The sequence below is a fragment of the Pigmentiphaga kullae genome, from assembly GCF_004216695.1.
GTDB lineage: Bacteria > Pseudomonadota > Gammaproteobacteria > Burkholderiales > Burkholderiaceae_B > Pigmentiphaga > Pigmentiphaga kullae.
This window is the reverse complement of the sequence record NZ_SGXC01000001.1, coordinates 1564649-1621315: the sequence shown is the minus strand read 5'-3', so window position 1 is coordinate 1621315 and position 56667 is coordinate 1564649. Positions and strand designations below refer to the sequence as shown.

The following is a 56667-nucleotide window of genomic DNA, read 5'->3' as shown; positions in this document are numbered from 1 at the left end:
CGGCGCGCACCTCGTCGTTGCCACGGATCTCCTCCGGCGTGCCGCAAGCGATGACGCGGCCGTAGGACAGCACGCTGATGCGGTCGGCCAGGGCAAAGACCGCGTCCATGTCATGCTCGACCAGCACGATGCTGTAGGCGCGCTTGAGCTCGCGCAGCAAATCCACGAGGCCTGCCGATTCCTGCCGGCTCATGCCCGCCATGGGCTCGTCCAGCAGCAGCACCTCGGGCCGCATCGCGAGCGCCATGGCAATCTCCAGCTGGCGCATCTCGCCATGGGCCAGCGCGCCCGCGGCACGGCCGGCCGCATACGCCAGGCCGACCCGCCCCAGCGCCGACCGGGCCGGACCGGCCAGGCCCGCGTCCCGGCGTACCGGCCGCCAGAACCGGAAACTGTGTCCCTGCCCGGCCTGCACCGCCAGCATGACGTTCTCCAGCACGGAGAATTCCCGGAACACCGACGTGATCTGATAGGAACGCCCCACCCCGGCCAGGGCCCTCCGGTAGACCGGCGCACGCGTGATGTCGCGGCCCTTCAGCCGGATCGTGCCGTCATCCGGCGCGATCTCGCCCGCCAACTGGTTGATGAGCGTGGTCTTGCCCGCGCCATTGGGGCCGATGACGGCATGCAGTTCACCCCGCTCCAGGGTCATGCAAAGCCCATCGGTCACTCTCAAGGCCCCGTAATGCTTGGCCAGCCCGCTTGCGTTCAGGATTTCAGCCATCGGAGCCCTCCCGCCCAGCCAGGGCACCGTACAGCCCGCGCCGCGCGAACAGCACCACGGCCACCACGAACACACCGAACACGCCCAGCCAATGGGTGCGGATCAGGTCCGCCGCCGCGCCCGGCAGTTCGAGCGGCATGCTGGACAGAAACTCCTCCAGCAGCACGAAGGCCGCCGCCCCCACGATCGGCCCCAGCAGCGTCGCCATGCCGCCCAGCACGCACATCAGCACCAGATCGCCCGACAGGGTCCAGCTCATGTAGGAAGGCGAGGCGAAGCGGGCCAGGTTGCCCAGCAGCACCCCCGCCACCACCACGATCATCGCCGACAGCACATAGGCGGCAAGCCGGTAGCGCAGGATGGGGAATCCCAGGGCCTGCATGCGACGCGGATTCTGGCGGCTGCCGCGCAGGACCATGCCGAAACGCGAACCGACCAGCCGGTGGCACAGGGCACAAGCCGCGGCCAGCACGGCCAGCACCAGCAGGTAGAACTGATAGGGATCGTCCAGCGACAGGCCGGGCACGCGGCTGTGCAGAGCGATGGTCAGCCCGTCGTCGCCGCCGTACTGCTTCAGGCTGATCGCCAGGAAATAGAACATCTGGGCGAAGGCCAGCGTGATCATGATGAACGCCATGCCGCTTGTCTTCAGGCAGATGAGCCCCACGACCAGCGCCACGGCCGCGCCGACGGCCAGCGCCACCGCCAGGTGGACCAGCCCCGAATCCACGCCGTGGGCCGACAGGATGCCGACCGAATAGGCGCCTATGCCCAGGTACATCGCATGGCCCAGGCTGACCATGCCGCCGTATCCCAGCACCAGGTTCAGGCCCACGGCCGCCAGCCCCAGGATCATGATGCGCGCGACCAGGCCGAGCCAGAACGGCTGGCCGAGCAGATGGGCAGCCACCGGAACGAGGCACAGTGCCAGGAAGACCGCGGCGGCGGGCGCGGCGCGCCGGATCGCCTTTGCGCCGGCCGCGATGTTCGTGACGCGCGGTGGCGCGTCCTTGGCATACAGGGTCGAACTCATGCGTGCCTCACTGGAAAGAGTCCGTGCGGGCGCATGGCCAGCACCAGCGCCATCAGCAGGTAGATGAGCATGGACGCGACCGCCGGCCCCGCGGCCTGGGCGAAGGCCTTGCTTGCCAGCGCATCGAACACCGCCGGCAGGAAAGCGCGCCCCAGCGTGTCGATCAGGCCGACCAGCAGCGCGCCGTAGAACGCCCCGCGTATGGAGCCGATGCCGCCGGTCACGATGACCACCAGGGTCAGCACCAGCACCGGTTCGCCCATGCCGGGCTGCACCGACAGAATGGGGCCGGCCATCACGCCCGCCAATCCGGCAAGCCCCGCTCCCACGCCGAAGATCAGCGCATTCAGCAGGCGGATGTTGACACCCATTGCGCCCACCATTTCCGCATCGGCGGCGCCGGCGCGTATCAACATGCCCACGCGCGTCCGGTTGATCAGGACATAGAGCGCGAGCCCCGCCGCCAGCCCCACCGCGATGATGGCGAACCGGTACGCGGGGTAGGGAAAGCCGAAAAGCTCCACCGTTCCGGACAGCGCCTGCGGCACGTTGATGTAGACCGGCGCCGGGCCCCAGGCGAAGCGCACGATTTCGTTGAAGACCAGGATCAGGCCGAACGTGGCCAGCACCTGGTCCAGGTGGTCGCGCGTGTACAGGCCCGCCAGCACCAGGCGGTCGACCGCGAGGCCGATCAGCATGGTGGCCGGCACGGACAGCAACAGCGCCAGCAGGAAGGAATCGAAAGCCCCCAGCATGGCCGCCGCCAGATAGGCGCCCATCATGTAGAGCGATCCGTGCGCGAGATTGACGAAGTTCATGACCCCGAACACCAGTGTGAGGCCGGCCGACATCAGGAACAGCAGGATGCCGAGTTGCAGGCCGTTCAGCACCTGGGTGGCGATGAGTTGAGCGTTCATGGCGTGGGCGTCATTCCATCGGGCATTCGGCGTGATAGGCGTCGCGGTGGTCCTTCAGCGGAGTCGCGATGGTCTTGAGCGTCACTCGGCCGCGCGCATCCTTCACCACTTCGAACACGTGCATGTCCTGGACGGGGAAGTTGTTGTTGCCGAACTTGAACGCGCCGCGCACCGACGGAAAGTCGGCCTGCCTGAGCGCCGCCATGAAGGCGCTCTTGTCCTCGACGCGGCCGCCCGTCTTCTTCAGCGCCGAATCCAGCAGTTGCGCGCCGTCATAGCTCTGCGCCGCGTAGTGGGAAGGAATCCGTCCGTACTTCTTCTCGAACCCGGCCACGAAGGCGCGATTGGCCTCGTTGTCCAGGTCCGGCCCCCAGGCGGTGCCGGTGATCACCCCCAGGGCGCTTTCGCGCTGGGCGGGAAGGTTGATGGCGTCGGTGGTGGACGCGGACAGCACCGGTATCCGGCCCAGCAGGCCCGCCTGCTGGTACTGGCGAAGGAAGTTCACGCCCAGCCCGCCGGGATAGAAGACGAACACGGCATCCGGCTTGCTGGCCGCGATCCGCGTCAGCTCGGCCGAGAAATCCTGCTGGCTGAGCGGGGTATAGATCTCGTCCAGCAGCGGCGCCTTGTAGTAGCGCTTGAAGCCGGTCACGAAATCGAAGCCCGACTGGTAGTTGGGCACCATGGTGATGACCCGCTTGTAGCCCCTGGACGCGGCATAGTGGCCCACGACCTCGGCCTGCTGGTCGTTCTGCCAGGACGTGCTGAAGAAATAGGGCGAGCAGGCCTTGCCGGCCAGCTGGCTGGGCCCGGCGTTGGTGCCGATCAGGAAGACCTTTTTCTGCGTGATGCGCGGATGCACTGCCAGCATGACGTTCGAGAACGTCACCCCGACGATGATGGGCACGTCGTCGCGCCCGGTCAGGCTCTCGACCAGTTGCACGCCCACCTCCGGCTTGAGCTGGCTGTCCGCCTTGACCACGCTGACCTGCCGGCCGCCCAGCTTGCCGCCGTTGCGGTCCAGATAAAGCATGAAGCCGTCGTACATGTCCTGGCCCAGCGCGGCCTGCGGCCCCGACAGTTCGGCCATGAAACCGATCTTCAGTTTCTCCTGCCCGGCCGCGTGCGCGGCGGCCAGGGTCGCCAGGGCCATGCAGGCCCCGATGCAGACGCCCATCAGGCGATGGTGCTTTTTCATGTCGTCTCCTTCCGCCCGCCTTGTCGCGAACGTTGTCGTTACCGGTCCGCGTCTCGTCGTTCCCGGCCATAATCTGGATATTTAATGACCAGATTTAGAAGCGGATTCTGGTCTCGTTCACGACGCTAGTCAATCACAATCTGGATGTGTATAGTCCGGATTATCCATTACGAGGCATGAGCCATGAGGATGAGCGAAGGCGTGGAATGGGGCCTGCATTGCTGCGTGGCCCTGGGCTGGATCGGGCAGGACGAGGTGGTCTCCACCGCCAGGCTGGCGGCCAAGTTCGGGCTGCCCGCCGCCTATCTGAACAAGTCGCTGCAGGCCCTTGTGCGCGCCGGCATCCTGGTGTCGTCGGCGGGGCCCAAGGGCGGTTTCCGGCTGGCCCGGGCGCCGGCGCGGATCACACTGCTGGAAGTGGTCGACGCCATCGAGGGCCAGGAGGCGGCTTTTCGCTGCACCGAGATCCGTCGCAACGGCGAAGGCGCCGCGCCGCCGGCCGAATGCCGCCGGCCCTGTGCCATCGCCTCGGCCATGCGCGGGGCCGAAGCCGCCTGGCGCAAGGAACTGTCGCGCCAGACGATCGCCATGGTGATGGACAAGGCGCCCCGCAGCGCGGCCGAACGCACGGTGCGCTGGCACGCCTTCGCCTGAAGCCCTTTAAGTTACTTTTTGATACACAAGGTCGGGCGGGCTTTGTGCGTTCCGTCGCAGCTTCTTGGCTAGGATGAGCCATCGTAGGGCAAAGACCGAAGAACGGTCTTTGGACACGACCCTCAACCCGCCCTTCAGGAGTCCGACGATGAGCGACAAGACCACCCTTCCCGGCCACAGCACAACCAGCGCAGGCGCCGCCGCGCCCAGCGACCGCAATTCGCTGACGGTGGGCAGCGACGGGCCGCTGGTCCTGCACGACGTGCATTTCCTCGAACAGATGGCGCACTTCAACCGGGAAAAGGTCCCCGAGCGCCAGCCCCACGCCAAGGGCTCGGGCGCCTTCGGCGTGTTCGAGACCACCGAGGACGTCTCCCGCTACACCAAGGCCGCCCTGTTCCAGAAGGGCTGTAAGACGGAAATGCTGGCCCGGTTCTCGACGGTGGCTGGCGAATCCGGCAGCCCGGACACCTGGCGCGACGTACGCGGCTTCTCGCTGAAGTTCTATACCAGCGCGGGCAACTACGATCTGGTCGGCAACAACACGCCCGTCTTCTTCGTGCGCGATCCGATGAAGTTCCCCCACTTCATCCGCAGCCAGAAGCGCCTGCCCGACTCGGGCCTGCGCGACGCCCACATGCAGTGGGACTTCTGGACGCACAATCCGGAATCCGCCCACCAGGTCACCTACCTGATGGGCGACCGCGGCATCCCGCAGTCCTGGCGCCACATGAACGGCTTCGGGTCGCACACCTATATGTGGGTGAACGCGGCGGGCGAGAAATTCTGGGTCAAGTACCACTTCCACAACCAGCAGGGCGAGAAGAACCTGACCAACGAGGAAGCCGCCCGCATCGCCGGCCAGGACGCCGACTACCACCGGCGCGACCTGTTCGAGGCGATCGCGCGCGGGGAACATCCCAAGTGGGTGATGTCGGTGCAGGTCATGCCCTACGCGGATGCCAAGACCTACCGCTTCAACCCCTTCGACCTGACCAAGGTATGGCCGCACAAGGACTACCCGCTGATCAAGGTCGGCGTGATGACGCTGAACCGCAATCCGGTCAACTTCTTCGCCGAGATCGAGCAGGCCGCCTTCTCGCCCGGCAACACCGTGCCCGGCATCGGCCTGTCGCCGGACAAGATGCTGCTGGGCCGCGCCTTCGCCTACAACGACGCGCACCGCGCCCGCATCGGCACCAACTTCCACCAGTTGCCCGTGAACCGTCCGAAGGTGCCTGTCAACACCTACATGTTCGACGGCCACATGGCCTATGAACATGCCGGCAATGCCGCCACCTACGCGCCCAATAGCGAAGGACGTGCCTGGGCGGACGGCGGCGCCGCGCCGGAGGAGAGCTGGGAGGTGGACACCAGCCTGGTGCGCGAAGCCTACAAGCTGCGCAAGGACGACGACGACTTCGGCCAGGCGGGCGCGCTGGTGCGCGACGTGTTCGACGATGCGCAGCGCCAGCGTCTGGTCGATACCGTGGTGGGCGCGCTGAAGTCCGGCGTGCGCTCGCCGGTGCTCGAGCGGGTGTTCGACTACTGGAAGCAGGTCGACGCCGACATCGGCCGCCGCATCGAGGCCCAGTACAAGGCATAAGTCCACGCGCCGGGAGCTTCGTCTCCCGGCCTTCCCCCATCTGGTCCGGAACTTGCAAGCAGACAGGTCGATGACCGGCCGGCACACGCATCCGGGGCACGCACTCCTCATCATTAGGTGATTCCCCCAATGAGCGGCCGGCCAAATACTCAGTACAGTGAGCATATTGTTCAGCCTACTGAGTAATTTGGTGCATCAAGGCACACCTCCGGTGCGCCCACGACCCGATCAACCCGACCCCTGCGAGCTCCTCCATGCTGACCAAGATGCCCGTCCAACTGCTGTGCTCCCTGGCCTTCGCCGCCGCCCTCCTGCCCGCTGCGCGGGCCGAGGTCAAGGCAGCCCCCACCTTCCCTGTCAAGACGGTCGAGATCACCGTCCCCTATGCCGTGGGCGGCGGGGTCGACATGCTGGCCCGGCTCATCGGCGACCAGCTCGGCAAGCTGGGGCAGCCCGTCATCGTCGACAACAAGGCTGGTGCCGGCAGCACCGTGGGCACCCGCATCGTCGCGGGCAAGCCCAAGGACGGCCACTCCCTGCTGATGATGAACGACGCCTATTCCCTGGCGCCCGCCATCTACAAGAACCTGGGCTACGACCCCAAGAAGGATCTGGCGGCCGTGATCAATGTCGCCTACGCTCCCATGCTGGTGGTCGTGCCGGCGTCCTCGCGCTTCAAGACCCTGGCCGACGTGGTGGCGGCGGGCCGCCAGCCGGGGTCCAAGCTGTCGTACGGCTCCTGCGGCGCCGGCACCGATCCGCACCTGGCGGGCGAGATGATGAACATCGAGTTCAAGATGAGCAACGTACACGTGCCGTACAAAGGCTGTGGCCCTGCCCTGGTCGACGTCCTGGGCGGACAGGTGGACCTGGCGGTGGTCACCATCTCCGGCGCGCTGACCTACATCTCGTCGGGCAAGCTGCGCGCGCTGGCCATCACCTCCGGCGAACGCTCCAAGGCCGTGCCCGAAGTGCCCACCGTGGCCGAGAGCGGCGCGCCCGGCTTCAATCTCAGTCAGTGGCAGGGCCTGGCGGTTCCCGGCGGCACGCCGGAGAACGTCAAGATGGACATCTACAAGACGGTGTCGGCCATCATGAAGACCGACGCCATGCGCAAGCGGCTGGAGGACCTGGGCTACACCACCGCCGACGAAGGTCCGGCCGCGTTCCAGAAAATCGTCAACGACGACATCGACCGTTTTGCCGCGCTGGCCAGGAAGATCGGCCTGAGCGCGGACTAAGGCTTCCCGCATCCACGACAAGGAAAACCGATGAACAAACTGAACATCAGCCTCTCCGTAGGCAACTACGACCGCACGCAGGCCCTGTTCGACGGCCGCGTCGCCATCGAGGGCTGCAACGTGCGCGCCGTGCCGCTGGAGCCGGAAGAGGCTTTCCACCGCGCCTTCCGCTACGAGGAATTCGACGTGACGGAAATCTCGATGAGCAGCCACATGATGACCACGGCGCGCGGCGACAACAAGTACGTCGCGGTGCCCGCCTTCCTGTCGCGGGTCTTCCGCCAGTCGGGCATCTACGTGCGCACCGACCGCAGCATCCAGCGCCCGCAGGACCTCAAGGGCAAGACCATAGGGGTGCCTGAATACCAGATCACCGCCAACGTCTGGATCCGCGGCATCCTCGAGGACGAATACGGCGTCAAGCCGGCCGACATCAAGTGGCGGCGCGGCGGCGTCGAGGAACCGGGCCGGGGCGAACGCGCGCCCATCGAACTGGATCCGTCCATCGACCTGCAGCAGATCCCCGACGACAAGACCTTGTCGGGCATGCTGGAGTCCGGCGAGATCGACGGCTACATCGGCGCCCGCGCGCCGTCCTGCTTCCTGCGCGGCGCGCCCAACGTGGGCCGCCTGTTCGGCGACTACATCGACGCCGAAAAGGACTACTTCCGCCGCACCCGCATCTTTCCCATCATGCACATGGTGGGCATACGCAAGTCGCTGGTGGAAGAGAACCCGTGGCTGCCGGTCAGCGTCTACAAGGCCTTCCTGAAGGCCAAGGCGCTGGCCGTCAAGGAACTGGACGAGATCTGCCACCTGGCGGTCACCCTGCCCTGGATGGTGCATCACCACAACGAGGCCAAGGCGCTGATGGGCGAGGACTACTGGCCCTACGGCCTGCCCGCCAACCACCACGTGATCGAGACCTTCGCGCGCTATCACCACGAGCAGGGCCTGTCGCGCCGCCGGGTCGCGCCCGAGGAGCTGTTCGCCGCCTCGGCCCTCGACCTGTCGAAGATCTGAAGGCGCCATGAAAGCTCCCGCTGTCGACTACGTGGCGCCGCGCAGCCTGGACGAGGCGCTGCGATGCCTGGCCGGCACCGACAACGCGCGGGTGCTGGCCGGCGGCCAGTCGCTGATGGCCATGCTGAACATGCGGTTCGCGTTCCCGGACTGCCTGGTGGACATCAACCGCATCCCGGAACTGGCCTACCTGCGCGACGAGGGCGACACCATCCGGATCGGCGCCATGACCCGCCAACGCGACGTCGAGTTCTCGGACCTGGTCCGGGACCGTCTGCCCATCCTGCGCGAAGCGATCCTGAACGTCGGCCACCGGCAGACGCGCAACCGCGGCACCGTGGGCGGCAGCCTGTGCCAGCTCGATCCGTCGGCCGAAATCCCCACCATCGCCATGGCCCTGGACGCGCGGATCCACGTGGCCAGCGCCGCCGGCACGCGCAGTCTGGCGATGGCGGATTTTCCCGCCGGCTACATGACGCCGGCGATGGAGGCCGACGAGATGCTGGTGGGCGTGTCGATGCAACCCTGGGAACCAGGGCATGGCTGGAGCTTCCTGGAGTTCTCGCGGCGGCACGGCGACTTCGCCATCGCCTCGGCCGCCGTGCTGCTGCGCTTCGGCGCCGATGCCCGGGTGGAACGCTGCTCCATCACCCTGGGCGGCGTATCGACGGCGCCCGTGCGCATGGGCCTGGCCGAACAGGCGTTGCTGGGCACCAAGGCCGACGCCGCCGACATCGAACGGGCCGCCGCGCTGTGCGGCGCGGTGGAGGCCAGCTCCGACGCCTACGTGCCCGGCTGGTACCGCCAGCGGCTGGCGCGCGTCCTGTCCGGCCGTGCGATCACCCGCGCGCTCGAGCGCGCAACGAGATGAGATTTCCCATGGCAACGACGCAAGACACCCGCCCCGTGCACCTGTCCGTCAACGGCAAGCCCTGCCGGGGCATGGCCGCCCCGCGCCTGCACCTGGCCGACTTCCTTCGCGGCGAACTGAAGCTGACCGGCACCCACGTCGGCTGCGAGCACGGCGTCTGCGGCGCCTGTACGGTACTGGTGGATGGGGTCTCGGCGCGCAGCTGCCTGATGCTGGCGGTCCAGGGCGAGGGCTGCTCCATCACCACCGTCGAGGGTCTGGCCCCCGACGAACACGACACGCACCCGCTGCAGCAGGCCTTCCATGAACTGCACGCGCTGCAATGCGGCTTCTGCACGCCCGGCATCCTGATGTCGCTGTCCGAGCTGCTGGCCGCCAATCCCGACCCCGACGAGGACACCGTGCGCGACGTGCTGTCGGGCCACCTATGCCGCTGCACGGGCTACCAGAACATCGTGGCGGCGGCGCTGCGCGCCGCGCAGCTCCTGCGCGAACGAGGCGGCCATGCACGCTGAACGCCAGCTGACCGCCATCCCCGGCATGGGCGCGAGCCCCGGCCGCGTCGAGGACGAAACGCTGCTGCGGGGCAAGGCCTGCTTCCTGGACGACGTGCCCGTTCCGGACGCGCTGCATGCCTGCTTCGTGCGCAGCCCGCATGCCCACGCACGGCTGCGTGGGGTGGACGCGGACCAGGCGCGCGCCATGCCCGGCGTGGTCGCCGTCTATACCCGCCAGGACCTGTTCGGACACATCACCTCGTGGCGCATGCCGCTGGGCTTTCCGCTGGCGGCCCTGCCCGAGGACACCACGCCCTTCGCGCTGGCCGGCGACGAGGTCGCCTTCGTGGGCGAGGCCTACGCCGTGGTGGTGGCCCGGACGCGGCACGAGGCCGAGGACGCCGCGGCCGCCGTGCAGGCGCAGTTCGAGGTCTTGCCCGCCGTCGCGGACTGCAGGCAGGCCGTGCGCGACGACGCCCCCCGGGTGCGCACCGAGCTGGCCAGCAACGTGCTGCAGGACTACACCCTGGCCTATGGCGACTGCGACGCGGCCTTCGCCCGCGCCGACATCGTGCTGGACGACGAATTCCGGGTCCATCGCGGCTGCGGCCACCCCATGGAAGGGCGCGGCGTGGTGGCCATGCTCGAGGCCGCCACCGGCATGCTGACCGTCTGGTCCTCGACCCAGATGGCGCACGAACTGCACTACACCATCGCCCACATGCTGGACCAGCCCGAGGACCAGCTGCGGGTGATCACGCCGGACGTGGGCGGCGGCTTCGGCGCCAAGTTCATGATCTACCCCGAGGAGATCGTGGTGCCGGCCGTCGCCCGCGCGCTGGGCCGCCCCGTCAAGTGGGTGGAGGACCGCCGCGAGAACTTCCTGACCACCATCCAGGAACGCGACCAGTTCTGGCGCATCTCGGTGGCCGCCGACCGCGACGGCCGCGTGCTGGGCGTGCGCGGCGGCTTCGTCCACGACCACGGCGCCTATACGCCCCAGGGCACCAACGTCCCGTACAACGCCGCCTCGTCCATGACCGGACCCTACGTCGTGCCGGCGTTCTCGCTGCACGTGCAGGTGGCCTACACCAACAAGGTGCCGGTCGCGACCATACGCGGGGCCGGCTATCCGCAGGCGGCCTTCGTCATGGAACGCATGATGGACAGGCTGGCGGGCGCCGCAGGCATCGACCGGCTCGAATGCCGCCGGCGCAACCTCATTCCCCCGGAAAAGATTCCCTACACCAAGCCGCTCAAGTCGCGCGCCGGCGTGCCGCTGGTCATCGACAGCGGCGACTTTCCCGCGCTCCAGGCCACCGCCGCCCGGGCCATCGACTACGACGGCTTCGCGCAGCGGCGGGAAGCCTCGGCACGCGCCGGCCTGCTGCGCGGCATCGCAGTGGCCAACAGCGTCAAGCCCACCGGGCGCGGCCCCTATGAAACCGCGCGCGTGCGCGTGCACCCGTCCGGCCGCATCGTGGTCCATACCGGCGCCCTGGCCATGGGCCAGGGCATCAAGACCACGCTGGCGCAGTTGTGCGCGGCGCACCTGGGCGTGGAGCCGCAGGCGGTCGAAGTCTCGGCGGGCGATACGGGCCTCTCCGGCTACGGCATGGGCGGCTTCGCCAGCCGCCAGGCCATGATGGCCGGTTCGGCAGTCTCCGAGGCCGCCGCCAAGGTCAGGGACAAGGCGCTGGCCACGGCCGCCGCCGTCCTGGGCGTGGACGCGGGCGAGCTGACGCTGAGCCAGGGCGAGGTCCATACCCCGGACTTCGCCAAGCGCGTCCCGCTGGCCCGGCTGGCCATGCTGCTCAAGGGCGTGCCCGGCTACGCGCTGCCCGTTCCGGGCGATCCTGGCCTGGACGCGACCGTTCATTTCCATTGCGACGCGCAGGCCTACGCCGGTTCGTCGCACGCCTGCGAAGTCGAGGTCGATCCGCTGACCGGCGCCGTCCACGTGCTGCGCTACGTGGCGGTGCAGGACAGCGGCAACCTGATCAATCCGCAGATCGCGCACGGCCAGGTCCATGGCGGCGTGGTGCACGGCATCGGCAACGCGTTGTTCGAATGGATGGGCTATGACGACAACGCCCAGCCCCTGACCACGACCTTCGCCGAATACCTGCTGCCCACTGCGCCGGAGGTGCCCCCCATCGAGGTCATCTTCCAGCCCTCGCCCACCCGCTTGAACCCGCTGGGCGTCAAGGGCATAGGCGAATGCGCGACGCTGGCGGTGGCCGCCGCGGTGATAGGCGCCGTCGAGCACGCGCTGGACGGCCGCGGCGTGCGCATTACCGAATTCCCGCTGACCCCGGTGCGCCTGGCCGAGCTGCTCGACCCGCCGGCCCTGGACACGACGGCGCCCAGCACCAACCCTTGACTCGATCGCAGACGCCATGGAATTCACCAATCACTTTCACGTCCCGCTGCCGCTGGAAGAAACCTGGAAACTGATGCTGGACGTTCCCCGCATCCTGCCGTGCCTGCCCGGGGCCCGGCTCAAGGAAGCGCTGGGCGACGACAAATACCTGGGCTCGGTGTCGGTCAAGCTGGGTCCCATCAAGCTGGCCTTCGACGGCCAGGCCGAACTGGTGCGCAAGGACGACGCGCAACACATCGCCTGGCTGCGCGGCTCCGGCCTGGATCCCAAGGGCCGCGGCTCGGCCCAGTCTGAATTCAGCTTCGCGCTGGTCCCCGCCGCGGGCGGCGGCACCGACGTCACCGTCACCACCCAGTTGCAGCTGTCCGGCGCGGTGGCGCAGTACGGGCGCGGGAGCGGCATGATCGCCGAGGTCGCGGGCCACATCCTCAAGCAGTTCGAACACAACCTGGCCGCGTCCTTGCAGGACGATGCCGATGCGGCGGAACCGGCCGTGCCCATGCCCACGGCGGCGGTGCAGCCTGCCGCCACGGCGCAGGGCGAGGCGGTCCCGCCCCGGCCGGCGGCAGGATCGGGCAACGCGCCCGCCTCGCCCGAAGCCCAGGCCCTGCTGCTGCAAGCGCAAGCCGTGCTGGCCCAGGCGCAGGCGGTGCTGGCGGCCACGCAGCAGGCCCTGAACCAGAACCGGCGCGGCGCGGGCCGGACCGCGCCGCCGCCTCAAGAGCTGAACATGCTGAGCATAGGCATGAAAGCGTTCTGGTCCCAATTCAAGCAAGGCGTGGGCGGGCTGTTCGGCCGCCGCTAACCCACGCGGGCCCCGCGCGCGGGGCCGCATCACGAAATTCAGCATACTGATAAACGGAAGCATCATGAACTGGACACGAATCGCCGCGGTGGACGAAGTCGAAGACGACGCCGGCATGCCGTTCAAGCTGGACGGCCGCGACCTCGCCCTGTTCCGCAGCGGCGGCGAATTCTTCGCCGCCGACAACGTCTGCACCCATCAATATGCGCTGCTGACCGACGGCTATGTCGAGGATGGCTGCGTGGAGTGCCCGCTGCACCAGGCGCAGTTCGACCTGCGCACCGGCGAGCCGCGCTGCGCGCCGGCCACACAGCCCATCCGGATCTATCCGGTCAAGGTCGAGGACGAGGCCGTCTATGTCGCCGTCGAATGACACCGCCGCGCCCCTGGTCATCGTCGGCGCGGGCCAGGCCGGCGCCATGGCGGCGCGCGCCCTGCGCGAACTCGGTCACGCCGGTGAACTTGTCCTGATCGGCGACGAGCCGCATGCCCCCTACGAACGCCCGCCCCTTTCCAAGGCCGTACTGGCCGACGAACAGTTGCCCGATATCGGCCTGCTTCCCGAACCTTTCCAGGTCCAGGCCGGCGTCGCGCTGAAAACGGGCCGGCGCGTCGTCCGGCTCGATCCCGCGCGGCGCGAACTGCACCTGGAGGACGGCACGATCCAGCCCTATCGCGCCTGCCTGCTCGCCACCGGCGGCGACGCCCGCGTCCTGCCATCCCTGCCGCCCGGCACGCCAGGGGTCCACTACCTGCGCACGCTGGACGACGCGCAGCGCCTGCGCGCGTCCCTGCGCGCCGCGCGCAACCTGCTGGTGATCGGCGGCGGCTTCCTGGGACTGGAGATCGCCTCCACCGCCCGCGCGCTGGGCCTGGACGTGACCGTGATCGAACTGGGGCCGGCGCTGCTGGGCCGCGCGGTGCCGCCCGAGGTCTCCCGCTGGCTGGCCGCGCGCGCGCAGGCCCATGGCGTGAGCCTGCACCTGGGCGCGAAGCTGTCGGACCTGGCCCCCGTCGCCGGCGGGATCGCCGCCACGCTGGCGGACGCCGGCGAACTGCGCGCGGAACGGGCCGTGGTCGCCGTGGGCCAGGTGCCCTGCGTGGCGCTGGCGCGCGAGGCCGGATTGCTGATCGATGCCGGCAACGGCGGCATCCAGGTGGACGCGCGCTGCCGCACCAGCGCCGAAGACGTCTACGCCGCGGGCGATTGCGCCAGCGGCTTCGATGCCGCCACCGGCACGCATCGCCGCCTCGAGTCCTGGCAGAACGCCAACGAGCAGGCGCGCATCGCCGCGGCCGCGATGCTGGGCCAGGATGCCGAACCGTCGCCGCCGCCGTGGTTCTGGACCGATCAGTTCGGCTGCAACATCCAGATGCTGGGCCATGGCGCGCCCGGCCTGGCCTACCGGCTGCGCGGCCAGTTGCCGGAAGGCCGGGAGCCGGGCAAGGCCATGCTTTTCGGCATCGACGGCGACCGTCTGGTCCACGCCATCGCCATCAACGCCGGCGGCGACCTGCGCGCCTTCCGCGGCGTGCTGGGCCGCCGCCTGGCCTGCCCGCCCGAAACACTGGCCGACCCCGCCATCCCCGCCAAACAGCTTGCGCGCCTGGCCCTGGGCCCGGCGTCCGCCTAGACCCGGAACGAAAGGAAGCACGATGTACAAGAACCAGGAAATCCTCGACTACACGGTCGGCGCCAAGAACGGTGCCGCCGATGACTATGCCTGGCCGGCGGACGACCACCTGATCCCGGACTGGGTCTACACCAGCCAATCGGTGTACGAGCGCGAGATGGAGCGCGTCTTCAAGGGCCGCGCGTGGAACTTCGTCGCGCTGGAGGCCGAGATCCCCAACCCGGGCGACTACAAGCGTTCCTACGTCGGCCCCGTGCCCGTCGTGGTCTCGCGCGCCGACGACGGCAGCATCCACGTATTCGAGAACCGCTGCGCGCATCGGGGCGCGGAATTCTGCCGCAGCAGCCGGGGCCACGCGAAGGAATTCGTCTGCCCCTACCACCAGTGGTCCTACGACCTGAAGGGCAACCTGCAGGGCATTCCCTTCAAGCGCGGCGTGAACAAGCAGGGCGGCATGCCGCGCGAGTTCCGCAATGAAGAACACGGCCTGCTCAAGCTGCATGTCACGACCCGGCACGGCGTGGTCTTCGCGTCGTACTCGCCCGACGTGGAGCCGCTGGAGGAGTACCTGACGCCCGAGATCCTGAAAGACTTCGACGTCGTCTTCCCCGGCAAGCCGCTCAAGATCCTGGGCTATTACAAGAACGAGCTGCCCTGCAACTGGAAGATGTACCACGAGAACCTGAAGGATCCGTACCACGCCACGCTGCTGCACTCGTTCCTGGTGGTGTTCGGCCTGCTGGTCGCGGGCAACGACTCGGCCATGATCGCCGACCCCGTGCACCACCGGCACGGCACCATGGCCTCGGCCAAGAAGGAAGACAAGTACGCCGCCGTCAGCGAGGAGAACAAGAAGGAGATGCGCTCCTTCCACGATGGCATGCGGCTGCAGGACGACCGCTTCCTGGAGTTCGTGAAGGAATTCGACTCGCCCTGGTCGGTCACCATGCAGACCATCTGGCCCAATCTGGTCGTGCAACGCGAGATGAACACGCTGGGCGTGCGGCAGATCGTGCCCAACGGGCCCCACAGCATGCTGATGATCTGGACCATGTTCGGCTACGAGGACGACACGCCCGAGATGACCCGGCACCGCCTGCGCCAGGGCAACCTGATGGGACCGGCGGGCTTCCTGGGCCTGGAGGACAACGAGGCCATGAAGTTCGTGCAAGAGGGTGTGCGCCGCAGCAGCCTGGACATGAACGTCGTGAAGCTGGACGCGGGCAACGTGGGCACCGCCACCTCGCTGATCTCGGAAGCCGCCATACGCGGCATGTACCGGTACTACAGGAAAGTCATGGGATGGGAACAAGCATGATGACATTGCAGCTTTCAGGCTATGCGCCCTCGCGGGTGGATGCGCGGCGGGCGGCGGAGCTGCGGCCGCTGGTCGAGCATTTCAACATCGAGTATTGCGCAGTGCTGGACAGCGGCCACATCGAGGAATGGCCGCGCTTCTTCACCGAGGACTGCGTCTACCGGATCACTGCGCGCGAGAACGCCGAGCTGGACATGCCGGTGGGCCTGGTCTATGCCGAAGGGCGCCCCATGCTGCACGACCGGGCGGTGGCAATCTCGCGCACGCAGATGTTCGCGCCCCGCACCATGACCCACATCCTGTCCTCCCCCCGCATCGTCGCCGAGGAAGGCCAGGAGATCTGGGCCCAATGCAATTACGTGCTGCTCCAGACCCTGGTGGAGGGCCCCACCACGCTGCACCTGGCCGGCACCTATCACGACCGGTTCGTGCGCGATGGCGACGAACTGCTGCTGCGGGAACGCCAGGTGATCCACGAATCGTCGGTGATCGCCAACGACCTGGTCTACCCCGTCTAGGAGGAATGGAATTGACTACGCTACGCAAGATCGCGCTGGAAGAACACTTCATGATGCCGGGCTTCGAGACCTACTCGAAGGCCTTCCTGAACTTCATCGACCCGGCCACCATGAAGGAACTGGGCCAGCGCCTGGCCGACTTCGACGCACTGCGGCTCGATGAAATGGACAAGGCCGGCATCGAGCGGGTCGTGCTGTCCCAGTCCGGACCGGGCGTGCAGGCCGAGCCCGACACGGCATTGGCGCTGCGCCGGGCGCGCGAGAACAACGACTTCCTGGCCGAGCGGATCGCGCGGCGGCCGGACCGCTATGCAGGCTTCGCCATGCTGTCCATGCACGATCCGCACGAGGCGGCGCGCGAACTGGAGCGCAGCGTGAAGCAGCTGGGATTCAAGGGCTCGCTGGTCAACGGCCACACGCTGGGACGCTATTACGAAGGGCGCGAATACGATCCGTTCTGGGAACGGATGCAGGAACTGGACGTACCCATGTACCTGCACCCCATCGACCCGTGGAAACCGCTGCACGCGCTGGACGGCGCGCCGGTGCTGGCCGGCGCCAGCTGGGGCTGGGGCGTGGAAACCGCCAGCCACGCGCTGCGCCTGGTGTTCGGCGGCGTGTTCGACCGTTTCCCCAGGCTCAAGGTCATCCTGGGCCACATGGGCGAAGGCCTGCCCTTCCAGCGCTGGCGCTTCGACAGCCGCTTCGCCGCCTACCCCTACGGCATCAGCCTGCAGCGGCGGCCGTCGGAATACATCGGCACCAACCTGCTCATCACCACCTCGGGCGTGTGCTCGCATCCCACGCTGGTCGGCGCGGTGGGCGAGATGGGCGTGGACGCCGTGATGTTCTCGGTCGACTACCCGTACGAATCGACCGAGGCCGCCGCCCGCTTCATCGACACCGCTCCCCTGGAGCGCGCCCAGCTCGAAGCCATCTGCCATGGCAACGCGGCGCGGATCCTCGGCCTGTGAGCCGCCCCCCCACGGAGACGTCCTTGACCAAGCCACCCATCATGCCCGACAGCCACTTCCTCTACGGCGCCAACGTGCGCGCCAACGGCATCCGCCAGCACTACCTGCGCTACGGCGGCGCCAACGGCGAACGCGCCTCGCGCGATCCCGTCATCGTCGTTCCCGGCATCACCAGTCCCGCCATCACCTGGGGCTTCGTGGGCGAACGCCTGGGCCGGCACTTCGATACCTACGTCGTGGACGTGCGCGGCCGCGGCCTGTCCACCGCCGCCCCCGGCCTGGACTACAGCCTGGACGCCCAGGCCGAAGACCTGATCGCGCTGGCCGAGGCGCTGGGCCTGGCGCGCGCCAGCGTGGTGGGCCACTCCATGGGCGCCCGCATCGGCCTGCGCGCCGCGCGCATCGGCATGCCCGCCATGGCCCGCCTGGTAGCGGTCGACCCGCCCGTCTCCGGTCCCGGCCGCCGCCCCTACCCCGCCAAGCTGCCCTGGTACGTGGACTCGATGAAGGCGGCGCGCGCCGGCATGGACTGGACCGCCATGCGCGAGTTCTGCCCCACCTGGACCGAGGAACAACTGCGCCTGCGCGCCGAATGGCTGCACACCTGCGACGAGGAGGCGGTACTGGCCAGCTTCGAGGGCTTCCACACCGACGACATCCATGCCGACCTGCCCGCGATCCGGCAGCCCGTGCTGCTGATGACCGCCGAGCGGGGCGGCGTGGTCGAGGACGCCGATGTCGCGGAGTTCGCAAGCCTGCTGGCCTCGATGCAGACGGTTCGCGTGCCCGGCGCCGGCCACATGATTCCGTGGGACAACGAGGAAGGCTTCTACCAGGCCTTCGGCACATTCCTCGGCGTTTCGATCTGATATCCCTCCCACCTCCAGACCACAGGCAAGATCATGGCCATCAGCGACTATCCGTTCATCGAAGCCTGGCGCCAGGTGCTGACGCTGTCCCGCCTGGAGGCGGGGCAGACGGTGACCATCCTGACCAGCGCCTCCACCCATCCGCAGACCCTGTCGTGCGCCACCATCGCCGCGCAGTCCATGGGAGCCATCGTCAACCGGCTGGACCTGCCGCCGGTCAACGGCGAGAAGGCCCTGAGCCGGGACGCGCTGGCCTACCTCGGCACGACGCCCCTGACCGGCAACCACGCCGCCATCGCCGCCCTGAAGGCCAGCGACCTCGTCCTGGATCTCATGACCCTGCTCTTCTCGCCCGAACAGCACGAGATCCTGCAGACCGGCACCAAGATCCTGCTGGCGGTCGAACCGCCCGAGGTGCTGATGCGCATGGTCCCCAATCAGCAGGACAAGACCCGCGTCACCACCGCCGCCGCGCGCATCCAGGCCGCCCGCGAAATGCGCGTGCGCTCGGCCGCCGGCACCGACCTGCGCTGCCCCCTGGGCGAATTCCCCGCCATCAGCGAATACGGCTTCGTCGACGAGCCCGGACGCTGGGACCACTGGCCCAGCGGCTTCGCGCTGACCTGGCCGAACGAGGGGGGCGCCAGCGGCCGCATCGTCATCGACCGCGGCGACATCCTGCTGCCGCAGAAATGCTACGTGGACGACCCCATCGCGCTTACGGTGGAGAACGGCTACGCCGTACGCATCGAGGGCGGCCTGTCCGCCGACCTGCTCAGCGACTACATGGCATCCTTCGACGATCCCGAGGCCTACGCGATCTCGCACATAGGCTGGGGATTGCAGCCGCGCGCCCGCTGGTCCACACTGGGGCTCTACGACCGCGAAGCCACCATAGGCATGGATGCCCGCGCCTTCGAAGGCAACTTCCTGTTCTCTCTCGGTCCCAACAACGAGGCCGGCGGAAGCCGCACCACCGCCTGCCACATCGACATCCCGCTGCGCCGCTGCACCGTCAGCCTGGACGGGCGGGACATGGTCGTGGACGGCAAGGTCCTCGACTAGAACCGGAGCCATCATGCACAAGGAAATCTCGACCTACCAGCGCCAGGGATTCGGCGCCGACCTCGAACTGCGGGGCCCGGCCGCGCTGCTGATCGTCGACTTCGTCAACGGCTTCGCCGATCCGGCCATGTTCGGCGGCGGCAACATCCGCGACGCCATCGAACGCACCACCGTCCTGCTGGCCGAGGCCCGCAGGCTGGGATGGCCCGTAGCCCACACGCGCATCGTGTTCGCCGACGACGACGCCGATGGCAACGTCTTCACGGAAAAGGTGCCCGGCCTGCTGAAACTGAAGGAACACGATCCGGCCAGCGCCATCGTTCCCGAACTGGCCCCGGCTCCCGGCGAACTCGTGGTGCGCAAGACGCTGCCCTCGGCCTTCTTCGGCACCACGCTGGCCGCATGGCTGACTCAGCGCGGCGTGCGCACGCTGATCGTGGCCGGCGCGGTCACCAGCGGCTGCGTGCGCGCCAGCGTCGTGGACGCCATGTGCCACGGCCTGCGCCCCATCGTCGCCTCGGACTGCGTGGGTGACCGCGCCCTGGGCCCGCACGAGGCCAACCTGTTCGACATGCAGCAGAAATACGCCGCCGTCATGCCGCGCGACGAAGTGCTCCAGGCACTGGGGGCCGCCGCCAGCCGGTAGCGCATGGGCCATGGCCGGTTTTCCGCAGTATACTGACTAAAATGCGCTGGCTTCCACCGGCGCCGGTATCCCTGCGAAGCACCCCACGATGACCCATAACGAAGCGGACTCCCAAGATCAGGACACACCCTCGCATCCCTTCGATCCCGCCGAACAGGTGCTCTGGTCGCGCTCGGGCTATCTGGTCCGCCGCCTGAACCAGATCCACTATGCGATGTTCTTCGAGGAATGCAGCAACGAGATCACCCCGGTCCAGTACGGCATCCTGACCGCCCTGTCCCTGCAGCCGGGCAGCGACCAGAAAACCATCGGCCATGAACTCGGACTGGACCGCACCACCACCGCCGACGTCGTCAAGCGGCTCGAACGCAAGGGCTACCTGACCCGGCGCGTCGACCCCGACGACCGCCGCTCGCGGCAGTCCTTCATCACGGAAGAGGGACTGCGGGTCATGGGCCAGTTGCAGGCCGGCATGACGCGGGCCCAGCAACGGCTGATCTCGCCGCTCAGCAAGAAAGACCAGGAAACCTTCATGCGCCTGCTCTCCAAGCTGGTGCAGGCCAACAACCATTACGGCCGGGCGGCCGCCGACCTCTGATCTTTTGCCCCCGACTCGTCGCGGCATACCCGGCGGATCGCTTCGATCAGCAATTGCGCGCCCGGCGACGAATGCTCCTGCGTGCGGCGCAGGATGCCCATGGAACGCTCGGTGCCCGCCAGAACCACCGGCAACTCCACCAGGATGCCTGCCCGTAGTTCGTGAGGGAACAACTGACGCGAGGCCGCCGACAGCATGTCGGTCTCCAGCAGCAGCCCCCGGATCAGGGAAATATCCGACGACTCCACCGCCACCTGCGGCTCGGGCAACCCATGCTGCGCCAGGCATGCGCCCAGCGCCTCGCGCGTAGGCGTGCCCTGCCGGGGCAGTACCCACGCGGACTCCATCAGGTCGGCCAGATCCGGGGCGGCGGCAGTGGCCAGCGGATGATCGCGGCGCGCCAGCACCACCATGGGCTCGCGCATCAACTGCTCGACCACCAGCGCGCTTTCCAGCGGCTCCACCGGCAGCGCGCCCACCAGGAAATCCACGTCGCCCAGCCGCAGGCCGGCCACCAGCGTATCCATAGGCGCCTCCAGCGTGCGCACCTGCAGGCGCGGATGCTGCGCCAGCACACGCCCCACCGCCACCGGCAGCACATAGGGCCGGCTGAACGGCAGCGCCCCCACCACCACCTGCCCCTCGATCACGCCCTTCAGCGCCGAGATCTCGGTACCCGCCAGCCGCAGTTGCGCCAGCGCCCGCTTCACGTGCGCCAGCAGCAGCTCGCCGCTGTCGTTCAGCGCGACGCCGGCATGCGCGCGGTCGAACAAAGGCACGCCGACGCTGGCCTCCAGGTCGTACAACGCCATGCTGGCGGCCGGCTGCGACACACCCACCGCCGCCGCGGCCGTGCTGATGTGCTTGCGCTCGGTGAAGGCGAACAGCAATTCCAGGCGCCGCTCGTGCACCGCCAGGGAAAAGAACGGCGCCGTGCGCAACCGCTGCGCCGACTCGGGATAACGCTCGCACAAGGCGTCACAGGCCTGCTGGAGTTCCGTGAACGCCAGCTCGGTCCGCCGGTGCAGCGTCTGGCCGAAATCGGTCAACAGCCACTGGCGCGCGCTGCGCTCGAACAGCGCAACGCCGAACCAGCCCTCCAGCTCCTGCACCGAACGCGACACGGCCGACTGGGCGCGGCGCAGTTCCTCGCTCGCACGGGCCAGGTTGCCGTGGCGCACGACGGCCAGGAAGGGGCGCAGGTGCTTGGTGTGGAGCATCAGAGGACAGGCGGGGCGCCGGCCGGAGTATGTCTACCGAACAATCGCAGCAACTCTTTCGAGGTCGTGACCTCGCCGAAGTTCACCTTGACCGTGGACAACGTGCCTTCGTGCCCCACCGGATTGCCGCTGCCCACGCAATCCTCGGCCACCACGATGTGATAGCCCAGGAAAAACCCGTGCCGAAGAGTCGAGTCGACACAGACATTGGTAGCCACGCCCGTCATCACCAGCGTCCCGATGCCCCGCGCCTGCAACTGCGCGTGCAGCCCGGTCTCGTGAAAACCGCTGAACGTGTGTTTGTCCACGACCACGTCCTCCGGCCCGGGCTGGATACGGAAGAAGTCGGCTCCCCAGGTGCCTTCCATGCAACAGCCTTCACCTTCTCGCATCGCGACATGGGCGTCCGCCAGATACCTGAAGTCGTAGACCGAGCGCAGCCACGCGACCATGGCGCCCGCTGCCCTGGCCCCGTCCGCCAGCACGCCGATCCGGTCGGCAATGGACGCATTCTCGTCCACCCGGATAGGATTGCGCCCGCTCTCGGCCCGGGTGCGCTGCAGGTAGCCGCCCTGAGCGCAGAAATCGTTCTGCATGTCCACGATGACCAGGGCCGTATGTCGCGGCTCCACCTTCTCCGCCAGCGTGCGTAGGATATTGCTCATGACCGCCCCCGCTCAGCGATCCGACATGACCGTGCCGCACTTCTTGCAGGTGCGGAAATCGAGCGAACCCCAGAAGTTGTCGTAGGCCCGCGATACAGGATCGGCGCCATAGTCGCTGACGATGAAGCTTTCCTCGTGCAGCAGATTGTCGCAAGAAGGGCAGAACCAATGGAAGCGATCCACTTCGCCGGGACGGCGCTTGCGCTCGATCACCAGCTGGAACGCATCGGGCGCAAACCGCGGCGAATGCGGCACCATGGGTGGCTGGTAAAGACAATGCCCTTCGGGAACCACCGCCACCTTCTCCACCCCCTCGGGGGTGCGATAGTGCAGATGCAGGTCTCCTTTCAGCGAATACTGCATTTCGTGGCTGGGATTCAGGTGGAACTCGCTGCGGTATTCACGCCCACGCGCGATGAAGCACAGACAGTCGTCCTCCTGCCATAGCGGATAGGTCCGCCGCTCCTCGTTGTGTCGCAGGTGCTCCATGATTTCCTGCAGATCGATTTGCGGCATGTGCAGCTGCAGGCTGGGGAAAAGTTTCATCGCTACGTCCTGGTAATGATTTCCCCTATTCTCGGCCCGCCGCGATGCAGGCGCCAGCCGGCAATGCTTCTTCCTGGGGCGAAAAAACTTATGCGCGCCCGCCTGCCATCAAAATACTTCTGCCTGTCCCGAAAGCGCTTATGCCCCGCCCCATCCGGCCCTGGCGGTGGCACAGTGGCAAGGCCTCCCCCCGGGGCGGCTTGTTCAACCTTCGGGAATCCGGATCATGAAAACGCCAACAATCCATTCCATGCTCGCGGCGATCACGCTGGTCCTGTGCGGCACATCCGCGGCGCTCGCCCAGGACTACCCCGCCAAACCCGTACGGATCGTCTCCACCTTCCCCGTGGGCAGCGGCCCCGACGTCGCGCTGCGGCTGGTGGCCGACCGGCTGTCGCAGAAATGGGGGCAGCCCGTCATGGTCGAGAACAAACCCGGAGGCAACGGCTTCATCGCCATCGACGCCGCCAAACGCAGTCCCGCCGACGGCTACACCCTGCTGCAGATGGACAACGCGCAGACCAGCGCCCATCCCTACCTGTTCAAGAAACTGCCCTACGACCTGATGCGCGACTTCGAGCCCATCACGCCCATGCTGCGCAACTACTTCTTCGTGGTCGTCCCGGTGGACAGCCCCCTGCGCAGCACCGGCGACCTGCTCCAGGCGGCGCGCGCCAAGCCTGGCTCGGTCACCTACGGTTCGTGGTTCGTCGGCAGTCCCGGACACATCGGCGGCGCCATGCTGGAACAGGGAGCGGGCGTGGAAATGATGCACGTCCCGTACAAGGACATGGGACAACTCTATGCCGCGGTGGCCAACAAGGAACTGGCCTGGGCCTTCGGCAGCGGCGGCAGCGCCGGCCCCTTGCAGCGCGCCGGCAAGGTGCGCTACCTGGCCGTCTCGGCGCCCCGGCGCCTGGCGGGCTTTCCGGGCGTTCCCACCATTTCGGAGTCCGGCGGACCTGCCGGCTTCGACCTGGCGGGATCGGTCGCGCTACTGGCGCCCAAGGGCACGCCCACGGCGGTGGCCGACAAGATCCAGCGCGACGTGGCGCAGGTACTGCGCGATCCGGAGGTCCTCAAGCGCTACGACGCGATGTTCTACGAGCCCTATGCGCTGGAACGCGCGGAGTACGTGAAGGAACTGGCCGACGAGACCCGGCGCTTCGGGCTGGTACTCCAGCGGCTGAACATCGCGCTGGATTGATCGGCCCGGATTGACGCCGCTGCGCAGGAGCCGCCTCAATCGAGCCGAATGTTCGCCTCTCGAATCACCTTGCCATAGACGTCGAAGTCGGTACGCATGACCTTGGCGAACTCCGCCGGTGAACTGCCGACGGGCGTGATGCCCATGCTTTCTATCTTCGCCGACACCTCCGGGCTCGCGATGATCCGCGCCAGCTCGCTGGACAGCTTGTCGGCGACGGCCCGGGGCGTCGCGGCGGGCACCAGCACACCGAGCCATCCGTCTTGTTCGAACGAGCGATACCCCAGTTCCCGGAACGTGGGAAGGTCCGGCAGACCTGACAGCCTTTGCGTTCCGGTCACGGCAAGGAAATTCAGCCGTTCCGCGAACTGGCGTGCGGTAACGCTATCGATCAGCCCCCCGCTGATCTGCCCACCCAGGAGGTTCGTCGCAAGCTGGGAGCTCCCCTGGAAAGGAATGAGCGGCAGATCCATCCCTGCTTGCTGATTGAGCATGATGCTCAGGAGGTGAGAAGGCGTACCCACACCGTAGTTGCCGATGCTGGTCCCGCCTGGATTGGTTTTTCCCCGGGCGACGAACTCCGGGAGAGTCTTCGCCGCTCCAGCCTTGGGAACCGCCAGCAGCAAGGGCAGGCGGGCGATCAAGGTGATCGGCGAAAAATCCTTGAAGGGGTCGTAGGTCGCCTTCTTCACCAGTTGCGGCTGCAGGACCAGACCCGACACCCCCAGAAGCACTGTGTAACCGTCAGCGGGAGCACGCGCCACCAGCCCTGCACCGATCAGCCCCCCCGCTCCGGCACGGTTCTCGACCACCACGCTCTGGTGCCATGCTTCCTGCAACCGTTGCGCCAGCAGCCGCGCCGTCGAATCCGCCACCCCTCCGGCCGCATAAGGTACGACGATCGTGACGGGTCTGGAGGGATAGGATCCGGCGGCCGTCTCAGCCTGCACGGCTGTGCCGCCGGCCAGCATCGCCAGCGCGAGACAAGGTCCGATCAACGAAGAAAAGTGCATGATGTCTCCTTGGTTTCATTGTTTGACGGGTATGTCACAGCGCGGCGATCTGCTCGCTGTCGAGCCAGACCGCGTGCACCCCGAAAGGCACGCGCTGCGGGAGTTGCAGGCGGCAGACTTCGGCCATCGACGCGGCGTCCAGCACCAGCACTTCGGCCTGGTGCTCGCCCATGAGCAGGTCCAGGAGGTAGCCATCGTCTTCGGCAACGGCGCCTTTCTTCGGAACGAAGAGCGGTTCGCCGCCGTAGAGCTGGCCATAATCGACGTACCGGATCTCGCGTTCTTCCTGGTAGTCGTACTTGAGTGTGCCCTTGCCCATGTAACCCTCGCGCTGCTCGTCGAGGAGATAGCAATAGCGGTTTTTCCTGCCCCGGTACCCGACGTGGAAGGAACAGCGCTCGTAACCCCATTCGACCAGCACCCGGTCTTCGAGCACCTTGCCTGCATCGGGGTCGATGACCCATTTCGACAGCTGGGCGTGGGACTCCTCCGGGGTATGGATGGGCACGGTGTCCGGATACTCGGAGAAGCGCGGCGCGAACATGACGATGTTCGTCCGCCCATCGGGCCGCTTCTCCTCCCAGGCGTTGACCAGATGCCAGATCGCGCCTGGCTTGCCGGTCGTTACCCAGCGAATGGGCGTGTCCTGGTCGAACTTCCGGGGAAGCACACCGAAGCGCATCTCGTATTTCGGATCCCAGTAGTACATGCTGCCGCCTTCCCTCTGGAGGCCTTGTTTGTCGACCCGCATCGAGATGTCGGGGAAGATGATGTAGTTCTCGGTAATGCAGCATTCATGGATCCACGCCATATGGTTCGGCGGCTGCTGGTAGGTAAGCGACCGCACGACCTCGTTGTTCGAAACCTGGACGATCGTGATGCTGCCGTCATAGCGATTGGTCGCAACGCTGTACATGTCGCCCGTGTCGGGATCGATGGCGGGATGGGCGGAGAACGGCCCCGTCAACCTGCCCCCCCAGGTGACGTGCTCGCCGGCCCCGTCGATGACCAGCCTCCCCCCCTCTCTGCGGACATCCAGGGCGAAGGGATATCCGGCTTCGTTGAATGCATATAGCTTGCCTCGGTGGAACTGAAGCGCCGTCCCGTTCCCGGTACCGCTGAACCTCAATTCCGGCAGCGCGCCTTCCTGGTACTGCCTGCTGAGCCAGGCCATCTTTTCGACGGTCGCCTTGCCGCCCGTCAACAGTTCGCCCATGGTGAGATACACCTCGCGGCCCAGCATTTTCTCGATCAGGTAGCGCCGGGTGCGGACGTAGGAATTGGTGTAGGTGGCCTTGCCCCCCTGGATGTGGACCTGGTGCAGCATGCCCGGGCCGTCGAACATCTGCCATCTCACCCCCATCGGAGCGAATTGGGGGTTCGTACCGTTGCGGATGTAGATACCTTCGAGATCGGACGGAAGCGTGCCCACCACCGTGACAGGAGCATCCTTCAGTTCGGTGTGCACGGCGCGAAAACCCCAGTGCCTGTAGGCGCTCCTGCGGTTATGGGCATCGGCTTCCAGCGCCGCGTCCAGGCGGGCCAATTCCGCTTTTTGCGCGCGGGTCAATTGCAGCGACATGTGTTTCCTCTTGCGTGTTCCATGAGTTATGGGTGAACCGCTTTTATTTGGTCTATCTTACATTGGTCTTACCAATGTATATTGATAGAATAGGTTCAACGATTTCCATGCGCAAGAAAATTAATAAGGGACGGAAGAACGTCAGGGCCGCACAGGGGCTTTGGTATGATCAACAAAGGTCTAAACTCAGTCCCTTAGCCAAGCTTGAGCCCCGCGCGTCAAGACAGGAGTGTCATGGAAGAGTCGGGTGCCGCCGCATCGCCGCTGTTCGAACCGATACAGTCCCGCCGGGCCTTCGAGGTAGTCTGCGAGCAGATTCGCCAACTGGTCGCCACCGGCAAGCTCAAGCAGGGCGACAAGCTGCCGCCCGAGCGCCAGTTGGCCGAACAGTTGGCGGTCAGCCGGCTGACGATACGTGAAGCCTTGAGAAGCCTCGAAAACGCGGGGCTCGTCGTCCTTCTGCGCGGCCCGAGGGGCGGCGCTTTCATTCAGAACGGCAGCGACGACAAGATGACCGAGGTGATGCAGGACATGCTCGACCTCGGCACCATCTCGCTGGCGGATCTGACCGAAGCCAGGATCTTCATTCTCGACTCGGTGGTCCGGCTTGCCTGCGAAAGGGCCACGGAAGAAGATCTCGAGCTGATTGCCGAGAACGTCCGATCCAACGAGATCGCGCTGGCTTCCGGCAGCCGGGAAGTCCGGCTGGAGCACGCGACCGAGTTCTATACCCGGTTGGCCGCAGCGACGAAGAACAAGGTCATGATGCTCGTGGTGCGCTCATTGACCGATACGATCAAGGCCATTCTCCAGCGCATCGAAATCTATCCCGCGCAGGACCTTGCCGTCTCGAGAAGGCAGTTCCTGCAAGCCCTGCGCGCGCGCGATCCTGAACAGGCGGCGAAAGAAATGCATGTGCACCTGCAGAAGCTTCACGAACATGTCGTCAAGCATGCCGCGGCGCAGAAAAAATCGCCGGACCTTATCCCCCAGGCCCCGCACCGCTAAGATCAAACACCCGTGGACGCCTGACCCCCGAAGTGCTCCAGGATGGCCGCCGTGTCCAGCACGTCGGCATACTTCGCATGCATGTCCAGCAGGCTCATCGCATGGCTGGACTGCAAACGGTCGAAACAGGCGTCGGCGGCCACGACGATGCGATAGTTGGCGCTGAAGCCGTCCACGACCGTGGCGCGCACGCAGCCCGAGGTGCTGCCCCCGGCCACGACCAGCGAATCGGCGCCCAGCAGGGTCAGGTAGGACTGCAGCGGTGTCGAGAAGAATGCCGACGGTTTCTGCTTGCCGATGACCAGGTCGGCGGGCTGCGGCGCGATTTCCTCGACGATCTCGTCATGATGCCGAGCGGACCGGAGCTGCGGTGCCTCCTGCGGCCTCGACCGTGCATGCTTCCACAGCCAAGAGCCCATGTCCCACTTGTCGTCCCGGTACGCGCCCCGCGTATAGATGACGGGCCGCCGCTGCGCGCGAAAGGCGGCCAGCAGTTCGCGGATGCGGTCGATGGCGTCCCAGCTTGCCTCGCCGCAGGAGTTGGGCCAGCGGCGCACGGAATCGGCGATGGGTTCGCGTCGGTCGCCGCAGAAGCCATAGGTGGCGTCCACGATCACCAGGGCCGGCCGCGCGCCGAATCCCATGCGGGCGCCGTAGCCGGACAACTCGATGATCTCGCGATCGCGCGGTGTCAGGTACGAGTACAGCGATTCGAGCGTGGCCATGTCCGGGATCCCCTTACGCGAAGAGCGCGGCGTCGCCGCGGGCCTTTTCCTGCCATGCGAGCTTGCGGACGAAGTAGTTCCAGGAATGCTCGACGTGCACGGGCGTCATGATCTGCTCGCGCCGGCGCTGACGTACAGGCGGCATCGGGAAAGTCGCCTGCGTGCGCATCTGCGAGCCCAGCACGTGGATGCGCGCGGCGCGCTCCAGGAACACGCCGACGCAGACGGCATGGGCGATGGAGGTGCCGCAGAAGGTCACGCCATGGTTGGCCATCAGCACGGCGAAATGCGGCCCCAGGGTACGGGCCAGCGCGGCGCCCTCTTCCTCGGTCTTGAGCAGCGCGGCTTCGTCGCGATGGCAGGGCAGTTCGTCGAAGTAGTCGGCGTCCAGCGTGAACGGCGCCAGCGCGGTGCCGAACGACGACAGGATGCTGGCGTGGAAGGGATGGGTATGGGCGACGACATTGACGTCGGGGCGCGCCTTCAGGATCTCGGAGTGGATGGGCCATTCCGAATGGCGGCCGCCTTCTCCCTCCAGTTTGGCGCCGTCATGGCCGACCAGCACGAAATCGGCGGCGGACAGGATCTCGCCCAGGCCGCGGGCGTTGCGCTTGAGCCAGAAGCCGCGGCCCTGCGGATCGCGCAGCGACAGGTGGCCCAAGGTCATGTCGCCATGGCCTTCCATTTCCAGGACGCGGCAAGCCGTCGCCAGTTGGTCCAGTTGTTGTTCGATAGACATCGCGGAAGCCTCAATGGGAAGGACGGGAGTTCCGGGCGGCGCCATCGGGCTCCCAGAAGATGATCCTGCCTCGCAGCGCGACGAGCAGGCGGTCGAGGGTGAAACCGATCAGCGCCACGGCGATCACGCCGGCATAGGACTCGGCATACATGAACGAGGCCGACGCGTAGGCGATGTAGTAGCCCAGCCCGGTGCTGTCGCCGATCATCTCGGTGATGATCACGACCACCATGGACAAGGGCAGCGCGACCCGGATGCCCGACATGATGGCGGGCAGCGCGGCCGGCAGCAGTACGCGCAGGAAGATGCGCACGGGCCCGGCCCCCATGTTGCGGGCGCTCCAGACCAGACGCGGCGCCACGGCGCGGATGCCGAAGTAGGTGTTGACGGCGATCGGGAAGGTGCACTCCAGGGCGATCAGCGCGATCTTGGAGGGCGAACCGAAACCCAGCAGCAGGATGAAGACGGGATACAGCGCGATCTTCGGAACCGGGTAGCCGAACGAGAAGATGGGCTCGACCATCCATTCGAACCAGCGGCTGCGGGCCATGAACACGCCCAGCAACACGCCGATGACGATGGCCAGGCCGAAGCCGCTCAACGCGCGCGAGAACGAGATCGACGCGTGATAGACCAGGTCGCCGTTGGCCAGCCCTTCGACGAAGGCCTGGCCCACCTTGACGACCGAAGGCATCAAGCGCGGCGATACCCAACCCGAGCGGGACAACAGTTCCCAGGCCGCGGCCAGGACAGCCAGCGGGTACAGCGGCGCCATGGCCTGGCGGGCGCATGCGCGCAGGCGCTCAACCATGGCGGGCCTCCCCGGGATACTTGTCCGCCAGCAGGCGGCGCCGGATGGCAAGCAGGATGCGGTCACTGGCGAAGCCCATCAGGCCGATGGCCAGGATGGCGGTGTACATCCAGTCGTAGCGCATGGCTTCCTCGGCGCGCACGACCATGTCGCCCAGGCCGTCGTGGGACCCCACCATCTCGGCGGCGAACAGCACGATGAACGAGAGCGCGAGGCCCGAGCGCAGGCCGGTGAAGATCTGTGGCAGCGCGGCCGGGAAGATGACGCGCCGGAAGACATAGGCGGGCCCCGCGCCCATGTTGCGCGCGGCCCAGATCAGGGACACGGGCGTGGCGCGGGCGCCATACAAGGTGTTGATGAAAGTCGGGAAGAATACGGCCAGCGTGATGAGGGCGATCTTCGAGACGTCGCCGAAGCCCAGCCAGGTGATGATGACAGGCAGCAGCGCGACCTTGGGCACGGGGTACAGCGTGGAGACGAGCGGATCGAAGAAGGCGCGCGCCTGCCGCCACACCGCGCTCAGGAGGCCGATGGCCACGCCCAGCGCGGCCCCCATGAAGAAGCCGCTGTACGAACGCACGCCGGACGCCATCGCGTCGCGGACGAGTTCGCCGCTGGCCAGCAATTCCCAGGTCGTGGCGGCGATGTCGGTCGGCGCCACGACGTAACGGGGCGCGCCCGGCTGGCCGGCCGCCAGTTGCATCGCGACCAGCAACGCCACGGGCAGGGTCCAGCCCGCGACCCAGCGCAGCGGACGTTGCCAGGCGCCCGCCGTGGCGGTACGTGCCCCGCTCATGAGCCTTCCCGCGCGCGCAGGACTTCGTCGCGCAGCATGTCCCAGATGCGGGCGTGGTAGTCCATGAACTCGGGCGACTTGCGGATGGCGGCGCCGCGCGGCCGCGGCAGCTCCACGCGCAGGTCGGCCTTGATGCGGCCGGGCCGCGCCGTGAAGACGATGATGCGGTCGCTCAGGTAGATGGCCTCTTCGATGTCGTGCGTGACGAACAGCACCGTTCGGCGGTCCTGCTGCCAGATATCGGTCAGCTCTTCCTGCATCAGTTCGCGCGTCTGCGCGTCCAGCGCGCCGAACGGCTCGTCCATCAACAGCATCTTGGGCTCGTAGGCCAGCGTGCGCGCCAGCGCCACGCGCTGCCGCATGCCGCCCGACAGCTCGCCGGGGTAGGCGTTCTCGAACCTGGCCAGCCCGACCATGGCGATGTACTTGCGCGCGATCTCCAGGCGCCGCGCCTTGGGCAGCCCCTGCACTTCCAGCGACCAGGCCACGTTGCCCAGCACCGTGCGCCAGGGAAACAGCGCGTAGTCCTGGAACAGCATGCCCCGGTCGGGCCCGGGCGCGGAGACCGGGCGACCGGCCAGGCTGATCGTGCCGCTGGTGCGCGGCTCGAACCCGCCCACCATATGCAGGAAGGTACTCTTGCCGCAGCCCGAGGGGCCGACGATGCTGACGAACTCGCCTTCGGCGATGGACAGGTCGAAATCCTCCAGCGCGGTCACGGCCTGGCCGTTGCGCAGGAAGCGCTTGCCGACGCCCTGCGCCTTCAGGTAGCCGGCGGTGCTGGTGCTCGCGTTGGCGTTCATTTCGGCAGGTAGCTCATGTCCACGACCTTGGCCGGATCCAGGCTGTCCAGATAGCCGAAGTCCTTCAGTTCGGTCACCATCCTGCGCATGGAGTCCAGGTCGACCTTGCCGTCCAGCGGATGCAGGTACTTGCGCATGCCCAGCGACACGTCCAGCGGGATGTTGACGAATTTGGCGTCGATCAACTGCTGGTGGCTTTCGCGCGGATGGTTGACGTAGAAATCGGTGGCCTTGACCAGATCGGCCAGGAAGGCGCGCAGCGCGGCGGGATGCCTGGCGGCGAACTCTTCCTTGACCAGCAGCAGCATCAGGTCTTCCTGCTGCCCGATACCCTCGGTGGACGTGAAGACCGTGCGCATGCCGCCGCGCTTCTCCTCGAAGGCGGCGAAAGGCTGCGGGAAGGCGCCGATGTCCAGCTTGCCGGCGCGCACCGCCTCGCCCTGGGCGGGGAACGGAACGGCCACCCATTTGACGTCGCGCTGGGGATTGAGCCCGTGCTTCTTGATCGCCAGCCGGGCCCAGATCTCCGCCGACGAACGCGCGCCGTTGATACCGACGGTCTTGCCCTTCAGGTCGGCGATGGTCTTGATCGGCGAGCTGTCGAGCACCATGTATTGCGTGGCGAAGCCCTTGGGACCGCCTTCGCGCGACAGCGAGGCGACGATCTTGAACTTGATGCCCTGGGCCGCGGCCATCATGACGCTGTGGGCGGAACCGGTGGCGATGTCCAGTTCGCCGGCCTCGAATGCTTGAAAACGTTTATCGGTGCCCCGGAACAGGGTGTACTCGAGCTTGTAGTCGCGGTTCTGTCCCGGCGTGACGGCGGGCGAAGCCTTCATCGTCCACAGCGGCTCCTCGGCGGACGAACCATGACCCACGCGAATAGGAACGACCTCGGCCAGGCTGGCCGTGGAAGCTAGAAAAAACAAGGATAAGGCGGCACAGCAGAGCGTCTTCATCGCGGCTTTCATATGGCGGTCTCTCCTGGGGTTGTCACGACTGCGTCAGGGCCGATTGTAGGTTCTTGCCTCCGATGAAACGACCAAGTTATTCTTGCTTGGCCAGCAATTTTTCTTATCGGACGTATTTCCTGATGCAAGAACGCAACCACATGCGGCACCTGCGGGCGCTGATCGCCGTAGTGGAAGAAGGCGGCATCGCGCACGCGGCCGAGCGCCTGCTGCGCACGCCTTCGGCGGTGGCCAGTTCCATCCGCCAGCTCGAAGCCAGCTTCGAGGCCCCGCTGTTCGAGCGCCAGTCTTCGGGTATGGCGCCCACGCCCTTCGGCGATGCGGCCTACCGCCGCGCGCTGCGCATCGATGCCGAGCTGCGCCAGGCCTGTGCCGAGCTGACCCCCTACCGGGTCTCGCCCGGCGCGCCGCTGTTCGCCATGCTGGTGGGAGAACGCCAATTGACGGCGCTGGTCCGTCTGCGCGAAATGGGGCACATGCCCAGCGTGGCGGCGGTGATGGGCCTGACGCAGCCCGCGGTCAGCGCCCTGCTCAGGCAGGCAGAAGCCTCGCTCGAGCTGCGCCTGTTCCGCCGCACCGCCAAGGGCATGGCCGTGACCGAAGCGGGCGAGCTGCTGCTGTTCCGCGTCAGGCGGGTGCTGGCCGAACTGCGGCACCTGGAGGCGGACATCGCACAGCAACGCGGCGAAATGAGCGGCCGCGTCATGTTCGCGGCATTACCGTCCATGCGAACCCGGGTGTTGCCCCAAGCCATCGCGGCATTGGTCGGCAAGCATCCCAATGTCCAGATCTCCATGGTGGACGCACCGTTCGAGATCCTGTTCGCGGGCGTGCACTCCGGCGAGATCGATTTCATCCTGACCGGCCTCAATGCCAACTACTCGCATCGGGATTTCCTGATACGCGTGATCGGCCGCGACCACCTGGTCGTGGTCACGCGCGCAGGGCATCCACTATGCGCCCAGGATCGCGTCGAAATTGCCGATCTCGTGCGCTATCCCTGGGTGCTGCGGGATCGCGGGGCGCCGACGCGCGAGTTGCTGAACGACTTGTTCCACCAGTTGGGGATCGCTGCCCCGCACGTGGCGGTGCAGGCGGGAGACCTCGGCTTGCTGCGCGGCCTCCTGCAGCATAGCGATGTGGTGTCGGCGGTATCGCCCGAGTACCTGAGCTACGAGATTGCCTCGGGCGCCGTCAAGGTGCTGGAAGTCGAACTTCCCCACACCGGACGCGAGATCGGCTTCATCCTGCGGCGCGATGCGCAACCTTCGCTGTTGTGCGAGAAGCTGATGCAGCACATCGAAGCGGCGACCGCGGGCACCCTGGCGCCCGAGGCCCCCTCCCAGCCTGGGGCCATGCCGGCCGTCACCCCAGGTTGACGCCGCTGCGCTTGACGACTTCCCCCCAATAGCGGTATTCGCTGCGCACGTACTCGTTGGCTTCCTGCGGACTCCGGCTGCTGCGCGGCAAGGCGCCTATGGTGCGCAGGCGGTCCTTGAAATCCTGGGTCTGCGCAATCCGGCTCAGGGCCGCGAAATTGCGGTCGACCAGATTCTTCGGCACGCCGGCGGGGTACATCAGCATCAGCCAGGTCACCGCGGTGAACTTGGGAATGCCCTGCTCCATCAGCGTAGGCGCGGCCAGCACGCCATCCAGGCGCTGCGCGCTGCCTGCGCCCAGCACGCGCAACTTGCCGGACTCGACCAACGGCTTGGTGGCCGCCGCGGTCTCCAGCGCGATCGACACCGTTCCGGCCATGACGTCGGTCAGTCCGCGCGAGCTGCCCTGATACGGTACGTGAACGATGTCCACGCCGGCATGACGCTTGAACTCCTCCATCGCCAGGTGCGACACGGTGCCGTTGCCCGACGACGCATTGGTCAGCTTGCCCGGGTTCGCCTTCGCGTAGGCGATGAGCTCGGCGACATTCCTGGCGGGCACGGCGGGATTCGCCACCAGGACGAACGGCAGGTCGCCGACCAGGCCGATGGCCTCGAAGTCCTTGGTCGAATCGTAGGCGACGCTCTTGTACATGTGCGGATTGGTCGCCACCGCGGACATATGGGCCAGCATCATGACGCTGCCGTCGTTGGGAGCCTTGGCGAGATAGCCCAGGCCCAGGCTCCCCCCCTGGCCCGGCTTGTTCTCCACGATGTAGTTGTCGCCGGTCGCGGCCGCGAGTTTCTCGGCCAGCATGCGCGCCACGATATCGGTGGCCTGGCCTGGCGGGAATCCCACCAGTATCCTAACCGTCTTGCCGGTCGACGGTGCCTGCGCGTAGGCGTTGCCCAGCAACGCCGCTGCCGCGCCGGCCAGCAGAAACCTGCGGCGTCCTGCTTGCGTAGTCTCCATGGATGTTTCCTCGTTCTTGTTTCGACTATGAGATGACCGCTGCCCCGGCCAGCGTTGCCGCCACGCCCAGGGCGAAGGCCACGATCAGCCACCAGCCCGGCACGCGTGTCGTTGCATCGGCACCGGCCGGCACCGGCGGCACCGCGTCGGCCGGGCTCGCCGGCCCGCCGCCGGTGGCCCGGGCGGCCGGCGCGCCCGCCTCCTCCGGCGTGAACTGCTTGCGAAAGGCCTTGAAGAAATCGTCGGAAATCTTTCTGGCCACGCTGTCGATCAGGCGGCCGCCGACCTGCGCCAGCTTCCCGCCCACTTGCGCCTGCGCCGCGTAGGCCAGTTCCGTGCCCCCGTCCGCCTCCTTCAGATCGACCGACGCCGACCCCTTGCCGAACCCCATCGCTCCGCCCTGCCCTTCGAACACCATGACGCAGGAAGCGGGCGGCACGGCTTCGGTCAGGCGCAGCGAGCCGTTGAAGCGCGGCCGGAGCGGCCCGATGGCGGCGGTGATCACGATGCGAAACTCATCGGGGCCCGCCTGTTCGACCGACTCGCATCCCGGAAGACAGCGTTTGAGCGTGGCGGGGTCGTTCAAGGCCTTCCAGACGTCGGCGCGGGGCGCGGCAATGACTTGGGTACCGGTGATTTCCATGAACCCCTCGACCTCAGCCGTGCTGGCGCTTCATGGCCGCAGCCGTATTGACCATGGAATGGAGCGTCCGCGCGTAATCGATGGCGCCAAGCTCGTCCATGCGGGGGGCGACATGCAGATACTCCTTGAGCCCCAGGATGGCCGGACGGGGACGGCTCGTCAGCAGTTCGCAGAAGCGGGCGAGTTCGGCATCGAGCTTGTCCGCGGCCACGACGGTACTGACCAGGCCGTAGGCCATGGCGCGCTGGGCGTCGATGAAGTCGGCGGAATAGGCCATCCACAGGATGGCGTTGCGATTGACGCGGTCGTACAGCGCCGACATGACCATGGTCGGCATCACGTTGTGCGCGATCTCGGGAATATTGAATGTCGCGGTATCGCTGGCGAACGACACGTCGCAAAGCGCGGCGATGGCGGTGCCGAATCCCATGGCCCGGCCCTCGATGGCGGCGATGACCGGCACTTGCGCGTTCCGTATGGCCTTGTAGCTATTGAAGATCGCGTCGTACTCCGGACGCCGCGCATAGGCCTCGGGAGACGGCGCGGGCGAACCGGGGTCGCGGGCGCGTCCGGTGCAGAAATCCGGCCCGACGCTGCGCAGCACGACGGCATCCGAGGTGTGGTGCGCGTTCAGGATGGCATCGGCGAATGCCACGGCCATCGCGTCCGTCACGCCATTGTCCTGCGGACGATTGAAGGTAATGCGAAGAATACGGCCGTCCTGCTCTATCGAGAGTTGCTCGCTCATGTACTGCCTCCTGAGGTGAAAGGAAAATGTCGCCGACCGCCGAACGGGCTCATTGGCGGTTGCGGACGCGATCGAAATGGCGCAACAGGGCGCCCTGGAATGCGGCGGGTTGATCGATGTTGGGCAGATGGCCGGCGTCGGGAATCACCTCGAGTTCGGCCCCCCGTATCAGCGACTGCAAATGCCGCATCGCGTCGGGCAAGGGTCCGTCGTTGGCCCCTACCAGCAGCGTGGTCGGTACCGTGATGCCGCCGACGTCGGCCAGATAGTCCAGGCCCTGGATCGCCTGCGCGCAGCCGATGAACCCCGCGTCCGAAGTGGCGGCCGCCTGCTGCCGGAAACGCCGGGCGACGTCGGGATGCGCGTCCGCGAAGGGCCGGCCGAACCAGCGCTCGACCGTGGCATCCGCGAGCGCGGCAGTACCCTGCTCGCGCGCAATGGCGATACGCTCGGCCCAGACCGGCTGCAGTTCCGGCGGCGTATCGGCACGGGCATCGCACAGGCAGAGGCTCGACAGCCGGCGGGCATGCCGGATGCCCAGGCCGAATCCGCTCATGCCGCCCAGCGATAGCCCCACGTAATGGACACGCTCGATGCCCAGCGCGTCGAGCACCGCGATCGTATCGGCAGCCAGCGCGTCCATGGTGCAAGGTCCGGCAGGCGGCTGCGATTGCCCGTGTCCGCGCGTATCGGCCCGGATGACGCGGTATCCTCGCGCCGCCAGCAAGGCCGCCTCGTCGTCCCACATCATGCTGGACGACAGGATGGAGTGGGTCATGAATATCGGCGCTCCCGCCGGGTCGCCCTGGACCAGAACCGCGATCTCGCCCGCCGGACCGGCCACCCGCAGCGTTTCCTGTCGCGACTTCGCAGCGTTGTCCGTCGTTGCCATCACACCTTCTCCATCTCGGAAACATCGGGCCGCTCGGACAATACCCGCGGCTCGCCCGAGGCACGCCGCAACGCGTTCCAGATCGCCTGCGGCGTCATGGGCAGGGCGTCGATGCTGGCCCCCACCTGTGCCAACGCGTCGTTGATCGCACCGGCAATCGCCGCCGGGCTGCCCAGATACCCCGCCTCCCCTGATCCCTTCTGGCCGAACTCCGTCAGCGGCGACGGCGTGCAATGGTCGACGATGGTGACGGCGGGAACTTCCAGCGCGCTCGGCAGCAGGTAATCCATGAAGGTGCCGGCAAGCAGCTGTCCCTCGTCGGAAAAGGCGAACTTCTCCATCATCGCCGCGCCCAACCCGTGCGCGATCCCGCCATAGGTCATCCCATGGACGACGTCGGGGCTGATCATCACGCCGCAATCGTGGCCGCACACGTAGCGATGGAACGTCGTCTTGCCGGTATCGGGGTCGATGCTGACCAACACGACGTGCGACTCGAACGAATGGCAGGGATACATCTGCACCCGGCCGTCCTCGGTCGGCATCTTTCCGCCGGTGGGCACTTCCCAGACGAACTTTTCCTGCAACCCAGGCTCGGTGCCTTCGGGCAGTTTGTGGAACATGCGATGCGCGATCTCCACCAGGCTGTCCCACGAAATGCGCCGCGCGGAATCGGACTTCGATACGACGTCGCCGCCGTCGTACGCCAGTTGCTCCTCCGCCAGCCCGAGGTTGTGCGCGGCGATGCGCAGCAATTTGGCGCGCAATTTCTTGGCGGCGCCAGCCGCCGCCCCGCCCAGCATGATGGCCATGCGGCTGCCGACGGGGCTGTTCGAGGGCAAGGCGTTGAGCGAATCGGCGTGCAGGACGCGGATGCCGTCCGGCTCGCGCTGCAGGATCTCGCCCACCACGGTCGATACCAGCGTCTCGTGCGCCTGGCCCGAGGTCGAGGTTCCCATCAACGCCGTCACGGAACCGGAGAGGTCGATGCGCACGAGGCACGAATCCATCCAGGTGGTCGTCGTGTTCTTGGGATTGAACAGCGGCTCGAAGGCGGAGTTGCCCCCCGAGGGCTCGAGGCAGGTCGAGATGCCGATGCCGGCCAGCAATCCGCGCTGGCGCAATTCGTCGCGCTGGCGCTGGATCTGTTCGAGCGAGGCGGCATCCAGTGCCTTGCCGAGGACCGCCGCGTAGTCGCCCGAATCGTAGGTGGTGCCGCTGGGGATCAGATAGGGAAATTCGTCCTTGCCGATAAGGTTGCGGCGGCGCAGCTCGATGCGGTCCAGCCCCAGGAAGCGCGCCACCTTGTCCATGCCGGTTTCGATGGCGTAGTTGGTCGGGGATTGCCCGAACCCGCGCACCGCCTCCTGCGGGGTCTTGTTGGTCATTACCGACACGGCATCGTATTCCACGCTGGCGATCCGGTACGGGCCGACGATCGCGCCCACCGGCTTGCCCAGTTGCAGCGGCGCCCGGCCCGAATAGGCGCCGATGTCGTCCACCGCGCGCATCCGCATGGATTTGACGATGCCGTCGCCGTCGAACGCCAGCGTCACGTCGAAGACGCGGTCCGGCCCCTGCATGTCGCCGCCCCGCATGTTCTCCAGCCGGTCCTCGATGAACCGGACGGGGCGGCCCAGCTTTCGCGCCAGGTAGCCCACCAGCACCGAATGCTTGATGCCGCGCTTGACCCCGTAGCTGCCGCCGACGTCCACGTCGTAGTGCACGCGCACCGCGTTGCCCGGCAGCCGCAGCGCACGGGCCAGCAGATCGGGATACTTCGGCATCTGGATGGATGCCCAGACGTCGAGGATGCCGGTCGCATCGTTCCACCAGGCGCTGACCGCGAATGTCTCGATGGGCACGGTCGCGCTGCGCGCCCAATGCACGCGATACGACAGCCTGTGGGGCGCCCGGGCGAAATGCTCGTCCACCTCGCCCCAATTGAAGACGCGGCGGAAGATCACGTTGGACCCATGCAGCGGATGCACCTGCGGCGCGGCGGGTTCCATCGCGGCCAGCGGATCGACGACGTGGTCGATGGGTTCGTACTCGACGGCCACCGCCTCGGCCGCGTCTTCGGCCAGCGCACGAGTGTCGGCCACGACCGCGGCCACCCACTCGCCGGCGTAGCGAGCCACGCCGTGGGCAAGCGGGAACCGCTTCACCTGCGGGGCATCGACGCCGGGCAGCATGGGGTCGGTCTGCGCGCAGAGTTCCTCTCCGGTCAGGACGGCATGCACGCCGGGCATGGCCAGCGCCGCGGAGGCGTCGATGGACCGTATCCTGGCGTGCGCATGCGGACTTGCGACGATGGCCACGTGCAGCACGTCGGGCAGCTGTATATCGGCGGCATAGCGCCCCTGCCCCGTCACGAAACGGCGGTGCTCCACGGCGCGGCGGTGCTTGCCGATATAGCGGAATTTCCCGGGCTCAGTCATGCGACGACTCCTGCGCCGTCCCATGCTGGACGGCATCCACGATCTGTTGATAGCCGGTGCACCGGCACAGGTTGCCACTGATGGCCTCGCGGATCTGCGCCTCGTCGGGACGAGGGTGGCGCGCCACGAGCGCGTGGCAGGCGATCAGCATGCCCGGCGTGCAATAGCCGCACTGCAAGGCATGCTTCTCGCAGAACGCGTCCTGGATGGCGGACAGCCGGCCTCGTTCCGGCGCCAATCCCTCCACGGTCGTTACCGACAGGCCGTCGGCCTGGACCGCGAACATGCAGCAGGACCTGACGGGCTCGCCGTCGAGCAGGACCGAACACGCGCCGCAGACACCGTGTTCACAGCCGATGTGCGTGCCGGTCAGCTTCAGCGTGTCGCGCAGGAAATCCACCAGGGTGGTGCGCGGCTCGACCTGGGCCTGCCGCACGACGCCGTTCACATTGATGGAGATATTCATGAGTCGGGGAAATTCCATGGCTAGACGGTCCGTACCGAAGACTTGGCCGATTGCGCGGCCTGGCGAAGAACGCGTACCGCCAGCACTGCCGCCAGGTGGCGCCGGTATTCGGCGGTCGCATGCAGATCGCTGCCGGGTTCGCACGCCGCCGCCGCGTCCTCGGCCACGCCACGCAGCAGATCGTCGTCCAGCCTCTGCCCTTCCAGGCGCTGCGCCAACTCGGGAAACCTGCGGGGTACGCCGTCGACGCCACCAAGGCCGAAAGCGGCGCGCCGGCAGACCCCCGAGGCGTCGACACGAACCTGCGCGGCGGCCGACGCCATGGCGAAGTCCCCGTGCCGTATCGCTATCTCGTCGAATGCACAGCCGGTACCGCGCGCGTCCCACACGGGCCACTCAATGGCGGTCAGGCACTCTGTGTCGCGGGTGTCGGTGAACATGGGTCCCAGGAAGAAATCTCCGGCGGCGACACTGCGCTCGCCCTCGTCCCGGCTGGTCAAACGCAATCTCGCGTCGAGCACGAGGGCGGCCAGCGGCAGCTCGGCTGACGGGTCGGCATGCACCAGGCTCCCGCCCACGGTGCCGCGGTTACGCGTCTGGCCATGTCCCACCCAGCGCAGCGCGGCGGCGACCAGGGGGATCCGCGCATGCAGCGAGGTCTCGTCTTCCAGGGTTCGCTGGCGCACCACGGCGCCGGTCACCACGGCCTTATCCGAGACGTCCAGCGACCGCAGCGCGGACACCCGGTGGATGTCCACCAGCAGCGCGGGGCGCGCCAGGCGCATGGCCATCATCGGCACCAGGCTCTGGCCGCCGGCCAGCAGCTTGGCCTCGTAGCCGTGCTGGTGCAGAAGTTCGAGGGCATGGTCCAGGCCCTCGGCACGCACATAATCGAAAGGAGCGGCTTTCACGATAGTATGTATGGTCAGTCGAGCGAGAGAAAACCTGAGGGGCCGGCGGGGTTGGCGCAGGCCGGCCCAACCGGCTTGCAGGATTCGTTTTGCATGGGCAGCAGTGTGAAGGTGGGCCGCTCCGGCGGCAAAGTAATAATCTTCACGTGGCGTGAGTTATAGTCACGCCGGCCAGCGCAGCAACAGGAGACTTCATGAGAAAGCTGCCCCCGCTCAACGCCGTGCGGGCGTTCGAGGTGGCCGCGCGCCATGTGAGCTTTACCAAGGCCGCGGCGGAACTGAACGTCACGCACGGCGCAGTCAGCCGCCAGGTCGCCCTGCTCGAGGAGTGGCTGGGCGTCGCGCTCTTTCACCGCGCGCCTTCGCAGTTGACGCTCACCGAGGCCGGCCGCGGCTATCTGAACGAGGTCTCGGCGGTGTTCGATCGCCTGGCCACGGCATCGATGTACGTCATGCAGCAGGCGGCGCCCATCGTGCTGCGCGTCAATGCCCCGCCCACGTTCACCATGCGCTGGCTGATCGCGCGCATGTCGGTGTTCCAGCGCAAGCGTCCCGACGTCGAGGTCCGCCTGACCACATCGCTGGCGCCGCCGAATTTCCAGGAGAACACCTACGACATCGCCATCCGCGGGCAGCACGGGCCGTTGGACGACTGCCGGTCCATCCCCTTCATGACGGAGATCATCGCCCCCATCTGCCACGTCGACCTGCAGGAGAGCCTGAGGCTTTCCCATCCGCGCGACCTGGAGGCGCATACCCTCATCAGCTATGCCACGGAGCCGTACGCGTGGAGCGAATGGCTGGAAGCCGCCGGCGTTCCCGGCCTGAAACCCGCCAATACGCTGGGCTTCGAACAGATGTACTTCGCCCTGCAGGCGGCGTCCGAGGGGCTCGGGCTGGCCATGGTCCCGCTGTTCCTGGCCATCGACGAGATCCTCGCCGGCCGCCTGTGCGTGCCTTTCGGTCCCCTGGGCGTGAAGCGGCGCACGTACTACGCCAACAGCGCCGCGACGCTCAAGGCGCAGACGCTGACCGGCGACTTCTGCGATTGGCTGCAGCGGGAAGGCCGCGATACCGAGCAGTCGATCACGGCCTGGGCGGCGAGCCAGGGATGGGCGCTCTGAAAACCGGCGGCGTTGCGGACTACTGCGGCGCGATGCCGGCGTCCTTGACGATCTGCCCGTAGCGTCTGGTTTCCTGGCGCACGAATTCCGCGAATGCCTGGGGCGAACGGCCGTCCGGTTCGAAGCCGCCCTTCTCCAGCATGCTCGCGACCTCGGGCGCCTTGAGCGCCTTGGCGACCTCGGCGGCGAGCCTGTTCACCACCGCGGGCGGAGTGCCTGCCGGCGCGAACCATCCCGCCCAGGTCCCCATGACGACGAAGTCGTCGATACCCGCTTCCTTCATGGTCGGAACCTCGGGAAATTCCTTGGACCGGCTCTCGCCGGTGAACGCGATGGGGCGGATCTTGCCCGACTGGACGTACGGAATCACCGTGGGCGGGGACAGCATCATGACGTCCACCTGTCCCGCGGCGATGGCATTGAGCGAGCTGGCGCTACCCTTGAACGGAATGTGCAGCATGTCGACGTGCGCTTTCTTGGCGAATCCCGCCGCCGCCAGGTGCAGGGCGTTGCCGATGCCCGGAGACCCATACGTGAGCTCCTTCTTGCGCGCGAGCTCGACCAGCCCGGCAACGTCATGGACCGGCAGCCCTTGCCGCACGACCAGCAGATAGCCGGTTCCGACGGCCAGGTTGGTAACGGGCACGAAAGTGCTGGACAGGTCGTAGGGCGTCTTCTTGTGTATGAACGTGTTGATGACGATCGATGGCGAGGTATGCAGAATGGTATAGCCATCGGGCGCGGCCTTGGCCGCATCGGCGGTGCCGATCAAGGCATTGGCGCCCGCCTTGTTGTCGACCACGATGCCCCATTCGGACTGCTTGTCGATCTGGGCGGCAACCACGCGGCCCAGCGTATCGATGGTGCCTCCCGCCTCGAAAGGCACCACCAGGCGGATGGGCCGGGCCGGAAACTCGGCCGCGGCAGCCGGACCGGCCAGGACCGCCAGGGCGCCCACCATCATGAGCATGCGCATCGCGTGCATTGTCGTCTCCATTTCTCGGGTTCTCGGACCTGGACGGAAATATAGACACCCACACGGTGCGGTGCCCTACCCGCCAGTGCGGAAACCTACCCCAGCGTCGGTTTTTTTCATGGGCTCGGCCAAGCCTGGGGATCAGGCGATAAGCGCAACGCCCCGCCGGTACTGGCTGGGAGGAATGCCGAGATTGCGGCGGAAGAAACGCGTGAAATGATGCGGTTCGGAAAACCCCAGATCGTCGGCCAGCACGTTTACCGAGGTCGAGCATTCGGTCAGCGTCTTGAACGCGCTCTCCATGCGCAGCGTATTCATGTACAGGATGGGAGACATGTTCGTGTGCTGGCGGAAGAGCGAGAAGAAATGCTGGCGCGACAGGCTGTGCAGGCCGGCCAGTTCTTCGCAGGTAATGGTCTGGTCCAGGTGGTCGCCGATGTACTGGATTGCCCGTGCGATGCGCGTGTCGGGACGGTGGCGCATCTTCAGCCTGTAGGTGTCGATCCAGTTGCGCCGCACCGCGAAAAGGTGCGTGATCGCAAGCATGAAGTCCGACAGCGCCGCCTCGACCGCCCGGTTGGGCAGGCCGGAGGGGGACGAACCGAGCACTTCGAGCACGAGCCGATCCACCAGCTTGCGGATGGATAGCGGCACGCGCACCTGGGCGGAGGGGAAGAAGTCCGGCATGCCGCTGCCCGAGAGCAGCGGATCGTGCTCCGCCAGCCAGGCCGGCTCCATGCAAAGGATCAGGACAGTGGTGCGTTCCCCCTCCCGCGGCTGCAGCTTGGAATGCGGTTCCCATGCGTTGACCAGAACCAGCGAGTCTTCGGATAGCCGGACGGTTTCGCCTCGTACCGTGTAGAAAGCGTCCGCGCCCGCGACCTTGACCAGCACGTGGCATTGCGGATGGGCATGGGTGACCAGGTCATGGTCGGAATCAAGCATGGACGCACGCCCGAAAGCGCCTTGATAGAGCCTGACGGCCTTGGTCATTCCTGCCTCCGCTGTCCGAGTCGCGTTTCCCGGCGTGTTCTTGTCCGCATGGCAGCGCCGCACCGGCGCTGCGTCCCGTGGTCGGGGTCTTGAGAATATCCAGAAAGAAAGCGCCGATCCAGCCACGCGCGGGACCATGGAAAGACCGTGTCAGTTTTTTTCACGAGACACGCCTCCACGGTGATTTTTCCTGTCGCGACCGGAGGCAAGATCCGACTGGAGGGTATGGATACTCCCGAGGGCACTTCCTATCATCCCGCCACGAGATCAGCCCATGTCCCGGAGGTGGCGCCCAAACCATGCAACACACTCTCACAGACGACACACGCGCCACCGCCGGCCTCCTGCTGGAAGGCCTGACGGAGATCGGCATCGATTACCTGTTCTGCAACATGGGAACCGACCATGCTCCCATCATCGAGGAATTGGCGCGCCTGCGCGAGCGGGGGGAGAAAGCGCCGCAGGTGATCCGCTGCCCGCACGAGAACACGGCTGTGCACATGGCCGCAGGCTACGCCCTGGTGACAGGCAGGGGCCAGGGTGTCCTGGTCCACGTCGACGTCGGCACGGCCAATGCCTCGATGGCCATGCACAACCTGTTCCGCAGCCGCCTGCCCGTTCTCCTGATGGCCGGCAAGGCGCCCTTTACCGCGGCAGGGGAACTGCCTGGTACGCGCGACAACTACGTGCACTACATCCAGGAGCCGTTCGACCAGGGCAGCCTGGTCCGCCCCTTCGTGAAGTGGGAATGGACCTTGCCCTCCGGCATTGTGGTGAAGGAGGCGCTGCGCCGTGCCCAGGCGTTCATGCAGAGCGAACCCCAGGGTCCGGTCTACCTGATGCTGCCGCGCGAAACGCTGGCCGAACCCTGGCCGGTTGATCGCATCAAGTCCTATCCGGAAGCGCAATTCGGCGCCATCGCGCCGGCCGGCGCCGATCCGCGCCAGCTCGACGCCGTGGCCGACCGCCTCCTGGCGGCCGAGCGGCCCATTCTGATCACCTCGTTCGGCGGCCGCAATCGCCGTACCTCGGCGGCCATCGAACGCCTGGCCAGCCTGGCCGGCATACGCGTCTTCGAATCGAACCCGGTCAACAACATATCCCACGAAGGCCCCAATTTCTGCGGTTTCCAGCCGGGCGGCGCGATCCCTGACGCCGACGTCGGCCTCATGGTGGACACGGACGTGCCGTGGTTCTCGCGCGATATCCAGCCGCATGCCCGCGCCTTCTGGGCGCAGATCGACGTCGACACGCTGAAGACGGCTTCGCCGATGTGGAGCTTTCCTGCAAACGCGCGGATCCAGGGCGACAGCGCGCGCATCCTCGAACAATTGGCCCAGGCGCTCGAGGAGAAATCCACGCCGGCATTCGCCAGCGCGGTCGAGGACCGCAACGCGCGCATCGCCGCCGAGAACGAACGGCGCCGGCGCAAGGCACGGGACAAGGCCGCCGATCCGGGCGCGCCCGGCCGGATCAACCCGCACTTCCTGTTCGCCGAACTCGACAGGCGCCTGCGGCCCCAGGACATCGTCTTCAACGAAGCGGTCCGCAATTCCCCCGCCCTGGCGGAGCAGCTCACCCGCCCGCTGCCCGGCACCCTGGTGCGCGTCGGCGGCGGCGGGCTGGGCGCCTCCGGCGCCATGGCCCTGGGCGCGCGGCTTGCCGATCCGGACCTGATGGCGATACAGGTGGTGGGCGATGGCAGTCTCTACTTCAACATCCCGAGCTCGGTCCTGGCCGTCTCGGGTTTCTATGGACTGCCCATCCTGGTCGTCGTCGTCGACAACGCCGGATGGTCGGCGGTCAAGGAATCGACCCTGCGCGTCTATCCGGACGGCAGCGCAAGACGGCAGGACGCCTACGAGGCGGAGCTGCCGGGCAATGCGGACTTCGCCAAGCTCGGGGAAGCATTCGGCGCCTACGGCGAGCTTGTCGACGACCCCGCCCAGGTAGGCGCGGCACTCGACCGGTGCATCCACGCAGTCAGGGCAGGACGCTCCGCCGTCCTGCATGCCAAGGTCGTACGGATCTGACTTCAAGGAGATGCTCATGAACAAGCAAACGCGGCGGGCGACGGCTGCATTCTTCGCGGTGGCGACGCTGTTCGCCTGCGCGCCGGGCGCGCGCGCAGGCGAAACCTACCCATCGAAACCCATCCAGATCGTCGTGCCCTATGCGCCCGGCGGCTCGACCGACTTCGCCGCGCGCAATCTCGCGCTGGGGCTGGAACGCAGGCTGGGACAGACGGTGGTGGTCGTCAACAAGCCTGGCGCCAGCGGCACGATAGGCGTCATGTCCGTCGCGCGAGCGGCGCCGGATGGCTACACGCTGCTGCTGGGACTGAATACCGAGATGGTCATCATCCCGCAGGTACGCAAGGTGCCGTACCGACCCGAAGACTTCGAGCCGATTGCGATCGTCGGCTCGACGCCGCTGGTACTCATCGGCAGGAAAAGCTTCAAGGCTGCCAACTTCCAGGACTTGCGCCAAGAGATCGCCCGCCAGCCGGGCAACTACAACTTCGGCGGCGCGGTCGGCAGCCCGGCCCACCTTGCGGGCGAATGGCTCAAGCGGTCCACGGCGCTCGACATCAAGCACGTGCCCTACAAAGGCGGCGCGCAGGCGGCCAACGACGTGGCGGGCGGGCACCTGGACCTGTACTTCTCGGGGATCCTGCCGTCCAAGGCCCTGATCGATGCCGGCGAGATCAAGGCCTATGCGGTAACCAGCGCGACCCGGTCGCCCACGCTGCCCAACGTCCCGACCTTGAAGGAAGCCGGACTGGACGACTTTGTCCTCGCCAACTGGAGCGGTCTGTTCGCCCCGCGCGGCACGCCAGCGCCGATACTGTCGCTGTTGAGCGGCAAGGTCCGCGAAACCCTGGCGGATCCAGGGTTCCAGGCCGCGATGGCCAAGGAAGGCATCGATATTCCGGACACCGGCTCGCCACAGTCATTTCTCAAGGAAGAACACGGCAAGTTCGGCCGGCTCATCAAGGCATTGAACCTGGCGCTCTAGAAAAAATCCGACTCCCGGGTAGGTAGCAGGACTGGGCGGTAGGGTGTCGGCAAGCCTCTCTCCCTATCATTTTCTGCATCGTTTTCCACCGGCAGATGCAGGCGTGCTGACCCTTCCCCATCTACTGAAGAACACCGTCCAGGCTTACGGCCGGCGCAAGGCGATCATCGATCCGTCGGGCGACCTGAGCTGGAACGACTATCTCGCGCGCGTGGCGCGCACCGCGGGCATGCTCCGGGAGCTTGGCCTGAACCCTGGCGATCGATTCGCCACGCTGTGCCGCAATTCTGTGGACCATGCCCAGTTGCTCCTGGCGGGCTTCTGGTCGGGCATCGTGCCGGCGCCGCTGAATTTCCGCCTGGCTCCGGCGGAGATCGCCGCCATGCTGGAAGATGCCCAGTGCAAGGCCGTCATGCTGGACGACGACTTCATGCCGCTGTTCGAACAACCGCCGCTGGCCTCGTGGCGCTCGCGGGCCATCCGCGTCCGGCTGCAGGACGGACCGGCGGACCTTGCAACCATGGCGGACCTGACCCAGGCCAGTCCACGCGCCTGCGCCCATGACTGCGGGGAAAACGACGAAGCGCTGCTGCTTTATACCGGCGGCACCACCGGACGCGGCAAGGGGGTCAGGCTCACGCATCGCAACATCGTCGCCAACGCGCTGCAGTTGGCCCGAGTGATGTCGCCTTGCGCGGACGACGTCTACCTGCACGTCTCGCCGATGTTCCACTCCACCGACCTGAAAGCCACCGTGGTGACGATGTTCGGCGGCGGCCATACCTATCTGAGCGAGTTCTCGCCCCAGGGTGTGCTGGAAGCCATCGCGCAGCGAGGCGTCACGATCGCCAGCCTGGTACCCACCATGATCATCGGCATTCTCAAGGAGACCGGCATGGACCGCCATGACCTGTCCCGGCTGCGGCTGATCAGCTACGGCACCGCGCCCATGGACGAACAATCGCTGCGCAAGGCCATGGGCCGCTTTGCCCACGTCGGCTTCCACCAATGCTATGGCCTGACGGAGACATCCCCCTATCTGGCGATCCTTGACGAAGCGGCCCATCGGTTCGCGCTGCGCGAACGCCCCGAACTCCTGAAGTCCGCCGGGCGGCTGCTGCCCGCCACCGCCATCCGGTTTCTCGACGACGGCGGCAACGAGGCCGCGCCCGGCCAACCGGGAGAAATCGCCGTGTCCGGGCCGCAGGTGGCGGCCGGCTATCACAATCGGCCGCAGGAAAACGCCGCGACGTTCCGGGACGGCTGGCTCTACACGGGCGACATCGGCCGCCTGGACGAGGACGGCTACCTGCACATTCTCGACCGCAAGAAAGACATGGTGATCACAGGCGGCGAGAACGTCTATACGCGGGAAGTGGAATCCGTGCTCGTCCTGCATCCGGACGTGGCCGATGCCGCCGTCGTCGGCATCCCGGACGCCAGGTACGGCGAGGCGCTGCTGGCGGTCGTCGTACCCGCGGCGTCGCGCCCGGCGCCGGCGGAGATCATCGAGTTCTGCAGGCGCCACCTTGGCGGATACAAGATCCCGCGGCGATTCATGTTCGTCGACATGCTGCCCCGATCGTCGCTCGGCAAGGTCCGCAAGGACGAGCTGCGCCGCGCCTATCTCGAGACGAGGGAAACCTGCTGACACGCCGGCCGACCGCGGTACCGGCACCCGTACCACCCGCAGAAATCGATAACGAGGAGACTTCCATGTACCGATTCCGTCAACGCACGTGGTGGGCCGGCATCCTGCTGGCACTGCTCGTTCCGGCGGCGTCCTACGCCGCCGAACCGGCCTGGCCGCAACGGCCGATCCGGCTGTTGGTTCCCTACGCCGCCGGCGGCTCGACCGATATCGCCAGCCGCCTCATCGCGCAGAGACTCTCGCAGACCCTGGGCCAGCCGGTGGTGGTCGAGAACCGGGGCGGTGCCGCGGGTTCGGTCGGCGCGGCCTATTTCGCCAAATCGTCGCCCGACGATCATTTCTTCATGATGATCACGCCGTCCCAGTTGTCGATCAATCCTTATCTGTACAAAACGGATCTCGGCTACGACGCCGAAAAGGACTTCGTTTCGATCGGGCTCGCGACCCAGACGCCGAACGCCATCGTGGTCTCGCCGTCGCTGAAGGTGAATTCGCTCAGCCAGCTCATCGAACATGCCAGAGCCCATCCCGGCAAGGTGGCGTACTCCAGCGCCGGCATAGGCAGCACGGGCCATCTGCTGAACGAATTGATCAAGACGCTGACCAGAATCGAGATCCTGCACGTTCCCTATCGCGGCAACGGCCCCGCCATGCAGGCCCTGCTGGCCGGCGAGGTGCAGTTCAACACCGACAACCTTCCGCAACTGCTGCCGCAGATCCAGGCCGGCAAGGTCCGCCCCATTGCCGTGACTTCCAGGCAGCGCTGGTTCCAGCTTCCCGACGTTCCCACGGTTACCGAGGCGGGCTATCCGAATCTCACCACCAGTGTCTGGTTCGGCATGGTGGGGCAGGCCAGCCTGCCCAGACACGTCGTCGCCCGCATGAACCAGGCTCTGAATACCGTCCTGATCGATCCGGTTTTCGTCGAGAAGCTCAAGGAAGTCAGCCTGGAAGCCACCCCGAGCACACCGGAGGAAATGGCGGCGCACGTGCGCGCCGAGGCCCGGCGCTGGTCGAAGGTCATCAAGGAGTCCGGCGCGACCGCCGACTGACCCGCCCCCCATCCATCCGCATCCGGAGCATTCGATGTTGCAAGTCACTTCCCTGCGAACCGGCGGCCAGATCCTCGTCGATGCGCTCAAGACACATGGCGTCGACCACGCCTTCTGCGTACCCGGCGAGAGCTTCCTGCCCGCACTGGACGCGCTGCACGCGTCCAGCGACGTCATCAGGACGATCGTCTGCCGGCAGGAAGGCGCGGCGGCGCACATGGCGGAGGCCTACGGGAAACTGACCGGCAAGCCCGGCGTCTGCCTGGTCACCCGGGGACCGGGCGCGACCAATGCCAGCATCGGCGTCCACACCGCCAGCCAGGATTCGACGCCCATGATCCTGCTCGTGGGACAGGTCGGCACACATCTGCTGGAACGTCAGGCCTGGCAGGAGATCGATCTGCGCAGCATGTTCGGTTCGTTGGCGAAATGGGTCACGCAGGTCGACCATCTGGAACGCCTGCCCGAGATGATGAACCGCGCGTTCCAGACCGCGGTCTCGGGCCGGCCGGGCCCCGTCGTCGTCGGCTTGCCCGAGGACGTGCTCTACCGGCATCTGGACCTGCCCGACACCCGGCCCTTCGCGCCGGTACAGCCGCAGCCCGGCGTTGCCGACATGGCGCGCTTGCGCGAGTTGATCGAACTGGCGCGGCGCCCGCTCATGATACTGGGCGGAGGCGGCTGGAGCGCCGAGGCCTGCGCCGGCATCCAGGCTTTCGCGCAAGCCTTCCAATTGCCGGTCGGCACGGCCTTTCGCCGGCAGGACCTGTTCGACAACGCGCATCCCAACTATGCCGGCGACATCGGGGTCGGGATCGCCGAGTCGCTGGCACGGAGGGTACGCCAGGCCGATCTGATCGTCGCGGTGGGTGCGCGCCTGGGCGAGACCACGACCGCGGGATACACCCTGCTGGCCGTACCCTCGATGGAGGCCCGGTTCGTCCATGTCCATCCCGACATCGACGAACTGGGCAAGGTCTACCGACCCGACCTGGCCATCAATGCCGGCATGGCCGACTTCGCGCTTGCCGCGGCGAAGCTCGAACCACCGCGCCACCCGGCATGGACCGGCTGGACACGATCGGCGAACGCAGACTATTGCGCGACGCTCGTCCCCACCGCCATGCCTGGATCCTTGAACCTGGCCGAAGTGGTCCGGCACGTGCGCGATCGGCTGCCCGCCAACGCGATCGTCGCCAACGGCGCGGGCAACTACACCGGCTGGATCCATCGCTTCTTCCAGTACCGCGGCTTTCGCACCCAGCTCGCGCCCGCCAGCGGCGTCATGGGCTACGGGATTCCCGCCGCCTGCGCCGCGGCGGCCATCCACCCGGACCGTCGGGTGGTGTGCTTCGCCGGCGACGGCTGCTTCCTGATGAACAGCCAGGAGCTGGCGACCGCGAAGCAGTACGGCCTGCGCGTGGTCTTCATCGTCGTCAACAACGGCATGTACGGCAGCATACGCATGCACCAGGAGATCCATTATCCCGGCCACGTCTTCGGCACGACGCTGGAGAATCCGGACTTCGCCGCGCTGGCGGCCGCCTATGGCATCGCCGGCTACACGGTGGAAAAGACCGAAGACTTCGCGGCGAACTTCGAGCGTGCGCTCGCCGCCCCGCACGGGGCCCTGATCGAATTGCGCATCGACCCCGAGGCCATCACCCCGCGAACGACGCTGAGCGAACTGCGCGCGCGAAGCGAACAACACCGCTGAGGTCCGACCCCACGCCCGGGCACCTCTCGGTTCCATCCATTGCATGAACGGAGCTTGACATGATCGAACACATTCCCCTGACCGAACGCCAGCAACGAATCGACGCGGCGGGATTGCCGCGGGACGCGACCTCGCAGTTCCTGCAAGCCGTCCAGGCGTGGGAGGCCCGGCCGGCGCCGTCGACGCTGGACGAGGACTCGGCCCTGGTCCGGTCCGTGTGCCACCAGGGACGCCAACTGCTGGCCCGCCTACCGCTCAAATCGGCCCGCGACGCCACGCAGAAAGACGTGGCGCACGTGATCTTCCACCTGATGGCCGACGCGGCCTGGCGCTTCTTCCGGCACCATGCGCACCCCCTGTACCGGGACCTGACGGGCAACGGAACGCGTCCGCTGCGGGTGGACGAACTGGCCTGGCAGGCCGCGGCGCGGCTGCCGGGCATCCTGCCCAGCAAGGACGAGCTGCGGGCGGAAAGCGAATTGCTGCAAAAGGACAAGGACGGGCTGGAAATCAACCAGGGCCTTTTCTTCAGCCACCTGTTCACGGACCGGGCCATCGGTTCGCACCTGATACGGACCATGCTCAGGCCCCTGCCCCAGTCGTTCGAATACCTGGACGAATTCCGCAAGAGCGGACGCGTCCAGCTGGACAAGGCGCTGGTCGAGGCCAAGGCCCAGGCCGGATTCCTGACGTTCCAGAACCTTCGCTACCTGAACGCCGAGGACGACACCACCATGGTGCCCTTCGAGGTGGCGACCGACCTCATCCTCATGCACGCCGACCTGCGGCTGGGCGTCATGCGCGGGGGCGTGGTCGACCACCCGAAGTATGCCGGCCGCCGCGTGTTCTCTGCCGGCATCAACCTGACCCACATCTATCGCGGCAAGAAATCGTACCTGGGCTTCCTGACCAAGAACATGGGGTTTTTCAACAAGGTCCACCGCGGCATCCTGCCTCCCGGGCCCGACAGCCTGGACGTACCGCTGGACGAACCCGAATCCACCGTCGAGAAGCCGTGGGTGGCGGTCATCGAAACGTTCGCCATAGGCGGCGGGTGCCAGTTGCTGCTCGTGGCCGACTACGTCATCGCCGAATCCGGCTCCTTCTTCAGCCTGCCGGCACGCAAGGAAGGGATCATTCCCGGCCTGGCCAACCTGCGGCTGCCGCGCTTCACGGGAGAGGCGCTGGCGCGCCAGGCCATCATGTTCGACAAGCTGTTCAAGGTGGAGACCCCCGAGGGCCGCACGCTCGTCAGCGAAGTGGTGCCGCCCGGGGAAATCGAACAGGCGGTCGAACGCTGCGCGGCCAACGCGCTGGGCGCCGGCATGGTCAGCATCAGCGCGAACCGCAAGGCGCTGCGCGCCCAGGCCGAGCCCATGGAGGCCCTGCGGCAATACCTCGTCACCTACGCGCGGGAGCAGGCCTTCTGCCACCTGAGCGAAGATCTCATCAACAACCTCGAGAAGAACTGGAACGCCAAAGAGCGCAAGCTCTGACGGCTTTCCGGACCGCGTCCGCAGAGAGGCATGCATGTCCATCGAACATCCCGATCTGAAACTCTACATCGACGGCCAATGGATAGGCGGCGAGGGCCGCGACACCATCCCCGTCGTCGACCCGGCCACCGGGCAGCCCATGGGAGAGCTGCCCTCGGCCACGCCGGCGGACCTGGACCGGGCGCTGCAGTCGGCGGCCGCCGCCTGGCCGGGCTGGAGCGCGACCCCGGCGGTGGAACGCGGCCGTATCCTGCGGCGCGCCGCCGAGCTGATGCGCGGCCGCCGGGATCGCATCGCACGCCTCCTGACCCGCGAGGAAGGCAAGCCGCTTGCCGAGGCCCTTATCGAGGTCGACGGCGCCGCCGCGCACATCGAATGGATGGCCGAGGAGGGAAGGCGGGGCTACGGGCGCATCGTCGGCGGTCCCGCAGGCATCCGGCAGAACGTCCTGAAACGCCCGATAGGCGTGGCCGCAGCCTTCTCGCCCTGGAACTTCCCCGCGACCACGCCGGCCCGCAAGCTGGGCGCATCCCTGGCGGCTGGATGCTGCTGCATACTCAAGGCCCCCGAAGAAGCGCCGGCCACGGCGATCGAGATGGTGCGCGCATTCGCCGAAGCCGGCGCGCCCCGCGGCGTGATCAATCTGGTATGCGGCGTGCCGGCCGAGATCTCCAGGCACCTCATCGCCTCGCCGGTCGTCCGCAAGGTGTCCTTCACCGGCTCGACCGCGGTGGGGCGCCAACTGGCCGGACTGGCCGCCGCGGCGGTCAAGCCCATCACCATGGAGCTGGGCGGCCATGCCCCGGTTCTGGTTTTCGACGACATCGACGTGGACGCGGTCGTGCGCCTGTGCATCGCCAGCAAGTACCGCAACGCCGGCCAGGTGTGCGTCTCGCCGACGCGCTTCTATGTGCACGAGCGCATCTATGAACGCTTCGCCGGCGCTTTCGCCCAGGCGGCCTCGGCGCTGAAGATCGGCCCCGGCCTGGACGAGGGGACGCAGATGGGGCCGCTGGCGAACACCCGCCGGCTGGCGGCGATCGAGAACGCGGTGGCCGACCTGAAATACGCCGGCGCCCGGCTGATCGCGGGCGGAGAGCGTCTGGACCGGGCGGGAAACTTCTTCGCCCCCACCGTGTTCTCGGACGTGCCGGCCCAGGCCCGCGCCATGCGCGAAGAGCCTTTCGGCCCCATCGCCTTGCTGCTGCCTTTCCGTGACGAAGAAGCCGTCATCGAACAGGCGAACGCTCTTCCCTACGGCTTGGCGGCTTACGCCTTCACCGGCGACGGCAGCCGGCAGTTGCGGCTTTCCGAGAGGATGGATACGGGCATGCTGGGCCTGAACACGTTCTTCATCAACGGTCCGGAAACGCCATGGGGCGGCGTCAAGGAAAGCGGCTACGGCAGCGAGGGGGCCACCGAAGGCCTCGAAGCCTACCAGACCACCCGCCTCGTCGTGCAAACCTCCAGTTTCTGATTCCCTTTCTCCCATCCCTCAGGAGCGCTCCATGGCAGACGCCGCACACACCGGACCACGCAACGCCTCCCAACCCGTCACGACGCTGCGCGAATGGCTGGACCGCCTGGCCGCCAACGACAGGCTCGCGCTCATCCAGGCAGGCAAGTCCCTGCGGTTCGACATCGCCGCCATCGCCTCGAAGCTGGACGGCCGCCAGGCGACGTTCTTTCCATCCCCGGAGGGACACCGCATTCCCGTACTGTCAGGCATCGTGTCGCGGCGCGAATGGATCGCCGACGCGATGGGCGTGGCGCCCGCCGACCTGCTCAAGCGCTACCAGCAGGCGGTGGGCAACCCGCTGCCATGCGAAGAAGTGGGCAAGGCACCGGTGCAGGAGATCATCCATCGCGGCGACCTCGACATCGGCAGGCTGCTCCCCGCCCCGATACACAACGAGCACGACGGCGGCGCGTACCTGACCGCGGGCCTGCTGATCAGCAGCAATCCCAGCACCGGCCGGCAGAACGTGTCGATCAACCGCTGCCACCTGAAGGGCGGCAACCGGATGGGTGTCTCGGTCTCGTCGCGCGACACCGGCGCCTTCCTGAATCTGTGCGAGAAAGCCGGCAAGCCTCTGCCCATCGCGATCGCCATCGGCGTGGATCCGCTCACGCTCATGGCGTCGCAGGCCATCGTGGCCATGGACCAGGACGAGCTCGAAGTCGCCGGTGCGCTGCGGGGCGAGCCGGTGCGCGTCATCAAGTGCCTGACCAATGATCTGCGCGTTCCGGCCGAGGCCGAGATCGTTCTCGAAGGCCGGATCCTGCCCAACGTGCGCGAGCCCGAGGGGCCGTTCGGGGAATTCACCCAATATTACGGGCCGCGGGGCGACCGCTTCGTCATCGAGATCGATGCCGTCACCCACCGGCGGTCGCCGATATTCCACACCATCATCGGCGGCGGCACGGAACACATTCTGCTGGGCGCCGTCGCGCGGGAAGCCAGTTTTCTCACGACCATGCAGCGGATATTCCCCAACGTGACCAACGTGCACCTGGCCCCCGGCGGGGTCGGCCGCTACCATCTGTACGTGCAGATGAAGAAGCTGCACGAAGGCAGCGCCAAGAACGTCATCTTCAGCGCCCTCGCCATGCATCACGACGTCAAGCAGGTCATCGTGGTGGACGAGGACATAGACATCTATGATCCGCAGGAAGTCGAATGGGCGGTCGCCACGCGCTTCCAGGCGGACCGGGACCTGGTCGTCGTGGACAACTGCCGGGCCTCCAGGCTGGACCCCACCTCGCGGGGCGGGATCGGATCCAAGCTGGGACTGGACGCCACCAAGCCGGTCGACGCTCCGCCGGAACAGTTCCTGCGCATCGGCGTACCGGGAAGAGATGCGGTCGATATCGAAGCGGTAAGATCGGACATTGCCTCCGGATCATGGCGAAAGGTTTGCCCGGACTGACATGGCCCCCCGGGGGCAGGGTTGAACATCCACGTGACGGGAGTCCACGCTTGCTGACGCTTCCCGACCTGTTGCAGAGCACGGCCCAGGCGCATGGATACCGGGTGGCGATCCATTCGCCGTCCGGCTGCCTCAGTTGGAGGCAGCTTGTCGAACGCGTCGCGCGCAGCGCCGACATGCTCCGCTCGCTGGGGCTGCATCCGGGCGAGCGGTTCGCCACGCTTTGCCGGAATTCCGTCTCGCACGCCCAGCTGCTGCTGGGCGGGTACTGGTCCGGCATCGTGCCGATTCCCATGAACTTCCGGCTCACTGGCGGCGACGTCGCCTGGATGCTCGAGCAATCCGGCTGCCGGATGCTGATGGTGGACGAGGAACTTGCCTATCTGCTGGATCAGGCGCAGCTTGTTCCATGGCGCGGGCGAGCCGTTTGCGTCGGCGCCGCTCCCGGCATCTTCGGCATTCCCGGTACGGACTCCCTGCTGGCCGACGCGCGGCTTGCGGCGCCGCATGCGGTGCGGGAAGACGATCTTGCATTGTGTCTCTATACCGGCGGCACCACCGGCCGAGGCAAGGGAGTCCGGCTCACGCATCGCAACG

At 67.0% G+C, this 56667-nt stretch carries 54 protein-coding genes (2 of these 54 only partly in view); 30 read left to right on the top strand and 24 right to left on the bottom strand.

Annotated elements, in window-relative coordinates; all coding sequences use genetic code 11:
• The 4 genes in view from EV675_RS07960 to EV675_RS07945 are tightly spaced (at most 10 nt apart) and all read right to left on the bottom strand, a layout consistent with a single transcriptional unit that may run on beyond the window.
• Nucleotides 1-724: the 5' portion of an ABC transporter ATP-binding protein gene (locus EV675_RS07960; RefSeq protein WP_130356762.1), read on the bottom strand. It extends 26 nt beyond the left edge of the window; only the first 724 of its 750 coding nucleotides appear in the window; it begins with the start codon at nucleotides 722-724; the stop codon falls past the left edge of the window.
• The gene (locus tag EV675_RS07955; RefSeq protein WP_130356761.1) at nucleotides 717-1757 is read right to left on the bottom strand and encodes a branched-chain amino acid ABC transporter permease; all 1041 of its coding nucleotides are present in this window, start codon (nucleotides 1755-1757) and stop codon (nucleotides 717-719) included. Before EV675_RS07955 ends, EV675_RS07960 begins: the two co-directional genes overlap by 8 nt.
• Nucleotides 1754-2674, bottom strand: a complete 921-nt coding sequence (locus tag EV675_RS07950) for a branched-chain amino acid ABC transporter permease (protein WP_130356760.1) — start codon at nucleotides 2672-2674, stop codon at nucleotides 1754-1756. The genes EV675_RS07955 and EV675_RS07950 overlap by 4 nt, the downstream gene beginning before the upstream one ends.
• A gap of 10 nt (nucleotides 2675-2684) precedes the next feature.
• Entirely contained in the window at nucleotides 2685-3872 is a 1188-nt protein-coding gene (locus EV675_RS07945; RefSeq protein WP_130356759.1) for an ABC transporter substrate-binding protein, read from the bottom strand.
• A 183-nt stretch (nucleotides 3873-4055) separates the two neighbouring features.
• Here EV675_RS07945 and EV675_RS07940 point away from each other — a divergent pair, with 183 nt between their 5' ends.
• From EV675_RS07940 to EV675_RS07860, 17 genes are all read left to right on the top strand, one after another.
• The gene (locus tag EV675_RS07940; protein WP_130356758.1) at nucleotides 4056-4526 is read left to right on the top strand and encodes an RrF2 family transcriptional regulator; all 471 of its coding nucleotides are present in this window, start codon (nucleotides 4056-4058) and stop codon (nucleotides 4524-4526) included.
• A gap of 148 nt (nucleotides 4527-4674) precedes the next feature.
• Entirely contained in the window at nucleotides 4675-6132 is a 1458-nt protein-coding gene (locus EV675_RS07935; RefSeq protein WP_130356757.1) for a catalase, read from the top strand.
• 254 nt (nucleotides 6133-6386) lie between these two features.
• Nucleotides 6387-7373 carry a tripartite tricarboxylate transporter substrate binding protein gene (locus EV675_RS07930; protein ID WP_130356756.1) on the top strand — a complete coding sequence of 329 codons (987 nt, stop codon included), beginning with the start codon at nucleotides 6387-6389 and terminating at the stop codon, nucleotides 7371-7373.
• A gap of 30 nt (nucleotides 7374-7403) precedes the next feature.
• Entirely contained in the window at nucleotides 7404-8396 is a 993-nt protein-coding gene (locus tag EV675_RS07925) for an ABC transporter substrate-binding protein (protein WP_130356755.1), read from the top strand.
• Between the two features lie 7 nt (nucleotides 8397-8403).
• Complete coding sequence (locus EV675_RS07920) at nucleotides 8404-9267, top strand: FAD binding domain-containing protein (RefSeq protein ID WP_130356754.1); 864 nt, start codon at nucleotides 8404-8406, stop codon at nucleotides 9265-9267.
• A gap of 8 nt (nucleotides 9268-9275) precedes the next feature.
• Nucleotides 9276-9782, top strand: a complete 507-nt coding sequence (locus tag EV675_RS07915; RefSeq protein WP_130356753.1) for a (2Fe-2S)-binding protein — start codon at nucleotides 9276-9278, stop codon at nucleotides 9780-9782.
• Nucleotides 9772-12147, top strand: a complete 2376-nt coding sequence (locus EV675_RS07910) for a xanthine dehydrogenase family protein molybdopterin-binding subunit (RefSeq protein WP_130356752.1) — start codon at nucleotides 9772-9774, stop codon at nucleotides 12145-12147. The genes EV675_RS07915 and EV675_RS07910 overlap by 11 nt, the downstream gene beginning before the upstream one ends.
• Nucleotides 12148-12220: 73 nt before the next feature.
• Entirely contained in the window at nucleotides 12221-12952 is a 732-nt protein-coding gene (locus EV675_RS07905) for an SRPBCC family protein (protein WP_423213220.1), read from the top strand.
• Between the two features lie 64 nt (nucleotides 12953-13016).
• Nucleotides 13017-13325, top strand: coding sequence for a non-heme iron oxygenase ferredoxin subunit (locus EV675_RS07900; RefSeq protein WP_124687595.1), 309 nt, complete (start codon nucleotides 13017-13019; stop codon nucleotides 13323-13325).
• A complete protein-coding gene (locus EV675_RS07895) occupies nucleotides 13309-14586 on the top strand; it encodes an NAD(P)/FAD-dependent oxidoreductase (RefSeq protein WP_130356750.1) in 1278 nt (425 codons plus the stop codon). The genes EV675_RS07900 and EV675_RS07895 overlap by 17 nt, the downstream gene beginning before the upstream one ends.
• A 22-nt stretch (nucleotides 14587-14608) precedes the next feature.
• Complete coding sequence (locus EV675_RS07890) at nucleotides 14609-15904, top strand: aromatic ring-hydroxylating dioxygenase subunit alpha (RefSeq protein WP_130356749.1); 1296 nt, start codon at nucleotides 14609-14611, stop codon at nucleotides 15902-15904.
• A gap of 5 nt (nucleotides 15905-15909) precedes the next feature.
• Nucleotides 15910-16422, top strand: a complete 513-nt coding sequence (locus EV675_RS07885; protein WP_423213219.1) for an aromatic-ring-hydroxylating dioxygenase subunit beta — start codon at nucleotides 15910-15912, stop codon at nucleotides 16420-16422.
• An 11-nt stretch (nucleotides 16423-16433) separates the two neighbouring features.
• Nucleotides 16434-17396 (top strand): amidohydrolase family protein, encoded by a 963-nt coding sequence (locus tag EV675_RS07880; RefSeq protein WP_130356748.1) that lies wholly within the window; start codon nucleotides 16434-16436, stop codon nucleotides 17394-17396.
• Nucleotides 17397-17437: 41 nt separating this feature from the next.
• On the top strand, nucleotides 17438-18265 hold the full coding sequence (locus EV675_RS07875) for an alpha/beta fold hydrolase (protein ID WP_130357946.1): 828 nt from the start codon (nucleotides 17438-17440) through the stop codon (nucleotides 18263-18265).
• 33 nt (nucleotides 18266-18298) lie between these two features.
• Nucleotides 18299-19330, top strand: coding sequence for a 2,5-dihydroxypyridine 5,6-dioxygenase NicX family protein (locus EV675_RS07870; RefSeq protein WP_130356747.1), 1032 nt, complete (start codon nucleotides 18299-18301; stop codon nucleotides 19328-19330).
• Nucleotides 19331-19343: 13 nt separating this feature from the next.
• Nucleotides 19344-19976, top strand: a complete 633-nt coding sequence (locus EV675_RS07865) for an isochorismatase family protein (protein ID WP_124687589.1) — start codon at nucleotides 19344-19346, stop codon at nucleotides 19974-19976.
• 88 nt (nucleotides 19977-20064) lie between these two features.
• Complete coding sequence (locus EV675_RS07860; protein WP_130356746.1) at nucleotides 20065-20574, top strand: MarR family winged helix-turn-helix transcriptional regulator; 510 nt, start codon at nucleotides 20065-20067, stop codon at nucleotides 20572-20574.
• On the opposite strand, the gene EV675_RS07855 is transcribed toward EV675_RS07860, so the two are convergent.
• From EV675_RS07855 to EV675_RS07845, 3 genes are read right to left on the bottom strand one after another with little or no spacing between them, the layout of a single operon-like run.
• The gene (locus tag EV675_RS07855) at nucleotides 20547-21794 is read right to left on the bottom strand and encodes a LysR family transcriptional regulator (RefSeq protein ID WP_130356745.1); all 1248 of its coding nucleotides are present in this window, start codon (nucleotides 21792-21794) and stop codon (nucleotides 20547-20549) included. The genes EV675_RS07860 and EV675_RS07855 overlap by 28 nt on opposite strands.
• Complete coding sequence (locus tag EV675_RS07850; RefSeq protein ID WP_130356744.1) at nucleotides 21794-22459, bottom strand: cysteine hydrolase family protein; 666 nt, start codon at nucleotides 22457-22459, stop codon at nucleotides 21794-21796. The genes EV675_RS07855 and EV675_RS07850 overlap by 1 nt, the downstream gene beginning before the upstream one ends.
• Nucleotides 22460-22471: 12 nt before the next feature.
• Nucleotides 22472-23005 (bottom strand): 3-hydroxyanthranilate 3,4-dioxygenase, encoded by a 534-nt coding sequence (locus EV675_RS07845; protein ID WP_130356743.1) that lies wholly within the window; start codon nucleotides 23003-23005, stop codon nucleotides 22472-22474.
• Between the two features lie 226 nt (nucleotides 23006-23231).
• On the opposite strand from EV675_RS07845, the gene EV675_RS07840 reads away from it, so the two are divergent.
• Nucleotides 23232-24212, top strand: a complete 981-nt coding sequence (locus tag EV675_RS07840) for a Bug family tripartite tricarboxylate transporter substrate binding protein (protein WP_130356742.1) — start codon at nucleotides 23232-23234, stop codon at nucleotides 24210-24212.
• A 35-nt stretch (nucleotides 24213-24247) separates the two neighbouring features.
• Here the strand turns inward: EV675_RS07840 and EV675_RS07835 are convergent, their stop codons facing one another.
• Both EV675_RS07835 and EV675_RS07830 read right to left on the bottom strand, forming a co-directional pair.
• Nucleotides 24248-25225 (bottom strand): Bug family tripartite tricarboxylate transporter substrate binding protein, encoded by a 978-nt coding sequence (locus EV675_RS07835; protein ID WP_130356741.1) that lies wholly within the window; start codon nucleotides 25223-25225, stop codon nucleotides 24248-24250.
• Between the two features lie 34 nt (nucleotides 25226-25259).
• Nucleotides 25260-26807, bottom strand: a complete 1548-nt coding sequence (locus tag EV675_RS07830; protein ID WP_130356740.1) for a carotenoid oxygenase family protein — start codon at nucleotides 26805-26807, stop codon at nucleotides 25260-25262.
• Nucleotides 26808-27041: 234 nt separating this feature from the next.
• On the opposite strand from EV675_RS07830, the gene EV675_RS07825 reads away from it, so the two are divergent.
• Nucleotides 27042-27815, top strand: coding sequence for a FadR/GntR family transcriptional regulator (locus EV675_RS07825; protein WP_130356739.1), 774 nt, complete (start codon nucleotides 27042-27044; stop codon nucleotides 27813-27815).
• Between the two features lie 2 nt (nucleotides 27816-27817).
• Here EV675_RS07825 and EV675_RS07820 read toward each other — a convergent pair whose 3' ends face one another.
• Genes EV675_RS07820 through EV675_RS07795 form a run of 6 tightly spaced genes read right to left on the bottom strand, consistent with a single transcriptional unit; the run spans nucleotide 27818 to nucleotide 32528 of the window.
• Nucleotides 27818-28540: an isochorismatase family protein gene (locus EV675_RS07820; RefSeq protein WP_130356738.1), complete on the bottom strand. Its 723-nt coding sequence runs from the start codon at nucleotides 28538-28540 to the stop codon at nucleotides 27818-27820.
• A 13-nt stretch (nucleotides 28541-28553) separates the two neighbouring features.
• Nucleotides 28554-29279, bottom strand: a complete 726-nt coding sequence (locus EV675_RS07815; RefSeq protein ID WP_165404495.1) for a class II aldolase/adducin family protein — start codon at nucleotides 29277-29279, stop codon at nucleotides 28554-28556.
• 10 nt (nucleotides 29280-29289) lie between these two features.
• Nucleotides 29290-30090, bottom strand: a complete 801-nt coding sequence (locus EV675_RS07810; protein WP_130356736.1) for an ABC transporter permease — start codon at nucleotides 30088-30090, stop codon at nucleotides 29290-29292.
• Nucleotides 30083-30886 (bottom strand): ABC transporter permease, encoded by an 804-nt coding sequence (locus EV675_RS07805; RefSeq protein WP_130356735.1) that lies wholly within the window; start codon nucleotides 30884-30886, stop codon nucleotides 30083-30085. The genes EV675_RS07810 and EV675_RS07805 overlap by 8 nt, the downstream gene beginning before the upstream one ends.
• Nucleotides 30883-31689 carry an ABC transporter ATP-binding protein gene (locus EV675_RS07800; protein ID WP_130356734.1) on the bottom strand — a complete coding sequence of 269 codons (807 nt, stop codon included), beginning with the start codon at nucleotides 31687-31689 and terminating at the stop codon, nucleotides 30883-30885. Before EV675_RS07800 ends, EV675_RS07805 begins: the two co-directional genes overlap by 4 nt.
• Complete coding sequence (locus EV675_RS07795; protein ID WP_165404494.1) at nucleotides 31686-32528, bottom strand: ABC transporter substrate-binding protein; 843 nt, start codon at nucleotides 32526-32528, stop codon at nucleotides 31686-31688. The genes EV675_RS07800 and EV675_RS07795 overlap by 4 nt, the downstream gene beginning before the upstream one ends.
• 254 nt (nucleotides 32529-32782) lie before the next feature.
• Here EV675_RS07795 and EV675_RS07790 point away from each other — a divergent pair, with 254 nt between their 5' ends.
• On the top strand, nucleotides 32783-34039 hold the full coding sequence (locus EV675_RS07790; RefSeq protein WP_165404493.1) for a LysR family transcriptional regulator: 1257 nt from the start codon (nucleotides 32783-32785) through the stop codon (nucleotides 34037-34039).
• Here EV675_RS07790 and EV675_RS07785 read toward each other — a convergent pair.
• The 7 genes from EV675_RS07785 to EV675_RS07755 are packed head-to-tail and all read right to left on the bottom strand — an operon-like array spanning nucleotide 34026 to nucleotide 41113.
• Nucleotides 34026-35012, bottom strand: a complete 987-nt coding sequence (locus tag EV675_RS07785) for a Bug family tripartite tricarboxylate transporter substrate binding protein (protein WP_130356731.1) — start codon at nucleotides 35010-35012, stop codon at nucleotides 34026-34028. The genes EV675_RS07790 and EV675_RS07785 overlap by 14 nt on opposite strands.
• A gap of 25 nt (nucleotides 35013-35037) precedes the next feature.
• Entirely contained in the window at nucleotides 35038-35655 is a 618-nt protein-coding gene (locus tag EV675_RS07780; RefSeq protein WP_130356730.1) for an SRPBCC family protein, read from the bottom strand.
• 13 nt (nucleotides 35656-35668) lie between these two features.
• Nucleotides 35669-36403 (bottom strand): enoyl-CoA hydratase/isomerase family protein, encoded by a 735-nt coding sequence (locus EV675_RS07775; protein WP_130356729.1) that lies wholly within the window; start codon nucleotides 36401-36403, stop codon nucleotides 35669-35671.
• Nucleotides 36404-36452: 49 nt separating this feature from the next.
• Nucleotides 36453-37295 (bottom strand): alpha/beta fold hydrolase, encoded by an 843-nt coding sequence (locus tag EV675_RS07770; RefSeq protein WP_130356728.1) that lies wholly within the window; start codon nucleotides 37293-37295, stop codon nucleotides 36453-36455.
• Complete coding sequence (locus EV675_RS07765; RefSeq protein ID WP_130356727.1) at nucleotides 37295-39736, bottom strand: xanthine dehydrogenase family protein molybdopterin-binding subunit; 2442 nt, start codon at nucleotides 39734-39736, stop codon at nucleotides 37295-37297. The genes EV675_RS07770 and EV675_RS07765 overlap by 1 nt, the downstream gene beginning before the upstream one ends.
• Nucleotides 39729-40202 (bottom strand): (2Fe-2S)-binding protein, encoded by a 474-nt coding sequence (locus EV675_RS07760; protein WP_130356726.1) that lies wholly within the window; start codon nucleotides 40200-40202, stop codon nucleotides 39729-39731. Before EV675_RS07760 ends, EV675_RS07765 begins: the two co-directional genes overlap by 8 nt.
• Before the next feature lie 20 nt (nucleotides 40203-40222).
• Entirely contained in the window at nucleotides 40223-41113 is an 891-nt protein-coding gene (locus tag EV675_RS07755; protein ID WP_130356725.1) for an FAD binding domain-containing protein, read from the bottom strand.
• Nucleotides 41114-41307: 194 nt separating this feature from the next.
• On the opposite strand from EV675_RS07755, the gene EV675_RS07750 reads away from it, so the two are divergent.
• The gene (locus EV675_RS07750; protein WP_130356724.1) at nucleotides 41308-42237 is read left to right on the top strand and encodes a LysR substrate-binding domain-containing protein; all 930 of its coding nucleotides are present in this window, start codon (nucleotides 41308-41310) and stop codon (nucleotides 42235-42237) included.
• Nucleotides 42238-42256: 19 nt separating this feature from the next.
• Here the strand turns inward: EV675_RS07750 and EV675_RS07745 are convergent, their stop codons facing one another.
• On the bottom strand, nucleotides 42257-43222 hold the full coding sequence (locus EV675_RS07745) for a Bug family tripartite tricarboxylate transporter substrate binding protein (protein WP_165404492.1): 966 nt from the start codon (nucleotides 43220-43222) through the stop codon (nucleotides 42257-42259).
• Nucleotides 43223-43354: 132 nt separating this feature from the next.
• On the bottom strand, nucleotides 43355-44158 hold the full coding sequence (locus EV675_RS07740) for a helix-turn-helix domain-containing protein (RefSeq protein WP_165404491.1): 804 nt from the start codon (nucleotides 44156-44158) through the stop codon (nucleotides 43355-43357).
• A gap of 347 nt (nucleotides 44159-44505) precedes the next feature.
• On the opposite strand from EV675_RS07740, the gene EV675_RS07735 reads away from it, so the two are divergent.
• The 9 genes from EV675_RS07735 to EV675_RS07695 form a co-directional block, all read left to right on the top strand.
• Complete coding sequence (locus tag EV675_RS07735; RefSeq protein ID WP_130356721.1) at nucleotides 44506-46239, top strand: thiamine pyrophosphate-requiring protein; 1734 nt, start codon at nucleotides 44506-44508, stop codon at nucleotides 46237-46239.
• A gap of 16 nt (nucleotides 46240-46255) precedes the next feature.
• The gene (locus EV675_RS07730; RefSeq protein WP_165404490.1) at nucleotides 46256-47224 is read left to right on the top strand and encodes a Bug family tripartite tricarboxylate transporter substrate binding protein; all 969 of its coding nucleotides are present in this window, start codon (nucleotides 46256-46258) and stop codon (nucleotides 47222-47224) included.
• 103 nt (nucleotides 47225-47327) lie between these two features.
• Nucleotides 47328-48875, top strand: coding sequence for a class I adenylate-forming enzyme family protein (locus EV675_RS07725; RefSeq protein WP_130356719.1), 1548 nt, complete (start codon nucleotides 47328-47330; stop codon nucleotides 48873-48875).
• Between the two features lie 65 nt (nucleotides 48876-48940).
• Nucleotides 48941-49927, top strand: a complete 987-nt coding sequence (locus EV675_RS07720; RefSeq protein ID WP_130356718.1) for a Bug family tripartite tricarboxylate transporter substrate binding protein — start codon at nucleotides 48941-48943, stop codon at nucleotides 49925-49927.
• A 34-nt stretch (nucleotides 49928-49961) separates the two neighbouring features.
• Nucleotides 49962-51644 carry a thiamine pyrophosphate-binding protein gene (locus EV675_RS07715; protein ID WP_130356717.1) on the top strand — a complete coding sequence of 561 codons (1683 nt, stop codon included), beginning with the start codon at nucleotides 49962-49964 and terminating at the stop codon, nucleotides 51642-51644.
• A 59-nt stretch (nucleotides 51645-51703) separates the two neighbouring features.
• A complete protein-coding gene (locus EV675_RS07710) occupies nucleotides 51704-53140 on the top strand; it encodes an enoyl-CoA hydratase/isomerase family protein (RefSeq protein WP_130356716.1) in 1437 nt (478 codons plus the stop codon).
• 34 nt (nucleotides 53141-53174) lie between these two features.
• Nucleotides 53175-54617 carry an NAD-dependent succinate-semialdehyde dehydrogenase gene (locus tag EV675_RS07705; RefSeq protein WP_130356715.1) on the top strand — a complete coding sequence of 481 codons (1443 nt, stop codon included), beginning with the start codon at nucleotides 53175-53177 and terminating at the stop codon, nucleotides 54615-54617.
• A gap of 31 nt (nucleotides 54618-54648) precedes the next feature.
• Nucleotides 54649-56070 (top strand): UbiD family decarboxylase, encoded by a 1422-nt coding sequence (locus tag EV675_RS07700; RefSeq protein ID WP_130356714.1) that lies wholly within the window; start codon nucleotides 54649-54651, stop codon nucleotides 56068-56070.
• A gap of 50 nt (nucleotides 56071-56120) precedes the next feature.
• A protein-coding gene (locus EV675_RS07695) for a class I adenylate-forming enzyme family protein (protein ID WP_165404489.1) crosses the window boundary here: on the top strand, nucleotides 56121-56667 show its start. It continues 1046 nt past the right edge of the window; the window shows 547 of its 1593 coding nt (coding positions 1-547); it begins with the start codon at nucleotides 56121-56123; its stop codon lies off the right edge, out of view.

Coding starts and splice junctions, on each gene's coding strand:
- EV675_RS07850 (WP_130356744.1), bottom strand. CDS start 22,459: ATGAGCAATATCCTACGCACGCTGGCGGAGAAGGTGGAGCCGCGACAT.
- EV675_RS07875 (WP_130357946.1), top strand. CDS start 17,438: ATGCCCGACAGCCACTTCCTCTACGGCGCCAACGTGCGCGCCAACGGC.
- EV675_RS07860 (WP_130356746.1), top strand. CDS start 20,065: ATGACCCATAACGAAGCGGACTCCCAAGATCAGGACACACCCTCGCAT.
- EV675_RS07760 (WP_130356726.1), bottom strand. CDS start 40,202: ATGAATATCTCCATCAATGTGAACGGCGTCGTGCGGCAGGCCCAGGTC.
- EV675_RS07745 (WP_165404492.1), bottom strand. CDS start 43,222: ATGCACGCGATGCGCATGCTCATGATGGTGGGCGCCCTGGCGGTCCTG.
- EV675_RS07800 (WP_130356734.1), bottom strand. CDS start 31,689: ATGAACGCCAACGCGAGCACCAGCACCGCCGGCTACCTGAAGGCGCAG.
- EV675_RS07950 (WP_130356760.1), bottom strand. CDS start 2,674: ATGAACGCTCAACTCATCGCCACCCAGGTGCTGAACGGCCTGCAACTC.
- EV675_RS07750 (WP_130356724.1), top strand. CDS start 41,308: ATGAGAAAGCTGCCCCCGCTCAACGCCGTGCGGGCGTTCGAGGTGGCC.
- EV675_RS07810 (WP_130356736.1), bottom strand. CDS start 30,090: ATGGTTGAGCGCCTGCGCGCATGCGCCCGCCAGGCCATGGCGCCGCTG.
- EV675_RS07895 (WP_130356750.1), top strand. CDS start 13,309: ATGTCGCCGTCGAATGACACCGCCGCGCCCCTGGTCATCGTCGGCGCG.
- EV675_RS07715 (WP_130356717.1), top strand. CDS start 49,962: ATGTTGCAAGTCACTTCCCTGCGAACCGGCGGCCAGATCCTCGTCGAT.
- EV675_RS07815 (WP_165404495.1), bottom strand. CDS start 29,279: ATGTCTATCGAACAACAACTGGACCAACTGGCGACGGCTTGCCGCGTC.
- EV675_RS07955 (WP_130356761.1), bottom strand. CDS start 1,757: ATGAGTTCGACCCTGTATGCCAAGGACGCGCCACCGCGCGTCACGAAC.
- EV675_RS07835 (WP_130356741.1), bottom strand. CDS start 25,225: ATGCACTTTTCTTCGTTGATCGGACCTTGTCTCGCGCTGGCGATGCTG.
- EV675_RS07735 (WP_130356721.1), top strand. CDS start 44,506: ATGCAACACACTCTCACAGACGACACACGCGCCACCGCCGGCCTCCTG.
- EV675_RS07740 (WP_165404491.1), bottom strand. CDS start 44,158: ATGCTTGATTCCGACCATGACCTGGTCACCCATGCCCATCCGCAATGC.
- EV675_RS07925 (WP_130356755.1), top strand. CDS start 7,404: ATGAACAAACTGAACATCAGCCTCTCCGTAGGCAACTACGACCGCACG.
- EV675_RS07945 (WP_130356759.1), bottom strand. CDS start 3,872: ATGAAAAAGCACCATCGCCTGATGGGCGTCTGCATCGGGGCCTGCATG.
- EV675_RS07865 (WP_124687589.1), top strand. CDS start 19,344: ATGCACAAGGAAATCTCGACCTACCAGCGCCAGGGATTCGGCGCCGAC.
- EV675_RS07915 (WP_130356753.1), top strand. CDS start 9,276: ATGGCAACGACGCAAGACACCCGCCCCGTGCACCTGTCCGTCAACGGC.
- EV675_RS07890 (WP_130356749.1), top strand. CDS start 14,609: ATGTACAAGAACCAGGAAATCCTCGACTACACGGTCGGCGCCAAGAAC.
- EV675_RS07840 (WP_130356742.1), top strand. CDS start 23,232: ATGAAAACGCCAACAATCCATTCCATGCTCGCGGCGATCACGCTGGTC.
- EV675_RS07700 (WP_130356714.1), top strand. CDS start 54,649: ATGGCAGACGCCGCACACACCGGACCACGCAACGCCTCCCAACCCGTC.
- EV675_RS07765 (WP_130356727.1), bottom strand. CDS start 39,736: ATGACTGAGCCCGGGAAATTCCGCTATATCGGCAAGCACCGCCGCGCC.
- EV675_RS07720 (WP_130356718.1), top strand. CDS start 48,941: ATGTACCGATTCCGTCAACGCACGTGGTGGGCCGGCATCCTGCTGGCA.
- EV675_RS07790 (WP_165404493.1), top strand. CDS start 32,783: ATGCAAGAACGCAACCACATGCGGCACCTGCGGGCGCTGATCGCCGTA.
- EV675_RS07920 (WP_130356754.1), top strand. CDS start 8,404: ATGAAAGCTCCCGCTGTCGACTACGTGGCGCCGCGCAGCCTGGACGAG.
- EV675_RS07855 (WP_130356745.1), bottom strand. CDS start 21,794: ATGCTCCACACCAAGCACCTGCGCCCCTTCCTGGCCGTCGTGCGCCAC.
- EV675_RS07905 (WP_423213220.1), top strand. CDS start 12,221: ATGCTGGACGTTCCCCGCATCCTGCCGTGCCTGCCCGGGGCCCGGCTC.
- EV675_RS07845 (WP_130356743.1), bottom strand. CDS start 23,005: ATGAAACTTTTCCCCAGCCTGCAGCTGCACATGCCGCAAATCGATCTG.
- EV675_RS07795 (WP_165404494.1), bottom strand. CDS start 32,528: ATGAAGGCTTCGCCCGCCGTCACGCCGGGACAGAACCGCGACTACAAG.
- EV675_RS07710 (WP_130356716.1), top strand. CDS start 51,704: ATGATCGAACACATTCCCCTGACCGAACGCCAGCAACGAATCGACGCG.
- EV675_RS07910 (WP_130356752.1), top strand. CDS start 9,772: ATGCACGCTGAACGCCAGCTGACCGCCATCCCCGGCATGGGCGCGAGC.
- EV675_RS07775 (WP_130356729.1), bottom strand. CDS start 36,403: ATGAGCGAGCAACTCTCGATAGAGCAGGACGGCCGTATTCTTCGCATT.
- EV675_RS07820 (WP_130356738.1), bottom strand. CDS start 28,540: ATGGCCACGCTCGAATCGCTGTACTCGTACCTGACACCGCGCGATCGC.
- EV675_RS07770 (WP_130356728.1), bottom strand. CDS start 37,295: ATGGCAACGACGGACAACGCTGCGAAGTCGCGACAGGAAACGCTGCGG.
- EV675_RS07730 (WP_165404490.1), top strand. CDS start 46,256: ATGAACAAGCAAACGCGGCGGGCGACGGCTGCATTCTTCGCGGTGGCG.
- EV675_RS07870 (WP_130356747.1), top strand. CDS start 18,299: ATGGCCATCAGCGACTATCCGTTCATCGAAGCCTGGCGCCAGGTGCTG.
- EV675_RS07785 (WP_130356731.1), bottom strand. CDS start 35,012: ATGGAGACTACGCAAGCAGGACGCCGCAGGTTTCTGCTGGCCGGCGCG.
- EV675_RS07825 (WP_130356739.1), top strand. CDS start 27,042: ATGGAAGAGTCGGGTGCCGCCGCATCGCCGCTGTTCGAACCGATACAG.
- EV675_RS07940 (WP_130356758.1), top strand. CDS start 4,056: ATGAGGATGAGCGAAGGCGTGGAATGGGGCCTGCATTGCTGCGTGGCC.
- EV675_RS07780 (WP_130356730.1), bottom strand. CDS start 35,655: ATGGAAATCACCGGTACCCAAGTCATTGCCGCGCCCCGCGCCGACGTC.
- EV675_RS07900 (WP_124687595.1), top strand. CDS start 13,017: ATGAACTGGACACGAATCGCCGCGGTGGACGAAGTCGAAGACGACGCC.
- EV675_RS07805 (WP_130356735.1), bottom strand. CDS start 30,886: ATGAGCGGGGCACGTACCGCCACGGCGGGCGCCTGGCAACGTCCGCTG.
- EV675_RS07930 (WP_130356756.1), top strand. CDS start 6,387: ATGCTGACCAAGATGCCCGTCCAACTGCTGTGCTCCCTGGCCTTCGCC.
- EV675_RS07935 (WP_130356757.1), top strand. CDS start 4,675: ATGAGCGACAAGACCACCCTTCCCGGCCACAGCACAACCAGCGCAGGC.
- EV675_RS07830 (WP_130356740.1), bottom strand. CDS start 26,807: ATGTCGCTGCAATTGACCCGCGCGCAAAAAGCGGAATTGGCCCGCCTG.
- EV675_RS07705 (WP_130356715.1), top strand. CDS start 53,175: ATGTCCATCGAACATCCCGATCTGAAACTCTACATCGACGGCCAATGG.